Source organism: Pseudomonas sp. AP42 (assembly GCF_001728935.1).
In the GTDB taxonomy this organism is placed as follows: Bacteria; Pseudomonadota; Gammaproteobacteria; order Pseudomonadales; family Pseudomonadaceae; genus Aquipseudomonas; species Aquipseudomonas lactis.
Genome location: NZ_LYSO01000050.1, coordinates 1 through 42,327, shown reverse-complemented (window position 1 = coordinate 42,327; position 42,327 = coordinate 1). Strand labels below are relative to the sequence as shown.

Here is a 42,327-nt window from a genome sequence, read left to right as displayed (position 1 = left end):
AGTTAGTGTCGGCTGATACAAACTTGCGAAGTTGTTTAGAGACCTAAGGCTATCGCAGGCAAGCCAGCTCCCACACTTGATCTATTTTGTTAGATGTATCTTATAACTGACTGAATTTTAAGCATAAAAAACGGCGCTCACGGGGCGCCGTTTTTTATGTTCGCAGTGAACACCTTACTCAGTAGTAGGCGTTTTCTTTCTGCGTGTGGTCGGTCACGTCACGTACGCCCTTGAGCTCAGGAATGCGCTCGAGCAGTGTGCGTTCGATACCTTCCTTCAACGTAACGTCCGCCTGGCCACAGCCCTGGCAACCGCCGCCGAACTTCAGTACGGCGATACCGTCCTCCACCACGTCGATCAGGCTCACCTGGCCGCCGTGGCTGGCCAGCCCAGGGTTGATCTCGGTTTGCAGGTAGTAGTTGATGCGCTCATTGACCGGGCTGTCGGCATTGACGTTCGGCACCTTGGCGTTGGGCGCCTTGATGGTCAACTGGCCGCCCATACGGTCGGTGGCGTAGTCGACCACGGCGTCGTCAAGGAAGGCTTCGCTGAACGCGTCAATGTAGGCGGTGAAGCTCTTGAGCCCCAGGGCGGTGTCTTCAGGCTTCTCTTCGCCGGGCTTGCAGTAGGCAATGCAGGTCTCGGCGTACTGGGTGCCAGGCTGGGTGATAAAGACGCGGATGCCGATACCTGGGGTGTTCTGCTTGGACAGCAGGTCAGCCAGGTAATCGTGGGCGGCGTCGGTAATGGTTATGGCAGTCATGGAAACTCCTCACAGGCTTGCCCGCAGTTTACGCCAAATTATTACCCAGGTACAAAGTCCGAGTGTTTTTGTCGGAAAAGACCTGATCCTGCTGACCGAACCCGCTGACGCTCCTACCGGTTTCTGCGAAAACCTATGCCTACCTATGTAGGCCACCTGCAAAACCGCGCTGAATATAGTGAATCCTCTTCGACCAAGGATTGTGAGGATTGCATGAACAACGCGTTGCAGAGTTTCTATTTCAACGGCTTGCCTGAACAGCAAGCGCACCTGGACCATCTGATTGAGTTCGTGACGGCGCACATTTCACGTTCAGTAACCGCCGCCGAGGTGTACTACTACCCTCCCCCGCATTCCGAGCTGAATCGTGAGTGCAAGGAAGCGTTTCGGGTCCTGGCAAAACTGGAAGCTGATGACGACTTTCAGCAGTTCCTGCGGGACAAGCCTGAACCGGATAATTCTCTGCTAGGCCGGGACTTTCTTTACGATCTGCTCTCCACCCTACTCAGCAGCGCCCGCTCGCCGGTACCCAACCCTCCCGAAACGTTCAGCATCGCCGACCGTTCGGTGATTCTGCGCCATGTGCCCACCTATTGGTACATCGACGTCGATGTGTTGCTGGATATCAACCGGCGCGTGGGTAATGGCCTTAAAAGTGACGGTTCGGTACGGTTCGACCTGGCGCTCAAGTATTACGCCATCCTCCCGTCCCATCCAAAAACCGGCGAACAGTGGAAATCGGTTCTTTATGGCTTGCAGGAACACTGCGCCCTGAAAAAACTCGGCCACGAAGGCAACATCAGCGATCTGCAGCATTTACTGGATGCGCCTGCTGACAAAAAGATCAAGTCTGTTATCCAAGAGATCCAGACACACACCCGTAAATCACTGTTCCAATGCGTGCTGCCGCCGACCTTTTCCTCATCACAGCAGGCCATGCTCAGCACCACGCCGACAGTCTTGCTTGAGCAGATTCTCAATAGTCCGAGCAACCTGGCGCTGGCCGAGCGTATCGCCAAGGCGCTGGACTGGTACGGCAGCCAAAAGGCGCAAACCTGCCCACAACCGGTGCTGGTGAAGTTGCTGTGGCGCGCACTGTGGCTGACGATCATCCCCAACCCACACTCGACGTTGGATAACGAATTGAAGTTATTCATCACGACGGGGGCGTCTTACCAGTCGATCCGCCAAGACCTGATCAGCCAGTATCACCACACCTTGTCGATCAGCACTGACGCGGCGCAACTGGCCATGTGCGTGGTCAAGGCCAATGTCGCCAGCGAAGTATGGGTGGCCGATATTCCCGATGACCTGCCCTACGCCGCCACCAGTACCTGGGTCAACTTCAGAAGCGGTTTTCTGCTGGCCGAAACACTTGCGCCCGGCTCATCGCGCCACATGAGCTTCGAGCAACTGCTCAACCTGACGGCGGAGCATTTTCGTGCCAGTGGCGATGACGTCAAACAACAGGCTCTCGTCGCGGCGGCCAAGCTGGGCCCTACCGTGCAATGGGCGCAGGCCAACGGCCTGATTGCCAGCCGAAAGTCGGGCCACTCCCGCGAGGAACTCACTCAGGCCGTCACCGCGCTGGAACAGCATGAGTATGAGGTGTTCAACGCGGTCCAGAACCTTGCGCTCCATCTGCCCAGCCGTTGGCGCTCGGCGTCGGACGCGGAGTACGACAAAGCCTTCCGTGAAGCCCTTGAGCGCCCGAGAAACGCCTACAAGGTACTGATCCAGTCCCTGCTTGCCCATCTGGGCAGTTGGACCCTGGATGTGGACCGGGACGAAATCACGGTGTACTCATTGAGAGAGGCCCTGAACAAGGTGCCCATCGAATATGAAACCAAACGCAAGGCCGATGCCGTTCGCTACCGCACGGGTTTTATTCTGCGCATCGTCAAGGCTCGCGATCCTTTCAGCGCCCTCTACGTCGAGGTGTTCCCCCTCGCCGGCGTGATTCGTCGACGTGGCGACATCGATACCTTGCCGCTCAATGGCAAAGTGGTCGAACTGCGTGACGCCATGAGTTGGTGCAAATACAGATTGGCCACCGAAGTGCCCTTTGATCGCGAGGCCTACCGCGAGAACAAAGCGCCCAGGCGCGGCAAAAAGGCCGAGATGATCGTTGAACAGGTCGGCGAAACATTGCCTGGCATCGATTCGCACATATCGCGCCCCTCATCGTTCGCGCCCAACACGCTGTATGCGCCACGCAGTGAAGCGCTGGCGAGCATGATCGCCCGCGAGCTGTTTTTTTGCGACGAAGAAGCCCTGCTGGAAAAAACCCGCAAAGACACACGCGAAGTGGACATCGGCGCAGAGGTACTCGAAGATTTGGCGTTCTGGGGCAAGATATTTGTCCCGTTCTGGGCCGGTATCGAAGACATCGCCTCCGGCGATCCCCAGCGCATCAAATCCGGCGTCGCCAGCTTGTTCATCGACATCGTGGCTTTCGCATTGCCGGTGGGTCGGTATGTGGCCGGCTCTACCCGCCTGCTCATCCAGGCGGGCAAAACCGGGCTGCGCCTGGCGATGCCGAAACTGGCGAAACTGACGGGAAAACTGGTGATTGCCACCCTGCAGGAATTCAACCCACTGGCCGCCCTGCCCAGCCTGCTCAGGCTGGCGCGCATGGGCATGCTCAAGTTGGGTCACAAACTGATGCGCCAGACGAAACGGGGCATCGCCCAACTGCGCGATGGGACAATCGCCGCCAGGCACATGCGTTCGGTCGATCCTGACAGTTGGAAGCCGCTGCTGGCTGGCGATCGACTGTTTACTGTCGACGGTTTTGCCAATATCCCGATGCGTAACGTCGGCAGCCTCGACGCCCCCGATTATCGCCTGATCGACGCCGCCTCAAATACCGCCTTCGGGCCGCGTTATCGAGAGCCGATCACAGTCATCAGCAACAGCAGCCCGTTGATCCGTCGATACGCGGTCGACCCCGAGTTGATCAGGGGCCTGACGCCCGACGCTCGCGGCCTCTTCTCCCGAGCGGACTACAATCAAAAGTTCATCTGCAATATCGATGATAAGGGCAAGATCGCGGTGTACCAGGTACGCGACAATTCCTATGGGTTTATTCAGGAGACCGCCGCAGGCGCCGACAACAGCTTTTCGATCGTACTGGTCAATCCAAAGACCAACCGCGACTTATCGATCACGCTGTCCTCGGTCGAGCCCGGTCACTGGTACTCAAGCCAGATCAAATTGGCAGGCGGCGCGCCGGATGCACCCAACGTGGTAACGCCATCGATACTGCTGAAATGGACCGAGGCCAGCGAAGAGGCCCTGAAAAAAACCATGGACACCTTCGTCAGCACTTACAACCTGAACCCCACTGCATTTCGCCAGTTCGTCAACAGCCGCAACACCCTGGCGCGCAGAGGCCAACAGATGCTGGACCGTGTGGGAACCGCCCGTTCCAGCGTGACCTACGACCACCTGGAGCGCTGGAGCAAGGTATCCCAACGTGAGCGCAACAGCCTCACCCTTGAAGGCTTCGCCGCCGACCACAACCTTGACCCGGTGGACTTTGCCGAGCATGTAAACCTGGACGGCAGCTACCGGGCGGCAGGCAAGGTGCTGGCCAAGTATGCCAGCGGCGGCGACTTCGATGTGCTGACGCCCGAGCACTTGAAAGCCTGGAACACACACTACAACGCCGCCAATTCACGGGTCTCGATGCTCTCGTTTGTCGAAGCCAAAAACCTCAACCCGGTGATATGGCGCAGTTACGTCAATGACAATGGCAGCATGACCCGCGCCGGTCGGGAGATGTGGCTGTTCGGACAAAGAAGCCCGCTGGACCAGCCGGTCGCCAGGAAACGGCCTGCACCGCCCCCTACCGCAGGCAGTTCAAAACGCCCGCGCCTGGAAGACAACACCCCACCCACGCGGCGCCGATCAACCTCGATCACAGGCTCTTTTGATCATAAAATCAACAACAACGCGGCAATTTTGCAAGATCCGACCGACATCAGGCGCAGCTTGACCCTCGAGCTTGAAGGCCCGCTGCACACCATCGAGATTACCGACGCCAACCGTTTTTTTGACGAGTTCACTGGCCTGCAACACGTCGAAGTCAAAGAAGCTGCGACCAAAAGTATCCGAGAATGGATCTCCAAGGAGGGCAGCCATCATCGCCGCCTTGATCGGCTGTTGGAGGTCAAGAAACTGGCAAATGGCCCGGAGCGCGGCCTGTCGGTGGTGGCCAAGACCGATATAAAGCGTTTCGATGTCCTTGGGCCGTACACCGGCAAGCTGCATCGGGATCAAGCCTCGATCAATGCCGAGATTCTCGAAAAAGGCGAGGCGGCCGTCGGTACGTATTTATTCCAGACCAACACCCAAGGCGCGACCATCAGCGGCCACGGCAACAGCAGTACGCTGAGCCTGATCAATGCGGTCAAGGTGCCGAACCTGCCCGATGTTGGCATTGAAAATGTCGGCGCCCTGTATGTAGGCAAGTACATGGTGTTTTTAATCGCTTGGCGAGATATCCCTGCCGGGACCGAGTTGCTGATGGATTACGGGAAAGCCTACTGGAAATACATGAGGCCCTGAGGCCCCAGCCCTAATGAGCTTGCCGAGAGGGTATCGCGTCATCAATGCCAAACCAGCGTTTGAGCCTGCGGTGCGTGCCCCTCTCCAACACGTGGTAGCTGGCGAATGCGCCCAGCGCAATGATGACGATACATACAGGCACCATGGTGTAGGGGTCTACCCCACGGTGCTCGATGGCCCAGCGTCCAGCGCATAGAACCAGGACATGAAGCAGGTACACCGAGTAGGAACAATCCCCCAGCATTTTTATACAGCGCGAGCCGCGCAAATACGGCTCCAGCGCCACACAACTGATCACCAGCACAGCGCTGGGCAGGCCCCATTCCAACGCACGGGGGACATCCGCGCCGTGATAGATCGCCGCCAGTGCCGCCATGATCCCCAGCAACGCCAACCACGGCCTGGCCCGGCACAGGCCGCGGCGATACAGCATGCCGATCGCCACGCCCATGAGAAACTCCAGGACAATGTCATCATGGTAAAACCCATCAGCCAAATCGAAGGCGGGGCCGCTGAAGTACCACACCAGGTACAGCAACACCGCCACCACCCATAGCCGATAGGCTTCAGGCACTAGCAAGGCAACCGCAAACAGACAGTAGAACAGCATCTCGAAATTCAGCGTCCAGCCCACGTCCAGCAAGGGATAGACGCCATAGCCCGCGGGGTTTTGCGCCGGGATAAAGAACATTGAAAGGAGTATATGGCCGAGTTCGAGCTCAACGTCCGCAAACATCGAAGGCATGGCCGCCGCCAGCCCGGCCAACAGCACGGTATAGAACCAATAGGCCGGCGCAATCCTGGCTACGCGCATCAGCATGAAACGCCAAGGTGTCAGCGCTTTATCGGCAGTTGCGAGGAAAATCACCAAGCCGCTGATGACGAAGAACACATCCACGCCAGCGCCGCCCTTTTCGACTAACAGGTCCTCCAGCGCGTTGTGGGCCTCGAAGTTGAAAAACAGCTGCATGACGTGGTGCCCCACCACCAGCCATGCCGCCAACGCGCGTAGCAACTGCACTGAAATCAACATCGGCATCCCCTTTCCAGTCCGTAGGTAGATATCCGACTGCTTCAGCCCCCGCATGGAGAAATGACCGGATCAATAGCAGTAGTTATAGGTTCTCGTAGCGGTTCATGTCCAATACGCCCTCTTCCACCGGCGTGGTTTCGTGGATATATCGCGACAAGTCATGGAAGTACTGCCAGAACAGCGGGTGACTGCGACGCACACCCCAGCGGTCGACAATTTTCTCGAAGCTCTTGGCGTCCTTGGCTTGCTCCATTTGCGCGACAAACTCAGGCACTTGCCGGGCCGGGATATTGAACATGAAGTTCGGGTAGCTGCTGAGCACGCCTGGGTAGATCGTCACTGTGTCCAGGCCCGGCTGATAGCGATACGCCTCTCCCAGCAGGAACGCCACGTTACTGTGGGCACGGTTGCGCAGCAGGCTGTAGACCTCGCGCTTGCCGTTGGCGGTTTCGATGCGCAGCATGGTGGCTTCGGGCAATTGGTCGATCACCTTGAGCCCTGCCGCCGGCCGTGAGGTCAGGCGGCTCAGCGCTTGTTCGGCATCCTGCAAGGCCGGGTCGATGCCGTCGCGGGAGCAGAACGCACCGCTGCAGCGGTTGATCGGGTCGGGGCTGGCGTTCAAATGGCCGTAGCGGGTCAGCAACTGGTTGGCGAAGTCACGCTTGGGGTCCTTCTCGCTCAGGTGCAAACCACTGGCCTTGTCATCGTCAATCGCCTCGTAGTCCAGCCACAGCTTGAGCTTGCCGCTGTTCTGGTACCAGTCGTCCATGAAGTCTTCGCGGGTATCCGCTGGCATCAAGCGCAGGAAGTTCTGCTCGGCGCCGTTGCGGATCAGGTCGAAATACAGGCGGGTCTGGGCCTGGTGCGAGACGTTGCCGAACACATCGAAATTCACCGCCAACTGGTAATAGGTGCGCTCCAGCAGTGGGTAGTCGAACAACCACATCGTCTGCGGGACCTCGCCAATCAGGCCCTTGGTCACCGAGGCGCTGTCGAAATGGCGGAAAATGCTCAACAAGGCATTGTCATTGCCCGCCCACAATGTCGACCAGCTCGGCGCCGGCAGGTCTGCATAGTTGTCACGGCGCAGGGCTTCGTACTGGTTGCGCTTGTCGCGATAGGCCAGCCACAGGCTCAGCACACTGCCCACGTCGTCATTCTGCCCAGGCATGGCCAGCAACGGCGTGGCCTGGCCGCGATAACGCGCATCGGTGATGTACAGGTCGTGGTCGGGGTCCTGGAACAGCGTCCAGAAGTTATCGCGGATCACGTCCGTGGCGATCTGCCCACGGCACACCGGCCCGCGAATGAAGGTACGCACGAAGTACTCGGCGTTATCGAGCATGAATTGGTAACGCGCTTTGGCCGGTATGGCTTCGAATGTCGCGAACGGGTTGGCGCGGCTGCCGGGGCCGTAGCCTGGCAAGGCAGTGACCTGCCAGTCGCCGCCGTAGAACAGCGCCTTGATCCGCGCCATCTTCGCCGCGCTGAAGGGGTAAGTGATGTGGGTTTTATGCACGATCACACCCTGCACCGGCCACAGGCGGTAATACACTTGGGTGCCTGGGTCGTCGTTGGGGCGACGGGTGGCGATCAGGTCAATCGGCTGGCCACTGGGCGTGCGCGAACGCACCCACTGGAAGTAATGCCCCGGCTCGCCGTTCTCGAAGTAGATATGCGCCAGGAACAAATGCTCGAACAGCCAGCGCGCCACCAGGCTTTCCCGGGCGCCCGGCTGGTTGAACAGGTTTTCCCACTGTTGCACTTGCAACGCTTCCCTGGCGCTCGGCGCCAGGCCCTGCTCGTCAATCGGCGCGCCGGAGGCCAGCCAGCGTTGCAGGGTCTGGTATTGCTGGTCGGTCAGGCCGGTGACGGCCAGCGGCATGCCTTCCTGGGGATGAGCACCGGCATAGGCAGTGAACTCGCCGGGCGTTGCGCACATATTGTCGCGGTTGAGCCCCAGCACAATGTTCTCGGGCAGCTTGGCATTGGGCGCCAGCGGCGCGTTATGCCCCAGCTCCAGCATGCGCGCCATCAGCGCAGCCTGGCTGCCCTGGGCGTCCAGCACCGAATAGAAGCCCTTCTGCTGCCACGCCTGTTTGCCGAAGGCGTCATAAAACAAACGGGTGGTGGGCGTGGCCTGGCTGCGCTCACCGTCATACACCGGCATCTTGCTTGCGCCTCGCGCTGCGCCCTCGGCACTGCCCAGGTTGAGCTGGCAGGCGGAGTCATAGCAGGCGTGGCAGGCCACGCATTTTTCAGTAAAAATCGGTTGGATGTCGCGGGTGTAGGAAATCGCCGAAGCGGGACCTGCCGCCTGAGCGCTGCTGGCTATCAAGGCCAGGACGGCGCTGACGATTAAACGAAGTGACATGTATCCGGTCCCGATTCAAGGCGTGCGGTGTTTGAAGTGGCGTGATTCTACCGGGCCATGCACCTCAGCAACATGAGCGATATTCATGCAAAAGCTCTACATGCTCCAAAAGCCCGCAGGTTTGTTATGATTCACGCCCTCCGAAATGCCTGACCAGAGTAGTCCCATGTCCGACCGAAGCGTTCGTCTGCAAGCCCTTCACCACGCCCTCAAGGAACGTATCCTGATCCTGGACGGTGGCATGGGCACGATGATCCAGAGCTATAAGCTCGAGGAGCAGGACTACCGTGGCAAACGCTTCGCCGATTGGCCAAGCGACGTCAAGGGCAACAACGACCTGCTGGTGCTGACCCGTCCCGACGTGATTGGAGGGATCGAGAAGGCGTACCTGGACGCTGGCGCCGACATTCTGGAAACCAACACCTTCAACGCCACGCGCATCTCCATGGCCGACTACGGCATGGAAGAACTGGCCTATGAACTGAACGTGGAAGGCGCACGCCTGGCGCGCAAAGTCGCCGACGCCAAGACCCACGAAAACCCGGCCAAGCCGCGCTTCGTGGCCGGCGTACTGGGCCCGACCAGCCGCACCTGCTCGCTGTCGCCCGACGTGAACAACCCCGGCTACCGCAACGTGACCTTCGATGAACTGGTCGAAAACTACACCGAGGCCACCCAGGGCCTGATCGAAGGCGGCGCCGACCTGATCCTGATCGAAACCATCTTCGACACCCTCAACGCCAAGGCCGCGATCTTCGCCGTGCAAGGCGTGTTCGAAGCCCTGGGTATCGAACTGCCGATCATGATTTCCGGCACCATCACCGACGCCTCCGGCCGCACCCTGTCGGGCCAGACCACCGAAGCATTCTGGAACTCCGTGGCCCACGCCAAGCCGATCTCGGTGGGCTTGAACTGCGCCCTGGGCGCCAGCGAATTGCGCCCCTACCTGGAGGAGTTGTCGAACAAGGCCAACACCCATGTGTCGGCGCACCCCAACGCCGGCCTACCCAACGAGTTCGGCGAGTACGACGAACTGCCGGCGCAAACCGCCAAAGTCATTGAAGAGTTTGCTCAAAGCGGCTTCCTGAACATCGTCGGCGGTTGCTGCGGCACCACGCCAGGGCATATCGAAGCCATCGCCAAGGCCGTGGCCGGTTATGCACCGCGCCCGATCCCGGAGATTCCCAAAGCCTGCCGCCTGTCGGGCCTGGAGCCGTTCACCATCGACCGCAGTTCGTTGTTCGTCAACGTCGGCGAACGTACCAACATCACAGGCTCGGCCAAGTTCGCCCGCCTGATCCGTGAAGACAATTACACCGAAGCCCTCGAAGTCGCCCTGCAGCAGGTAGAAGCCGGCGCCCAGGTGATCGACATCAACATGGACGAAGGCATGTTGGATTCGAAGAAGGCCATGGTGACCTTCCTCAATCTGATCGCTGGTGAGCCGGACATCTCCCGCGTACCGATCATGATCGACTCCTCCAAGTGGGAAGTGATCGAAGCCGGCCTCAAGTGCATCCAGGGCAAGGGCATCGTCAACTCCATCAGCATGAAGGAAGGCGTGGAGCAGTTCATTCACCACGCCAAGCTGTGCAAGCGCTATGGCGCGGCGGTGGTGGTGATGGCCTTCGACGAAGCCGGCCAGGCCGACACCGAAGCGCGCAAGAAAGAAATCTGCAAACGCTCCTACGACATCCTGGTCAACGAAGTGGGCTTCCCACCGGAAGACATCATCTTCGACCCGAACATCTTCGCGGTCGCCACCGGTATCGAAGAGCACAACAACTACGCCGTCGACTTCATCAACGCCTGTGCCTATATCCGTGACGAGCTGCCGTATGCGCTGACCTCCGGTGGCGTGTCCAACGTGTCGTTCTCGTTCCGTGGCAACAACCCGGTGCGCGAAGCGATCCACTCGGTGTTCCTGCTGCATGCGATCCGCGCGGGCCTGACCATGGGCATCGTCAACGCCGGCCAGTTGGAGATCTACGACCAGATCCCGGCCGAGCTGCGTGACGCCGTGGAAGACGTGGTGCTCAACCGCACGCCGGACGGCACCGACGCCCTGCTGGCGATTGCCGACAAATACAAGGGCGACGGCAGCGTCAAGGAAGCCGAAACCGAGGAATGGCGTGGCTGGGAGGTCAACAAGCGCCTGGAACATGCGCTGGTCAAGGGCATCACCACGCACATTGTCGAAGACACCGAGGAATCGCGCCTGTCGTTTGTGCGCCCGATCGAAGTGATCGAAGGCCCGCTGATGTCGGGCATGAACATCGTCGGCGACCTGTTTGGCGCCGGTAAGATGTTCCTGCCCCAGGTGGTGAAATCCGCCCGCGTGATGAAGCAGGCGGTGGCGCACTTGATCCCGTTCATCGAGCTGGAAAAAGGCGACAAACCCGAAGCCAAGGGCAAGATCCTCATGGCCACGGTCAAGGGCGACGTGCATGACATCGGCAAGAACATTGTCGGCGTGGTGCTCGGTTGCAACGGCTATGACATCGTCGACCTGGGCGTGATGGTACCGGCGGAGAAGATCCTGCAGGTGGCCAAGGAACAGAAATGCGACATCATTGGCCTGTCCGGCCTGATCACGCCGTCCCTGGACGAAATGGTGCACGTGGCCCGCGAGATGCAGCGCCAGGATTTCCACCTGCCGCTGATGATCGGTGGCGCCACCACTTCCAAGGCGCACACGGCGGTGAAGATCGAGCCCAAATACAGCAATGACGCGGTGATCTACGTCACCGACGCCTCCCGCGCCGTGGGCGTGGCCACGCAGTTGCTGTCCAAGGAGCTGAAGGCCGGTTTCGTCGAGAAAACCCGCCTGGAATACATCGACGTGCGTGAGCGCACCTCCAACCGCAGCGCACGTACCGAGCGCTTGAGCTACGCCGCCGCCATCGCCAAGAAGCCGCAGTTTGACTGGAGCGACTACACGCCAGTGGTGCCGACCTTCACCGGCGCCAAGGTGCTGGACAATATCGACCTCAACGTGTTGGCCGAGTACATCGACTGGACACCGTTCTTTATCTCCTGGGACCTGGCCGGCAAATTCCCGCGCATCCTCACCGATGAAGTGGTGGGTGAAGCCGCCACCGCGCTGTACGAAGACGCCCGGGCCATGCTCAAGAAGCTGATCGACGAAAAACTCATCAGCGCCCGCGCCGTGTTTGGTTTCTGGCCGACCAACCAGGTGCAGGACGATGACCTGGAAGTCTACGGCGACGATGGCCAGCCGATTGCCCGGTTGCATCACCTGCGCCAACAGATCATCAAGACCGACGGCAAGCCGAACTTCTCCCTGGCTGACTTCGTCGCGCCTAAAGACAGCGGCGTGACCGACTACATCGGTGGTTTTATCACCACCGCCGGCATCGGCGCCGAAGAAGTCGCCAAGGCTTACCAGGACGCGGGCGACGACTACAACTCGATCATGGTCAAGGCCCTCGCTGACCGCCTGGCCGAAGCCTGCGCCGAATGGCTGCACCAGCAGGTGCGTAAAGAGCATTGGGGTTACGCCAAAGATGAGCAACTGGACAACGAAGCGCTGATCAAGGAGCAATACAGCGGCATCCGCCCTGCCCCCGGCTACCCGGCGTGCCCGGACCACACCGAGAAGGCCCAGTTGTTCCAGTTGCTCGACCCCGAGGCCCGCGAAATGCAGGCCGGGCGCAGCGGAGTGTTCCTTACCGAGCACTACGCGATGTTCCCGGCGGCGGCGGTCAGTGGCTGGTACTTCGCCCACCCGCAGGCGCAATACTTCGCCGTGGGCAAGGTCGACAAGGACCAGGTCACCAGCTACACCGCACGCAAAGGCCAGGACCTGGCCGTGACCGAGCGCTGGCTGGCGCCGAACCTGGGTTACGACAACTGACAGAGCGAGGCCGAACTCGGTCAAAATGTGGGAGCGGGCTTGCTCGCGAAAGCAGAGTGTCAGTCACTGATAAGTTGACTGAAGCACCGCATTCGCGAGCAAGCCCGCTCCCACATTAGTTCTCAGCGGATGCTGGCCAGGCGTTGTATCTCCATGCGCGACAACTGCATCAATTTCAGGTTACGCGCGGTCGCCCGCTCCACCTCGAGCCGATTCAGCGCTTCTTCGTAGCGGCGCAGGCTCTGGGCATCGGCACGCTCGGCGTGCTCGTCCTCCAACGCTTCGTACTTCTGCGCAAGCTCCTTGTTTAGCGCATCGAACTGTTCGGGGTAGCGCTCTTGCAGGTACCGAGCCCAATGATCCTGAGCGACCAGGTACTCGATGAACTCATCGGAGCCTTCCTGGGCGAGGATGCTGGCTTGGATCTGCGCGCGCCGTGTGCCTTCGATCGGGCGACCATAGGCCATGTACTCCGGTTGCCCCGGCAGTTCCAAACCGTCGGGCCAGCCACGAGTCAAGCCGATGCGATACCTCAAGCGCTCTTCGGCCCGGTCCAGGCCTGTGGCCGACGCTTCGGCCAGTTGATCGACCCGGTCGAGCCGGAACAACTGCCGCGACAAATCCAGCAGCGCTCGCCCTCGAAGATCAGGCCTTTGCAGCGGGATGCCGTGCAGGGCTCGGTACTCGAAGACCCGCACCTCCATCTGACTGAAGGTGAGGATACGCCCGTCAATACAGGTGCCGTGTGTTTCAGCCTCGACGAACAACAGGCTGCGCAACTCGGCGTTTGTGGTGGCGGCCTCGATCACATCCCACACGCGCTGCGTCAGGCTGGCGCGGTTGAAGTTGAACTCCGAAGTCAGGCGCAGGCTCGATATCAACCAGAAAAACCGGTCATGGTCAGGGGCGTGCGCCAGCAGCTCCCACAGCGCCGTGCGCTGCGTTATCTGCCCAGGGTTGGAACCTTCCAGCCAGGGCTCCAGCGACGCGTTGGCCACCGTGCGCTGCAGCTCGGGCACCGCCTCCACGGGCTCGACGGCAGCGCCCAGATCGCCACCGGAATCGCCGTCCGAGTCATCGGAATCGGGGTCGGAACCGGAGTCCGAATCGCTGTCGGAACCGGCGTCGAAGCGTTGATGCCAGGCGTCAAGCTCTGCCCGGTTGAACCCCATCAACCGAGTGAGCTGGTGCGTATTGGCGTATTGGTACAGCGCCTCACGGGTATCAAGCGTCAAGGTGTGGTTACCCGACAAGTCAGTGCCTGCCACCAACGCATCATGGGCGCCACTGAGCAGGCCGGGCGGCAAGCTGGTTAGCACATTGCCGCTCAGGTCCAAGCGGGTCAGGTGCGGGGCGACCAACACCCCTTCAGGCCATGTCGACAGGCTGTTGTAGCTCAGGTCCAGCGTCTCAAGGCCACTGAACGCGCTGGCATCGAACGCCTCCAGGTCGTTGTGGCTCATGTCCAGCCAGCGCAAGCGCTCGGCGCCCGCCTGGGTGGGCAGAGCGGGTGCCTCTGTGAACAGGTTGGTGGCCAGTTCCAGCCGTTCAAGTTGCGTCATGCCTGCAACCGCATCAGGCAGTGCTGACAGTTGGTTACCGCTGAGTATCAGGCGGTTTGCCCGCGTGAAGGCGCCCAGAAATTCGTTACTGCCTTGGGCCGTCAGCCTGACGCCGGTTAAATCGAGCGTGCGGATATGGTCAAAGGCCAGGTTCAGCGCGGGCAGATCGCCGGTCCTCAGCGCCCTCAGGCTCAATGTGTCCCCCACCTCCCCGGTGCGTCCCGCCGTCACGCCTTGCTGCCAGGAAAAGCGGATAGACTCTGCCGCTCGCGTACGGGTGAACGCGACGGTGTCGCCATCGGCAATCCGTATTTCTCGACTGAATACCCAGCCATTCAAGGTTCGCGTGAGTGCCTCAAAGGTCCGCTGCCATTGACTGAGCAGCGTATCGAGTTGCGCGTCACTCATGCCGGCTTGGCGCAACTGCTCGATCCTTGCCGCTCCTTGCTCATCGTTCAACATGGCATTCACACGGCGCAAGCGCACGACGAAGCTGAGGGGGTACCCAGGGTCTTCAGGTAGCTCCCGCCAAGGCAATAAATACCGGGACAACGACGCAGCCGTCTCCTGGGGCGGAAATGGCCAGGGCTCTTGAGCCAGGGCAAAACGGCTCAATGCGCCTTCTGGCAGCCCCCTCTGCCGCTCGATGCGATTACGCGCCGCCGTCAATGCTGCCTCACCTTGCGTGCTCAGCGGGTTACCCGCCAGTTCAGTACGCAACAGCATATCCGCGTGGCTCAGGGCGCCTGGGGCCACACTCGTCAACGCGTTGTCACGTATGTCCAGGCAGGCTAACTGCGCAAGGTTTTCGGCACCGGTCGGCCATGCCTGCAACAACGTTTCGCGCAGATTCAAGGCGGTCAGTTTCGTCATCGCGCTGACATTCAAACGCCCCAGCCGGTTGTACTGCAGGTTCAACACCTGCAGATTCTTCATCCCATCAAATTGAGCCTGCACCGCTGGGGTCACCACGATATGGTTATCGGACAGGTTCAGGTGGGTCAGAGATGGCAGCACGTCGGTGGCGACAGGTACGTCGCTGAGGTGGCTGTAGCGCACTTCCAGTTGCTCTACCCCGCCAAACGCGTGAACAAAGCCTTTGAGCTGGTCGGCGGGCACATCCTCGAGCCAGCTCAGCTTGAGCGTTTTCACATGGGAAAACGTACCGGCTGGCAACACCGGCAACTCGTCAATTTTATCGCTGCTCAACTCGGCAGCGGTGGGCAGGTCAAAGGCTGGCAGTTCGAACACCGAACCGTCAAACGTATCGACCTGCCCGCTGAGCTCATCGTCGAGCTTGACCCCGTAGCGCTTACGCACAGCCCAGCTCCAGCTTTTCTCAAGCGCCGTCAGGATGCGCGCGTTATACCCCGCCTCCCAGTGCGCTACGCGAAACTTGTGCCTGATGCCCAGCAGCGTGGACGGCTGATAAAACTGTTTGAAGATACCCAGGTGTTCTTCGCGCAGCGCCTGGAGCGCATTCATGCGTGTTTGCGGGGTCTTCCAGGTGCTCATGAGCGCGTTGGCCACTCGCTCGGCAACCGTCTTTTCGCCCATCAGCAACGTCAGTTCTCCCTGGGCGAAACCTCTGACCATTTCATCCAGATTCACCAGGTGCGGACCCGCGGTGCCGGCGTAATTCTTGACGTGTTCGTAGGCCGGCTTGAATGCTTCATAGCTCAATTGCGACCAGTCCAGCGACAGCCCGCGCCACAGCCGCTCATACCCGGTGTAAAGGCTGTCCGGGAGTTTGAGGACTTTGGTTTGCGCCAGGTCCAGGCGCTCCAGCAGCGCCAGTTGCTGGACATAAGCCGGCCATTGCAACGTCACATTAGGCGCAACGACTTTCAACGTTTTGAGCTGGTTCAGCGGTGTTAGGTCCAGGCTGTCGAGGCGTGCGCTCTGATAGCCAAAGTAGCCGATCTCCAAGCGCTCAAGGCCGGTCAATGTTGCCAGCCTGGCGGGAAACTGCTCCGCCAGCTCCGACGCCCTGAAGGTCAGCTTCAAGTGCTTGAGGCCTTCCAGGCGCGCCAGCGAGAACGGCACGTTGGTCAACAACGGACGTGGCACGCGCTCAGCGCGCAAGCCTTGGGTGGCTTCGATGGACAGGCTTTCAAGCTTGGGAAAATAGCGCAGAAACTCGTCGATATTACCGTCATGCAAGGCGGCACCACTGACGTTCAACTCGCGCACATGGGAAAAATTCGCGGTCAGGGGCGGCAGCGGCGTATCCAGGTTCAGCGACAAGACCTCGGCACCGGTCACCTTGCCGGCCAGCACGGCCTGGCGCCAACTGCGCTTGAGGGCCTGGGCGGCCAACAGGTGGTAATGGCGCTCGGCGGGCGCTGCGCGACTGATCCAGTCATCCAGTGTTGCCTGCATCTGGCGGTTTTCTTCAAACAACGCCCTGAGTCGCTCCGCAATCGCCCGGACGTCGTTGCCCGCCTGCCGCAGCTCAAGGATAAAGTCATCGACTTGGGCGTCGGTCAAATCCGGGTAGATCTTGCGTACTTCGCGGATAACCGCTTGACGATGGTCCGGCACGCGCCCACTGGCGTAATAGCCCTTGAGTACGCCGTTGACGCGCACAGGGGGTTTGAACCAGCGGGTCTTGGGTTCCAGCCACTCTACGGCTTGCATGCGATAGGCATCGGCCTGTTCGATGATTTTTGCCTGCAGCGCAGCGTGCTGGCTCACCTGCGGCACGCCCAGACTCTGGCGTGCATCATCAGGCAAGGCATGCATCAGCGAGGCGAAAAAATTATCGCCATGGCTGGGCAGGCTATTGAGGGCTTCACCGCGCTCATCGAAGGCTTGGTAGGCTGGCCCCTGTTTGACCAGGTACTTTTTCTCACTCGCAGCCTCAGGCCCGATGCTGTCTAGCAACGCACCGTCGACACGGCCATCACGCACTTGCAGGCGTAGCGTCGACGGCCAGCCCGGCAATGTCTGCAGGGTATGCAGCGCCAGCCGGCGCGTGTCCGCCGTGGCAATGGCTTCGCGGCGCAAGCCGGCATAGGCGCGCACCAGGCGCCCTTGGCGGGCATACCAGCGTGCTTCCTCCAGCATGTTCAAGGGCACGCGCGTTGCGCTGTCGAACGCTGCCAGCTCGTCCGCCTGGGCGTGTTCGAGCACGGCGTGCGCCGCCGATTCACTGAGCCCGGGGCAATTACGCTGCAGCCGGCGCACACGCGGGTCCACCGCTTCGGTGCCGGTATAGATACTGTCAAAAATCGCCGGTTTGCGCTGGCGAGCATAGTCGGCCAGCTGCTTGCTGAATTCCAGCGTGCGCGCCTCGCTCACCCGCGCCGCCTCGGCGCCGAGCAGCTTCACGCGCTCGGACTCATCCAGGGCCTGCAGAATACGCTCGGGCAGTTCGCCGCCCAGGATATGCTCACGGCTGACCTTGATGGTCGCGCCAATGCGCGAACGCCCGGCGCCATATTTGACCGGTTTGGCCGTCAACGCCGGGCCGTCGATGACTTCCAGCGCCCGCCCCTGGGGCCACCTGGGCATTTCCACAATCAAGGGCAGTGCATACAGGTACAGCTCATCAATGGGTTTGCTGCCCTCCAGTTGCTCGATCACGTCAGCGGCGGCGGTGTCCGCCTTGAACAAGCGCATCGCTTCCAACAGCTCGGGCGGCGCGACCGTGCGCTCAACGTGCACCTTGCGCAGGGTGTTGTCGCTGACACCGCTGATATCCGCCAGCTTGAGCAATGCCTCGTCAGTGAAGCCTTCGGTGGCATGCCCGATACGCCGTAACAGCGTGAGGCGGTCCCATTCCAGCGGGCGCTCCAACGTGTGTTGCCAGGCCCCGTGGCCGTTATGTTCAAGGATTGGCTGGTAAGCCTGGGGATCGCTGGGGTGCTTGATCCGCCATTTGCGCAGCGACGTGTCGTACGTCTGCTCGTAAGCCTGGGCGCCGAGGCGGACATAGGTCTTGCCGTCTTTCACATATTGGCCCAAGGCATTGGGACTCAGCGTGTTCTCCAGCACCACCGGGCTGGCATAACGGTCCAGGCTGGCTCGCCACAGCCGGGTGCGACCATTGGGCAGCGTCACCTCGTTCAGCGTTTCAATCACAGGCTCCGCCTTGGCTGCCCGCCAACTGACCGCAGCGCCCACGCCGGCCATGATCGCGATCTGCGCGAGGTTTTCGGCGACGTCCACCAAGTGCGCCTTGGCCGCTTGCAAATCCCCTTCGCCCCACTCTACCGCGCCTTCGAGCGTCTCATAGAGCAACTGCCCAGCCATCACTCCCATCATCACCTCGCCGAGTACCGGCACGAACATCGAGGCGATGTTCAGCCCAAGCATGCCGATCTCCAGCAGGTGTGCGAGCTTGGCGTCACGCGCCTTGGCATCCACCTCAGCGGTGGGTACCGCGTGGGCGCGGGCGTCGGCGATCAACTGTTCGCGGTGTTGCTCGAAGAAATACTTCCAGGGGTCGATGTTCGCCGCCCAAATGCCCTTGCCGGCTCGGGTGCGTGTAGACGGCGCAAGATAGGGGGCGTTGTTGGGTTCCAGTTTGGCAGGCGCTTGGGGTGGCAACTCCTTGATGCCCGTGATGAACTGCGGCGTGGTGAAGTCCAGGAGTTTCTTCCATGGCGAACGCCAGATGTCCGTCGGGGAGTCGGCGGCCTTCTGGGTGAACTGGCTGAAGTAGTAAGCCCGCTTTGCATAGGGCACGAACCGACTGAAGAATGCCTGGTACGGCGTCGGCGCAGGGTCGGCGCGCTTGTCGGCATCGCGCTCGGTAAACAGGCGCTTGAACTCTTTTTCCATTTGCGCCCAGGTATAGCGCTTGAGCGGATGCACCGGATCCTGGGGGATGTAAATGATCAGCTCATCGGGGTAGGTGTATTTCTTGCAGATCAAGAACACCATGCAGCCGGTCATCCTGAGCTTCATCAGGCCCAGGGTCCTGAACCACACTTGCTTGTCGCCCATCCACGGGTGAATTTCGCCCTCGATCACCGAGAGGATCATGCGCTGGTCGGCAGGCTGGATGTCTCCAGTCAACACGGCCTGCTCGGCGGCGGCCTTCAATGCAGCCTTCTGGCTGGCAATGAAGTGCTCGCGCAGGGTGACGTGTGCAGCGCCCTCCTCAGGGTAAAAAAACGACTGCAGATACGCTTGGTATTTGGCGCCGATATCCAGGCTGCGGCACAGGCTGAGGAACTGGCTGACCTTGAGGTTGAGCGTCACCGAATGGTAAGTGCCGGGGGTGCTGGTCGCCTCCATGAACCCCGAGGTCTTGTGGTACGCCCCTTCCTTGCACTCATAAGCTTCGAAGTTATGCAGGGCCGCCTCCAGCATCGACAGCTTCAGGAACTGGAAGTCCGACACCTCGACTTCGAGAATTCCCACCGCCAGCGGCCGGCGCAGGCACAGCAAGGTTTTATCGACGTCCACCTCCACTTGGTATTGGTCTTTCAACGCCTTGAGCAACAAGGGCCTGGCGAAGGCGTCGATGTCCTGGAAGCTGGCCATGGTTTTGTCCAGCTGGGTCTGTGCGGTAAAGCTCGCCAGGAAGCTGGCCGCCAATGCCTTGCGTTGCTCGGGCGAGGCTTTTTCGAGCCAGGCAGGCTGCGGCGTGGCGGCGTCCTTGAGCGCTTGCTTGCGCGCAGGTGTGGCCTCGATCAGCCAGGAGGGGCTGGCGCGTTCGAGGAAGTCGCCGTGCAAGCTCTGCGTCGCGGCAGGCGAGGAAGGTTGGGTTACATCAGCCATCGGGTCACTCCTTTGATATGGAGTGCCAGAACACCATGCTGGGTGCCGCGCCAAGCGGTGCATATATGGCGCCCGGCGGCTCAAGCGCCGTCGGCGGTATCCCTATACCGTCGGTGCGGTGACGAAATTCGATTTGCTATGGCTGGCCCGCAGAACGGTGCCAACCACCCTCGAATTCAAACAGACAATGGATTTCGTCATGCCCAACCCCGCACCGCCCCCTCCAACTGTTTTTGAGCAACTGCCTGCCCAGGCGGTCCACGCCCGTTTCGCATCGCGTCCAGCCTTGTACTCGGTGGTATTCAACGCCCTGCGCAGGGGGATTGTGGAGCACTATCCAACGCTGCAACTGAACCTGCGCTCGGTCAAGCTCGCCACACCCCATGCCGAGGGGCACTACACCTACCCCTCGTTGATGGAGATTGCGATCGCGCATGTGCTGAAACCACAGTTGATGGACCTGCACCCGCAGCGCGAGCTGCCGTACTACCTGACCCAGCAGCCCCCCAGGATACTCAAGCCACAGGCGCCGGCCCTCATCGACATGCAGGTCATCGCGCGCCTCCTCGATGAGCTGCCCGAGTCGCTGTACCTGCACTGGCAGCACGACCTGGCGGGCTACTGGAGCAGCGTCGACAACCATGGCCGCAGTCGCTGGCAATGGCTGAGCGACTTTCTCCACGGTCAGATGACCGCCACCGCCGCACGCTCATCACATCTGGACGAAACCCAGCGCGACATGCTGGCGGTCGTCGCTGCCTGGCCGGTGTTGGCAGAGCGCCTGCCGCGCTCCACACCTGCCACCTATGTGTACTTCATCGAAAACACCTTCAACCGCGCCGGCCAGGAAGCGCTTCTGCTGACACCCGACCTGCTGTTGGTGCGCGATAAGCAGGTGCTGCTGTACAGCCTGGCCGGGCACATCGAGACCTTCGATTGCATCGATGCTTTCGGCCAATCCTGGGCGGCGCGGATGCAAGCGCGCTTTACGTTCGACAGCATGACCTGGCGACGCAACGAACCGAACGGCAATGTATTCGACCAACAAGCGGGCCTGATCCTCAACCAGCAGCTGCAAGACCTCGCAACGCTGACGTTCCAGGGGCAAGACGAAATAACCCTGGGCCGGCGCCTGGAAACCCTCACCGACCCGGCGATTTTCTTTACCCCCGTGCCCGTCCCCCCCGCTCCATTTCTTCACCAGCTGAGCGCCCAATTGCCGGGTTGGCTCAGCCAGGCCGACAACGCTGACCGTTTTGCCTACCATCGCCACCTGCAGGACATGGCACTGGTGCTGCAACAGAGCGAGGGGCAATCCTTCAACCAGGGCATCGAAGACTTGCACAGCTTCAGCCGCGCCGCCTTGCGCAAACAGATGCAAGCTGATCATGGCGACTACGACCCCGACGACGTGGTGCTGGACTTCACGATCGGTGCCGGCTACCCAGGCGGCGCCGGTATTGTCGAGCATGTGCGCCTGTCACTGACCGAGCTGGCGGTAAAGAACCTGGCCGGCAAGCCCAGCGGCACGCTGGAAATACTGGCCAAGGGCGCCCAGGCCTTGCCGTCCTGGCTGACAGAGGACTATGTGCTGGGGGCCTCGGGATTGATCCAGCGCGTGGATATCGGCACGGCCTATCCGCAGAACATCAAGGACACGCTGTTGTCCGACACCGCCGATGCGCGCCGGCGAGAAGCGCTGTTTACCCGCGCGCTGAAGGTCAGGTTGCCGATGCAGGCGCTCGAACTCAAGATCCGTCGACAGCATGGCGTCAGCATCGCGGGTTATCGCTACGTAAAGGCGTTGATGGGTGAAAGCCCGTTGGAGCGTTTCGTTGACGGCCAGGAGATCGTCCTGCGCCCTCTGGCTCTGTGCCGCAAGCCCGGGGCCTCACCCGATGAAGTCAGCAATGCGTTTATCATCGAACCACGCGATGCCAACATTGGCCCGCACCTGCTGTACCAACCGCTGTACGCCGATGCGCTGCATGAGTACCCGACCCGCCAGGCGCTGCTGGATGCCCTCGCCAGCCCCGGCGCCTTGCAAGACAGCGTATTGACCTGGCTGAGCGACAAGGCGCGTCCGATCTACGATCACGGCGGTATCCGCGAACCCCACCTGATTCGCTTCCTGCCTGGCGACGAGCTCAGCGTGCTTGAAAAACCCGAGCCCGCTACCCTGGCGGTCGATGAGGGCGCGGGTGAATGGCTGCAATCACAGGTCAACGGGCAACTGCTCAACCACCTGTTCGGCAGCACGGCGCGAGCGCTGGTGGACTTGGCGGACCGCGAGTCAGTGTCCAACAGTGAAAGCCGCTGGGCCCTTGTGATGGAAGGCGCCTGGTTGCTGTTCAATAGCCTGCTACTGCCGCTGGTGCGAGGACCGGCGATGCTGGCGGGTTGGTTGATGGTACTGGTCGGTAGCCTGGCGCAGGACCTGGCGGGCCTGGACAGCGATGACCCAACCACCCGTGAGGTGGCACTGATCGATCTACTGCTCAACACCGCGATGGTGCTGTTGCACGCTGCCTCGCCCTCGGCGCGGCCGTTGGCAGAACCTGGCGCACAAGACCACGCCCTGCATCTGCAAACCTGGCGCCGCCCGGTCGGCCTGCCACGCGTTCAGAGCACCGCAGTGGTGCGTCATGGCCCGGTCGCACTCCCCGGCGAGCCACCGGCCAGCGGCCATACAGCCCTGGACTTCAGTCGTTCGCTCGCCAGCCCCATGGCCAGCGCAACGTTACTCAAGGCGCTGGTCGAGGTGCATGTGCCCTGGCCCGCCATCTTACCCGCTGCGCAGCCAAGCGGTGCGTTGAAAGGGCTTTACCGCATCGACGGAGCCTGGCACGCCAGCGTCGGCGGGATGTTGTTTCAGGTGAGTGTGGTGCCGGGGTTTGGCGAGGTTTACCTGGTCCATCCGCAGCACCCACAGCGTCCGGGCTTCAGGTTGACCAGCGATGGCCAGGGGCATTGGCGGCTGGACCGACGAGCCAGGTTGAAGGGAGGGATGCCCAGAGAGAGTCTCAATAAGTGGCTGTCTGCACGTGAGCAACGAATACAGTCGTTAACGCAAGAATTCGCCGCGCTCCTCGTGGAAATGAACGCCTCAGTGACCGTTACCACCGGGTTTGAATCCGCCTTGAATACCGCCCGCGCCAATCTGGTCGACCAGGCAAAGCGCCTGAGGGATGACTGGCTACTGCTCGGCACCTCAACCGGCATCCCGCAACTGCACCTCAGGGTGACCCAACGGCATGCGGCCAGGCGCGTCAGTACGGCGCACGCCAGGGCCCAATGGGAAACGGCACTCGATAACTACCAGCAAAACGGCCGGGTATTGATCCCCTTGATGCAGCGAATCGAAGCCAAGGCCGATGAACTGATGCAAACCGATCGCACCAACCCCGCACACAAACCCGCACGAGATAAAGCCACAAGAATCATCTATAGCTACTGGAGTTCTGTCTTTGAATGCCTGGCGCAAAAAATGGCCGACACCCTGGCAAGCGACACCGGCGAAAACGCCAGCGAACTCGGTGAGCGCGCCAATCGTGAACGTGCTGAAAACATCACCCATGCCTACGACGAGTACATTGACACTAAAAAGCAGCAAGTAGCGGCGCTCAATCAAATGATTGAACCGGCTGAACACATCGAAACCCTTCTCAAGCAGGCTGATCCTGGGCAGCGCCGGCTGTTCCTGGAGCATAATCCTTCCGATCAACACATCTCTTCAGTGGCCATCAAGCAACATGTCATGCTGGTGTTCACCGATCTGGTGTTCAATCGCACCCATCGCCCTGTGAGGGTGATGGAGTTTCCTTTCATCCGTGTACTCACTGACGCCCAAATCGCCAGCCTCGTGCTTGCACATACCGAGATGCGCACTACCGCTGGCTATTCGACGGCGGAACAAATCGCTGTGCTCAAAGGCGTGCTAGAGCGCTATGAGCAGCTAGAGAACGCGGTCACCTCGTTGCACGACATGCGCTCCGGCTTTGTAAGGGAGGGTTACCGTGTTTCGTACCTGGCACATCTGAACGAGGCACGTTCGAGCCTGGAGGCGCAACTGGCAAACTTGATCCTGGCGCAAGAAAAGATTGCCCCGCAACCTGCGCTCGACAAAGCCAAACGCCAAAAAGCCGCAACCCGACGGGTTATCAAAACCGCAGACAAGAAAAGCCTGGTGGGTGACGTGCGTGCGCAACAGCCCGATGAACCGGGCAATTATGTCGATATCACGGACCCGCTCACCAACACAATCATTGCCTCTTACCACGAACATGCCAGCGAAGGCGTGTGGAAAATCGTCGAGCCCGCCAGCGTGCCGACTAAAACGCCCGCGCCTGTGGTTCGATCCTTGAAAAGAATTAGGGCGCACGCACAAGCCATCAAAGACGAGCGGCAAGGTATTGATGAACGTATTCGCTACCAGCAACGAAAACTGCGCGACCCTGAGCAGCGGGAGGTCGTGAACCCCTATGATTGGGACGTGATGCTGAGTCAGCATGCGGCAAAATTCAAAGCGCTTGCCGAGGAGCTCAAAAACGCGACTGACGAAAGCGCCATTGCCCTGCGTAAAAGTTACGATGACGAGGCAATAGCGGCCACTGAACAGGCTCGTCAACGCTGCGCAGAAGGCTACCTGTTACAGCGCCCCAAAGCCGCCAAAATCGACTATCTGTGGACCCACGGTTTTGTCGACATCAACCTGGTCAAAAAACGTGTGCCATTGAAGGCCGGTGACTACCTGACCGAATATGCCATACGTGACAAACGTAAAATCAAGGCCGGAATGAGGCAGGAAGACGCGGACCTGTGGTACGCGCATTTTCACTATTCCTCCGTGGAACAGCCCGTTTCAAAGCCTGATTTCGGGCACTTGAAGACCCCAGCGGAACGTCTATTCACGCGCAAGGAACTGATGGAGCAAGCCAGAGCCAATAACCGCTCTGTGATCAATCTGGAGAAAGCGTTGGTAGAGGCGCCGCTGGATCAGAAACTGTTCCTTGGCCTGGAAGTGTGAACGGTGCGAGGCACGTTCCGATAGGGTTGAACTATTCTCTGTAGGATGACCCGGCTCGCGAGGCAAGCATGGACGACCCAATCGACAATAAACCGCCGACCTTCTGGCAAATGCTGCACAGCGTCATGGCCGCAGCCTTTGGCGTGCAGAGCGGCAAGAACCGTGCGCGTGACTTCACCCACGGCAAGCCCAGCCACTTTGTGCTGCTGGGCATCCTGTTCACGGCGGTGTTTGCCTTGACCCTGTTTGGCATCGTCAAGCTGGTGCTGCACCTGGCCGGGGTTTAACGCAGCAACAGTTGCAGGCTGAACGGGTAACGGTAGGACGCAGGCTTGCCCACCGCTGATAATGCGCGGAAATTCACTGATGGCAGGGGGCCCGATAGCCGGCGTGCCTGGGCGGCGTCGATTAACTGAAACAACGCTTGCTGGCGGTTGCGACCGCCACGCGCGCCAATATCGACCCCCTTGGCCTCATCATGAATCAACACCATCGCCCAACCGCCCAGGGTGAAATGCCCCGCCACCAGGGTACTCAGGCGCCCATCAAGGCGTGCCGCGAGGATCTGCGGTGAGCTGTTGGCCGCACTGAACAACACGTCTTTGCCCGGTACGCGACCACTGTCTTGCAGGGCCTGCATGGCACCCAGCGCCATTTCATCATTGGCCGACCACACCAGTGCGGTTTGCGGGTAGCGCTTGAACAGCTGGCTGGCCTGCTCGAATGCGCGCTGGCGGCTCCACTCACCGTAGACCAACTGTCGCAGGCGCACTTCGGGGTGCTCGGCCAGGGCACGCTGCATGCCCTGCACGCGCAACTGTGCGACCGGCGTGGTCTTGGCGCCGGAAAACGCCAGCAGGTCAAGTGTGGTGCCCGCAGCGACCGGGCCGTGTTGGCGCAACAAGTCGGTGAGCATCAGGTAGCCCGCCTGCTCGTCGTCGGCAACCATCGTGCCGATCAAGCCGGTGTCGTTGTAGGCGTCCAATAGCTGCACCTGGTCGGGCGTCAGCGCGTTGCTGACGATCAGTAACTTCACCCCGCTGCCCTGGGCCATGCGCATGATCTGCGGGGCGACGTACTGTTCATTGACCAGCACCAGGTAATCGGGCCGTTCAGTGCCCAGCAGTGCCTCCCGCGCATGGGCCAGGGTGACCTGGTTGTCACGCTCGGAATAGCGCACACGCAAATCCAGGCCGAGGTCCTTGGCGCCGGCCTGCATGAATTGCGCATAACTGACCCAGAAGGTTTCCGAAGACAAGCCAGGGTTGAGAAACACCACCGACGCAGCCTGGGCGATTGCCCCGTACGCCGACCCCAGCAACCACACACACGCCATCAGAACCTTCAACATGGTTGCCTGAACCTTGAACATAGATCGCCATGATAGTGGCAATTAGATATTCAATCGAGGCTCAATCCACGTGCTGCTTTTACTGGTGGCTGACCCAGAACACCGCGGTTCCAACCACCAGGATAATCAGGAACAAGATTGCCCAGGCGTCCACGGTACTGTCGGGTTTGCGGGCTTTGGTGGAATTACTCATCGCATCGCCTCTTGTCGGTTTTATAGGTGACTGCACTCAGACTCGATCACAGTAAAGACCACACTTGTCCCTATGACAAATGTGGGTATGACGATAACGGTTCTCATTAGTCAGTTTGGTTATTTACATATACCCAAACATCACTTTTGCGCATATACGCAAACTGTTATCGTGCGCCGGCTCCGTTGGGAGTGCGCGGCCGTGCGCGCAGATTTGCCGAGAACAGGACCTATATGTACGTATACGACGAATACGATCAGCGCATCATCGAGGACCGCGTCAAGCAGTTCCGTGATCAGACCCGACGCTACTTAGCAGGTGAACTGAGCGAAGAAGAGTTCCGCCCTCTGCGCCTGCAAAATGGCCTTTATGTGCAGCGCTTTGCGCCGATGCTGCGGGTGGCCGTGCCCTATGGCCAACTGACGTCGCGCCAGACGCGCATGATGGCCAAGATTGCCCGCGACTTCGACAAAGGCTATGCCCACATCAGCACCCGCCAGAACGTGCAGTTCAACTGGCCGGCCCTGGAAGATGTGCCGGATATCCTGGCTGAACTGGCCACTGTGCAGATGCACGCCATTCAGACCAGCGGTAACTGCCTGCGCAACGTGACCACCGACCAATTTGCCGGCGTCGCCGCCGATGAGCTGATCGACCCACGGCCATGGTGCGAGATCGTGCGCCAGTGGACCACCTTCCACCCTGAATTCGCCTACCTGCCGCGCAAGTTCAAGATCGCCATCAATGGCTCGACCTCGGACCGTGCGGCCATCGAAGTGCACGACATCGGCCTGGAGCCGGTGTACAACGCCGCCGGTGAGCTGGGCTTTCGCGTATTGGTCGGCGGTGGCCTGGGCCGTACCCCGGTGGTCGGCGCGTTCATCAACGAGTTCCTGCCGTGGCAGGACCTGTTGAGCTACCTCGACGCCATCCTGCGGGTCTACAACCGTTACGGCCGTCGCGACAACAAGTACAAGGCCCGGATCAAGATCCTGGTCAAGGCGCTGACCCCTGAGGTGTTTGCCCAGAAGGTCGATGCCGAAATGGAACACCTGCGCGGCGGCCAGACCACCCTGACCGAAGCCGAAGTACACCGCGTCGCCAAGCATTTCGTCGACCCTGAGTACAAGGCCCTGAGCAATCAGGACGCCGAGCTGGCCGCACTCGACCAGCAACACCCAGGCTTCGCCCGCTGGCGCACCCGCAACACCCTGGCGCACAAGAAGCCGGGCTATGTGGCAGTGACCCTGTCGCTCAAGCCCACCGGCGTAGCGCCAGGCGACATCACCGACAAGCAGCTGGACGCGGTCGCCGACCTGGCCGAGCGCTACAGCTTCGGCCAACTGCGCACCTCCCACGAGCAGAACATCATCCTCGCGGACGTTGAGCAGAGCCAACTGTTCACCCTGTGGGGCGAGCTGCGCGAAGGCGGGTTTGCCACGCCGAACATCGGCCTTTTGACCGACATCATCTGCTGCCCGGGCGGCGATTTCTGCTCCCTGGCCAACGCCAAGTCAATCCCGATTGCCGAGTCGATCCAGCGCCGTTTCGACGACCTGGACTACCTGTTCGACATCGGCGAGCTGGACCTGAACATCTCCGGATGCATGAACGCCTGTGGTCACCACCACGTCGGCCACATCGGCATCCTGGGCGTGGACAAAAAAGGCGAAGAATTCTACCAAGTGTCCCTGGGTGGCAGCGCCAGCCGCGATGCGAGCCTGGGCAAGATCCTCGGCCCATCCTTCGCCCAGGAAGCCATGCCGGAGGTGATCGGCAAGCTGATCGACGTATACATCGAACAGCGTACCGAAGATGAGCGTTTCATCGACACCTACCAGCGCATCGGCATCGACCTGTTCAAGGAGCGCGTCTATGCAGCGAATCATTAAGAACAACGCAGTCGTCGACGAAACCTGGCACTTGCTGCCCAAGGACGCGAGCTTCGACGGCATTTCCAACTGCGACGACCTGATCGTGCCGCTGGCCCTGTGGCGCGAGCACGGCCACGCCCTCAAGGCCCGCGACGGCGGTTTGGGTGTGTGGCTGGACGCCGATGAAGAAGCCGAAGAAATCGGCGATGACGTGCAGCACTTCCAAGTCATCGCCCTGAACTTTCCGGCCTTCACCGACGGGCGCAACTACTCCAACGCCCGCCTGCTGCGTGACCGTTATGGTTACAAGGGTGAGCTGCGTGCCATTGGCGATGTGCTGCGTGACCAACTGTTCTACCTGCGCCGTTGCGGGTTCGATGCCTTCGCCTTGCGCGCAGACAAAGACCCGTACGAAGCGCTGGAAAGTCTCAAGGATTTCTCGGTGACCTATCAAGCGGCCACCGATGAACCCCTGCCACTGTTCCGCCGCCGCTGACACCCTGTAGGAGCGAGCTTGCTCGCGAAAAACCTGAACGATAACGCTGACATCCTGAATGAACGCGTTGTCCTCGCGTTCTTCGCGAGCAAGAACTAGGCGTCCCCCTCGCTCCTACAGTTCCATCGCCCGTCAATCCTTCGTGATCGACTCCCGCTTGACATTAAAGTTAACTTTAAGCTTAGCCTGAGGCCTCCCCTGCTCAGGAGTTAACCCATGTCACCGTTCGAACCGCTGCAACTGCCTAACGGCCAAGTCATCGCCAACCGCATCGCCAAGGCCGCGATGGAAGAGAACATGGCGGACTTGCACCAGGCACCGTCCCAAGCATTGAAGCAGCTGTACAAGACCTGGGCCGACGGCGAGCCCGGCCTGCTGCTCACCGGTAACGTGATGATCGACCGCCGCGCCATGACCGGCCCTGGTGGTGTCGCGCTGGAAAACGAGCAACACCTGGCCAGTTTTCGTGAATGGGCCGACGTAGCCCGCGCCAAGGGTGTGCACTTCTGGGTACAGCTCAGCCATCCGGGCCGCCAGACCATGGCCAACCTAGGTCAACAAGCGTTGGCACCCTCGGCTATCGCGCTGGATGTGGGCAGTTTTTCCAAGATGTTCGCCACACCCAAGGCCATGACCGAAGACGACATCCAGGACGTCATCAAGCGCTTCGCCACCAGCGCCCGCCTGGCCGAGCAAGCCGGGTTCACCGGGGTGCAGATCCACGGCGCCCATGGCTATTTGTTGAGCCAGTTCCTCTCACCCTTGAGCAACCATCGCACCGACCGTTGGGGCGGCTCCTTGGAAAACCGTGCCCGCCTGCTGCTGGAGGTCATCCGTGCCGTACGGGCCAGCGTCAGCCCTTCATTTTGTGTGTCGGTAAAGCTCAACTCGGCAGACTTTCAGCGTGGCGGCTTCGATGAAACCGATGCGCGCGCGGTGGTGGAGATGCTCAATACACTGCCGATTGATTTGCTTGAATTGTCCGGCGGCAGCTATGAAGCGCCGGCCATGCAAGGCGAAGCCCGGGACGGGCGCACCCTGTCCCGTGAAGCGTACTTTCTGGATTTCGCCAGGGAAATGGCAACTGTCGCCAACATGCCGCTGATGGTGACCGGGGGTATTCGCCGTTTACCGGTGGTCCAGCAGGTACTGGACAGCGGCATCGCCATGGCCGGCATCGCCACCGCCCTGACCCTGGAGCCGCAGTTGCTCAAGCAGTGGCGTGAAGGTCGCGACCTCAACCCACAACTGCGGCCCATGGAATGGAAGCGCAAACCCCTGGCCGCCCTCGCCACCCTCGCCGTGGTACGCGACCAGATGCGCCGCCTGAGCCGCGGCCGCCTGCCCAACCCCAACGTGGCGCCCTGGCTGGCACTGGTGTGTGACCAGTGGTTTATCGCGCGGCGTACGCGGCAGTATCGCGCGAGCATGACGCAATCTTCACATTAAAGGCGGAGCATTCGCCGTGATTGAACTGTCCCCTACTGATCAGCAGTTTTTCAACCTCACTGACGATTGGAGTTCCTCATGGCGAAAATCAACTTGGCGCAGCAGTTGGCGACCACCCTGGAACAGGCAGGCATCAAGCGTATCTGGGGGCTGACCGGCGACAGCCTCAATGGCCTGACCGACGCCTTGCGCAGCATGGACAGCATCGAGTGGATGCATGTGCGCCACGAAGAGGTTGCCGCCTTCGCTGCCGGTGCCGAAGCGGCGGCCACTGGCGAATTGACGGTGTGCGCTGGCAGTTGCGGGCCGGGTAACCTGCATTTGATCAATGGGTTGTTCGACTGCCATCGCAACCATGTGCCGGTGCTGGCGATTGCCGCGCAAATTCCGTCCTCGGAGGTTGGCCTGAATTACTTTCAGGAAACCCATCCCCAGGAACTGTTCAAGGAGTGCAGCCACTTTATCGAACTGGTGAGCAACCCCGAGCAGATGCCTCAGGTGCTGCACCGTGCCATGCGTTCGGCGATCCTCAACCGAGGCGTGGCGGTGGTGGTGATACCAGGGGATGTGTCGCTGTTGGAAGTGGAAGATAAGCTCAAACCGTGGCCAGCCTTGCACGCACCGCGCACCGTGCCGGTTGAGCAGGACTTGCAGCGCCTCACCGACATGCTCCAGAACAGCGAGAAAGTTACCCTGCTGTGTGGCAGCGGCTGTGCCGGTGCCCACGATCAGGTAGTGGCGCTGGCCGACGCCCTCGGCGCGCCGGTGGTGCATGCACTGCGGGGCAAGGAGCATGTGGAGTGGGATAACCCGTTCGACGTCGGCATGACCGGCCTGATCGGTTTCAGCTCCGGTTACCACGCCATGCTCGATTGCGACACCTTGATCATGCTCGGCACTGACTTCCCCTATCGCCAGTTCTACCCCACCGACGCCAAGATCATCCAGGTGGACCGCAACCCGCAAGCCCTGGGGCGCCGTGCGACCTTGGACCTGGGCATCGCCGCCGACGTCAGTGAAACCATCGCCGCGCTGCTGCCACGCTTGACCCGCAAGACCGATCGCAGCTTCCTCGAAACCTCCCTGAAGCACTACGAAAAAGCCCGCCAAGGCCTGGATGACCTGGCGCAACCGTCCAAGGCTGGTAGGCCGATCCATCCCCAGTATGTGGCGCGCTTGCTCAGCGAGCTGGCCGATGATGATGCGATCTTCACCGCCGATGTCGGTTCACCCACCGTGTGGGCGGCGCGTTATCTGAAGATGAACGGCAAGCGCCGGCTGATCGGCTCGTTCAACCATGGCTCGATGGCCAACGCCATGCCTCAGGCTATCGGTGCGCAGGCGGCATTCCCTGGGCGGCAGGTGATCTCTATGTCTGGGGACGGTGGTTTCACTATGTTGATGGGGGATTTCATTTCCCTGGCGCAGCTGCAATTGCCGGTCAAACTGGTGGTGTTCAACAATTCGTCCCTGGGCTTTGTTGCCATGGAGATGAAGGCGGCGGGTTACCTGGACACTGGCACCGAGCTGAAAAATCCGGACTTCGCGGCCATGTCCAATGCCATGGGGATCTTGGGCATTCGGGTGGAGCAATCCGAAGACCTGGAGCCGGCCCTGCGCCGTGCGCTGGCCCATGATGGACCGGTGTTGGTGGATGTGGTGACCGCCACTCAGGAACTGGTGATGCCGCCGAGCATCAAGCTGGAACAGGCCAAGGGGTTCAGCCTGTATATGCTCAAGGCGGTGATGAGCGGGCGTGGGGATGAGGTCATAGAGCTGGCGCGGACCAACTGGCTGCGATAACCCCTACTGTAGGAGCGAGCTTGCTCGCGAAGATCGTAACGACAACGCTGGCATCCTGAATGAACGCGTTGTCCTCAAGTTTTTCGCGAGCAAGCTCGCTCCTACAGCTGCCGGGCTAATTTCAGCCCTTCTGTTTTTCTACCCACTTGCCATAGGCATCGATGAACGCCTGCAGGAACGGCTTGGTTTTGTCCGACACCTTCCCCGCTTCATCGAACACACTGCCTGCCCCGCCCAGGTAGGCTTCCGGCTGCTGCATGCACCACACATCCAGGAACACCAGGGACTGGCGCAGGTGGTGGTTGGCGCCAAAGCCGCCGATGGCACCCGGCGAGACACTGATGATCGCCCCGGGCTTGCCACTCCAGGCGCTTTGCCCGTATGGGCGCGAGCCCACGTCGATGGCATTTTTTAACGCTGCCGGCACAGAGCGGTTGTATTCGGGGGTGACGAACAGCACCGCGTCGGATGAACTCACTTGTTTGCGGAAAGTGCTGTAGGCTGCTGGCGGTGTTGCACCGTCGATGTCCTCGTTGTAGAGCGGCAAGTCGCCGATTTCAACCATGTTCAACTTGAGATTGGCAGGGGCCAGTTCGGCCAGGGCCAGCGCGACCTTGCGGTTGATCGACTCTTTTCTCAAGCTGCCCACCAGGACGGCAATCGTGTAGACCTTGCTCATTGAGGTTTCCCGACTTCTGAATAAAGGAGCTTGTAGTTATAGAGGCTTCGCGGCGCGTTCACCAGAGGGTTATGCGGATTCCCTCGACGTTTTCCTTGCAAGCGCTTGCGTAGGAAGCGTCTGAAAATATCAGCGAATAGTATTTTTTTCTTATAGGTAAACTACCCCGCTCCCTGACGGTCTACAGAACCGCAAATCGAGTGTTTATCTCCAGAGGTTCTAAACAGATGGCTGCAGTACTTGTTGGACAGTTTCATGCCAGAGACGCGGAAGGCCGCGTGTATTCGGTGCATGAGTTCCAGGAATCCAACCCGGCGCAAGGCGACCTGGCGGGATCGACGCCCACCGTGACCTACAAGCTGGCCATTGGCGACCGTGTAGAAAAGCTGGAAGGTGATGAATTCAAACTGATCCAGTCGGGCACCATTCTCGTGCGCGAGTCCGAAACCACCCTGGCATCGTAAACGCTTGCCTTGTTCACCTGCTCAGTCCTGGCGACTGGGCTGGGAACGCTCATGGGCGGCGGATCTGCGTTACCTCTATGCCCTGCTCGTCTTGCTTGAGCGTCACCAGCAACTGGCCGCGCTCCCCTTGCACCGTATACATCGAGCGCTTGTAACCCGGCGCGTTGTATGCGGGGTAAGCCTCAACCTCCCTGACCAGGGTAATCCCCACTACTGCGCCCACCTGCTCGTCCACCTGTTGCTGGGTGCGGATAAAGGCTTCCAGTGCGAGGCTGTCCTGGGTCGGTTCATCCTGATAATTGAAGAAGTAAGCCGCCAGGCCTCCCACGGTCACCAGGACCAGGAGTTGCTTGGCCGTTACCCCGAAGAACGTCGAGGGCAGAGGCATATGAGACCAGACCTGTTTTTTATTTTAAGTACCGGCAAACCGGCAGGGGTCGTTGCTGATCAGACTCGTCATTCTAGTGGGGTCGTGGCTGAACGCCATAGCCTGGGACGACCCCGGCAGTCTTTTTTACGCACGAAGGCCTGCGCCATTGAATCCCCTGCGCACTGCACATAGACTCCGGCCATGCGTTTACGTCATATCGAAGTGATTCAGGCCATCTTGCAAACCGGCCACCTCGGCACCGCCGCCGAGTGGTTGCAACTCTCCGTGGGCGAAGTAGACGCCACCCTCAAGGACGCTGAGCAGCAACTGGGCTTCATGCTGTTCGCCAGCGTGCGCGGGCGCTTGCAAGCCACCCGGGAAACCTTGGAGTTGCAGGCGCAAATTACTGCTCTGTACGAAGCCCTGGAGCCGCTGCAACGCCTTGCCAGCCGTTTGAAACACCACCACGCGCCGCCCTTGCGCGCCCTCTGCACGCCGCCGCTGGCCAACCAACTGTTGCCCCAGAGCATTGCCGCGCTGCGTCGACGCTTCCAGGACATGCCGTGCAACCTGTCGAGCCAAACCACTGGCGAGATCATCAACAGCCTGCTGTTGCATGAAGCCGATGTGGGCCTGAGCCTGCATGACCCTGAGCATCCACAGATCCAAAGCACGGTGCTGGCCCAAGGCAAATTACAGTTGCTGGCCCCCCATGGCTGGCTCAAGCCCAAGCAAAAATACATTGCGCTGCAGGACCTAGCCGGCCAGTCGCTGATCGGCCTGGAAGGCCATGACCCGCTCAGCCGCTTGCTGGATGCCAAGCTGCAAGCCCTGCGACCACTGCCCGTGGTGCAGACGCGGGTGCAAACCTACCCGATGATGCGCGGCCTGGTGGAAGCCGGAGAAGGCTTGGCGATTGTCGACCCGTTCACCGCCTTCGGTGCGCAGGAGTCCGGGCTGGATACCTGCCCGTTATCACCGCCCATTCCGGTCAGCCTATACGCACTGACGTTGAAGAATGCCGCGTCCACACCCGCGCTGAATGCGCTGCTGGAAATCGTCGCGCAAAAAGCCCAGCCCCTGCTCGCGGGCTCGCCGGCACTGTAACGGGCTCCGCGCCCTTCCCTTCCCTTCCTGGTACCGACACACGGCCTTAAAGAAACGACAGGAACCCCATCCTGTGCGCAAGGCACTCATCCAGCGCAAAGCTCAGGCTTTCTACCGGATGAACAGCGCAACCAAGGATTGATACCCATGCTCCCACTACCCAATGCACTGGCGCACTTGCCGCTGCTGCACCCTGCTGCCCTGACTCAAGCACCGCCCCTGCAGCCTGCGCCCACGACGCAGTCCTTGCCGGTGGAGGGCTCCACCAACGATGTGGCCCCTGACGAGCTCGACAACCCGGCAGCCCTTAAACAAGCCTTCAGTGAGCGCTGTAACTGGCAGCTACTGGCAGACAACCTGGGTGAACTCCTCAAGGAACTCAACGACGCCTTCCCCGGCGAGGTGTCGGACCGCCAACGAGGCGCGCTCGAAGCCCGGCTCGCCACGCATCTGGCAACCTCCACGCTACCGATGTGCGAGGGCTCACGGTACTCGCGGCAACACAACCTGGCGCCCAACAGCCGGGTCAAGCTAGGTACATTCCTCAGCGGCAGCGGCGTGCCCGCACCCAAGACCCTTGAGGCGTTGCTGGCGCTTTATCAAGTGGCGACCAAGCAGGTGCAGACGTTTCCCCTGGGCAATTACGGTGGCGCCTTGTCGTGGCCGATCCCGCTGTCGGCGCAGGACCGACAAGCCCTCATTGACCTGTTGAACACACCAGACCCCGCGTTGCCAGAACTGCCATTGACCGACAAACAGGGGGTACTGGGCTACCTGTGCTCTGTCACTCACCTGTCGAGCAACGATTTCAAATTCCCGGCCAGCGCCATGGAAATGCTGCTGGGATCGGCCAAGGCGCAAGCACTGGGCCAGTTCCTTCAAGCGCGACTAGGCGGCATCGCAACCAACACCAGCGTCAATGACTACTTGCTGGCAGCCATTGCACTGGGGCTGGACCCGCAAGCCCTGGGAACACCGGCCCGCAACAGCGTGAGTGGCTTTGATCTCGGCCAACGGGCGCTATGGAACCAGCCGCCCAGCGTGGCGATCGACGGCTTGAGCCGCCATCTGGTCAAGGAAGGTCGAGCGTCCAAGGCATCGGCCGACCTGGCAGCGCGCCTGTTGCTGGCACGTAGCGCACCGCAGTATCTGGTCAAGGACATACCGCCCAACGTGACCTACGCCAGCGTGCCCTGGACTCAATTGGAGATCGCCGTGGCCAAGCTGGAGGTCGAATCGCCGGGACGTGCGTTCACCATGACCTACAGCGAGGTACTGGCAGCCGCCGAGACCACCGATGTCGGCGCAGCGCTGACGCAGACGATCCATCGCGAAGCCTTGCACAACTGGGGAATCGTCAACGGTTACTTGAAAGCGGACACCTCCCCCAGCGATACGCAGATGCGCGCCACGCAAACCGCCTTCAGCAATCAGCAACAATCGTTGCAGGCCACCGCCCAGGCACTGGCAACCCCCATTCCGATGCGTGAGGAGATGGGCATGCAATTGCTGCGGGAAAAATTTCCCGATGTGCCGGACGACGTCTTCAGGGCAAAGCACCTGACCAAGGCCCGACTGGTTCCAGGACGGCCAGGACGCTTCCCCGGTACCCACTCGATGCTGGATGTGGTCATGCAGGGGGCCAAGGTCGACAACAGTGACAGCGAGCATTGGGTCACCCAGGACAAGCGCATCCCCATCATGGCGTTCTGCGCGCTTTCCGATAGCGGCGTACTGTCGGTCGCAGACGCCTTTGACCAGCGCTACAAACCTGCAATGGAGGCACTGGAAAAAGGTCATGCGGGAATGACTCAGCACCTGATATCGACGTTACCACCGCAAGATCGGGAAAATTTCGAATATGGCCAGCTCGAATTTTTTCATACCAACGACTACTTCATAGAAGCCGATTTTTCGAGCAAAACCCTGATCAAGAAAGGCCATACGCTGGATGTGAAAATCACCCGCAACGGGCAGGTCAATATTTATCGGATCGACACCCGCGCCGGGAACATTACAAAACACAATTACCTCGCGCATATTTATTCGCCGCCCTATTCCCGGCTCGATATGCGCGACGCAAACACCTTGCACAGGACCGTGCGCTTCAACCCGTTCGCAGACGAGCACGCCCAACGGTCCAAGGAAACGCCGGCACGCGTTGAAACACCGCAGGTGTTCGACTCCGAGCGCACCCGTTACATCGCCAAAGTGCTCACCCAACGTCTGGACCTGCACGGCGATGACCTGCTCCAGCACGCCCGCGGAAGCACTTCATACGATAGAACCAGCGCCGCCAACCAGGCCATCGGCGAGTTTTTTCTCAACATGATTCCTTTCAGGTCGGCGATTGTTAATTTCATGCAGGGCAATATCGGCGACGGCTTGATGGACCTCGGCCTCGATGTGATCGGCCTGGTGACACTGGGCGCCGGCAAAGCCGCCCAGGCTGGCAAAGTGCTGAGCAAGGGCGTGTTTGGGGTCAAAGGCGTCGCCAGAACTGCACGGTTCGTCGGCACCGTCGCGCTCGAGGCGCTTAACCCATTGGGCGGCGCAGGCGATTTGCTCAAGGGTATCAGCCGCTGGGCCTGGTCCAAGGGCGCGAAAGCCTTCAATACGCTCAGGGGCGCCACCGGCAGCTACGACATGCTCAAAGCCGCCAGTACCCAGCATGGCCTGGTTTGCACAGGTACCGCCAGGATTGCCGGGCATGACCTTGAAATGGGGGCGGTGTTCCAAGGTGGCAACTGGCACGCCTTTGATGCAGCGAAGGGCTTGCCCTATGGGCCGCCACTCCAGCATTTCCAACCCTCGGTGGTGGCTGCCAACGGCGAGCTCAAGGTGCTCAATATACCGTCGCTGCAGGGTTACGAGGCCACGGTCTCTGCGGACCTGCTGCAGGTCAAAGGCTTGCAGGGCAACGTCTACGTGGGCCCGCACAATAAAGAATATGTGAAGGTTGACGGCACGCTGTATGAGTCCAACCTGAAAGAGGGCCAGCGCTTTATAAGGCATCCGTCTGGAACCGGCGTCGACCTTCCAATCAAGGATGTGGGCGTTGCAGGTTGGGAACCGATTTCACGCGGTCACCGTTTGCCCGGAGGCGCCCCCACTACAACCCATTGGCGATTAGCCGACGACACGTTCGTCGTCCCCCTTGATGATGTAAAGATAACGCGTACGGGGGCTTCCCCCTACGCCGTCCACTACAAAGGCCGCGATCATACGGTGACGTTTGATACGCAGGTCGGTGCATGGAAAAGCGAGACGTCGAATACTCACGCTCCCGGCAGCCAAGCGAACCCAGGCGCCTTGTATTTTTGGCGGGCCGGCAAGGGGAAATGGAGGCTGGGTAGTGTCGATGAGTTCAATCACGCCAAAAAAATCAAAACCCACAAACATATCTTTGTTAACGCGCCGTCTATTTCTCTGACGGTCCCCCATAACGCCAAGCCAATTCCCAAAGAGATTCACTACTTCTGGGCCGGCGGCCATATGAATCCTCACTTGCAGGACAACATAAGGATCAATGCGGTCAGCGCACCTGGCTATAAATCTATCGTTCATGTTGATGCGAACGACCAGAGGACGTTTGTCAAACTCAAAAATCAACTGGAGGCCAACAAGTCAGGCATTGAGGTCAGAAACCTTCATAAAGACGACGTTTTCCAACAGTTAAAGTCATCCGACATGTATGCCTATTTCCGCCAAGGCCAGGGAACCAACCTTGCTGCAGCCTCGGATGTGGCGCGCTATCCGATCATGAAGAAATACGGCGGCATTTACCTTGACACTGACGACAGCATTGTCACCACCGTCAAAGACACCGAATTGCGCGCGGCGCCCAACGACATTCTGTTAAACAGCCCCGTCGCCATTGAATTCACTGACTACAAAAATTTCTACAACACCAGCAACTTCGCCACCCAACCTGACAACCCTGTTATCGACACCATTATCAGTGAGATGCGCACCCGCTTCGCTAATAACAAAGACTACTTCACCGCACACCGCCCCACCGTTCAACAAGGCGAGGCACCCAATGCTGAGTTCTACCAGTACGAGCGTAAAATTTTTGAGACGGTTGGCCCCGATATGTTTAACGACATACTCAAGGCGCGCAGGCCTGACATGTATGACCTTGGTTTTGATAGATTAAAAGAAGTCACACTGGTTGATAATAAACCCGTGCGCAACGGGCCGGCTATCAACATAGAAGCGGTCATACACGAGCAGTATAAAGCGCAAGGCATCGTCCCACCGAGCGATACGCGAGACAAAATGAACGCGGTAAAAACCCATTACTTTCCGTTCGCCTTGGATTTTAAAATCAAAACCGGCAACGAACACTCTTGGATGTACACCTGAGCATTGAGGTAGCGGGACGGGCCGGCATAAATGCCGCCTGGTCCCCGCCAGGGTCAACATCGTCAGCCGTTCATACCGCTTCGCGCTCCGATTTGAACAACCGATACCAGAAAATCGCGACCTCGCGGGTGTGCGGGTCGATCCCGCGATAACGCAACTGATCGATACCGCCCATCACATAGCCACAGCGCTCATACAGGCGACAGGCGCCGAGGTTGTTGTTCTGGGTCTCGAGCATCATGCCCGACAGGTTTTTCTTGCGGGCCCAGAATTGCGCCACGTCCAGCAGTGACTTGGCCACGCCATGTCGGCGCGCCGGCAACGCCACGGCCAACTCGTCAACGTGGGCAAAGCCGTTCCAGTTGGTGCTGACCACGATATGCCCTACGGCACAGTCATCCAGGTACGCCATGAAGATCGAGCTGTCGGCAGCGTCACGGAAACTGGCGAACTCCTCTGGGTCGATGCCATAGCACTTGCGGTACGGCAGCACGCGGTCCACTGGCCATTGGTCAACGCGCTGGCCGATTTGCGGCACCCCATAGGCACTGACTTCAAAGCTGAAATCATTGCCCCACACATAGGCGTCAAAACCTTCGTCGGCGACTCGCACACTGAGTCCTGGATACTTCGGGTTCATTACAGCTTGCATAACCTTCCTTAACCCTTGATGCAGTCGACGGTATAACGACGGCCACTGCCGTCATCTTCGTGTTGCAGCCCATGCACATCCGCGACAAAACCGGGGAAACTGCTATCGAACGTGCGGGCAAATGCCAGGTAATCGATGATCGAGCGCGTTGACTCGGTGAAGCGTTCGCCAGGCATGATCAGTGGAATGCCCGGCGGGTAAGGCACCAGCATCACGGCGGCGATGCGTCCTGCCAAGGCATCGATAGAGACCGCCTCCACTTCGCCCCTGACCAGCTGGTCGTAGGCGTCGGCAGGCTTCATCGCGATTTGCGGCAATACCGTATACATACGCTTGAGGTGCCTGGCCGTGGCATTGCTACGGTAACAGCTGTGCAACTGGTCGCAAAGGTCGCGCAGCCCCAGGCCTTGATAACGCGCCGGGCCCTGGGCATACACCGACGGCAAGCAACTGGCCAGGCTGACATTGGCATCGTAGCTACGCTTGAACTCCAGCAGCTCGGTGAGCAAGGTGCTCCATTTGCCTTTGGTAATGCCCATGGAAAACAGCACGAGGAACGAATACAGCCCAGTCTTCTCCACCACCAGCCCGCGCTCCCACAGGAACTTGCTGACCACTGCGGCGGGAATCCCGCACTCGCTCAAGGCTCCGCCGGCGTTGAGGCCAGGCATCACCAGCGTGACTTTGATCGGGTCCAGCAGCACGTAGTCTTCGACCACGTCGCCAAAGCCATGCCATTCATCCCCGGGGTGCAACAGCCAATCCGCCGTGGCGACCCGGTCGATGCCTGCGACCGAGGGTGGTTGCCAGATGGAAAACCACCAGTCCTCGGCCGCGATATGTTGGCGCAAGTTAGCCAGGGCGCGACGGAAACTTAAGGCCTCGTCGAACATTTCCTGGAGCAGCGAGCGCCCGGCCGGGCCCTCCATCATCGCCGAGGCCACATCCAGCGACGCGATGATGCTGTATTGCGGCGAGGTGGAGATATGCATCATGAAGGCTTCATTGAAGCGGTCACGGTCCAGTTGCCGTGCGCCACCGTCCTGCACGTGGATCATCGACGCCTGGCTGAAGGCGGCCAGCAATTTATGCGTACTGTGGGTGGTGAACACCAAGGGGCTGTCCGGCGTGCGCGAGGTGCCCATGCCATAGCGCCCGGCGAAGAACTCGTGAAAGGCGGCGTAGGCGTACCAGGCCTCATCGAAGTGCAGCACCTCGACACTGCTGCCCAACTGCTGCTTGATCAGTTCGGCGTTGTAGCACAGGCCGTCGTAGGTGGAGTTGGTCACCACCGCCAATTTCACTTTCGGTGGTCGCCCACGGGTCAAGGGGCTGGCGTCGATCTTGGCGCGGATCGACTCAGGGCTGAATTCGCTCAGGGGGATCGGGCCGATGATCCCCAGCTCGTTGCGCTCCGGGCACAGGTAGAGAGGGATCGCGCCGGTCATGATGATCGAATGCAGCACCGACTTGTGGCAATTGCGGTCCACCAGCACCAGGTCATCGCGCCCCACCATGGAATGCCAGACGATCTTGTTGGCGGTGGACGTGCCGTTGATCACGAAGAACGTATGGTCGGCGCCGAAGTTACGCGCAGCGCGAGCCTCGGCTTCGGCCAAAGGCCCGGTGTGATCGAGCAGCGAGCCCAGTTCGGGCACCGATACCGACAAGTCCGAGCGCAGGGTGTTCTCCCCAAAGAACTGATGAAACGCCTGCCCCACCGGGCTTTTTCGATAGGCCACGCCACCGCCATGGCCGGGGGTGTGCCAGGAATAATTAGAGTCGGCGGTGTGTTGCACCAAAGCCTTGAAGAACGGCGGTAACAGGCCATCCAGGTAAGTGCGTGCGGCGCGGGCGACTTGGCGCGCCAGAAACGGCACGGTGTCTTCGAACAGATAAAGGATGCCGCGCAGTTGGTTGAGCTCGCTCATGGCATCGGCAGGGGCGTTTTCCAGGGTGACTTGCTCGCCCAGCGCAAAGATCGGCAGGTTGGGTGCGCGCAGCCGCGCCAGGCGAATCAGCTCTACCATGTTTTGCAACAGATGGGTGTTTTCCCCGGCGCCTTCGGCGGCGATCAACATGCACGCCAGACCGTGATGGGTCGCGGCCACCAGCCGCCCCTCGGCGTAGTCCACCGCAGAAAAAATACTGAAGCCCTCCTGTTCCAACTCCCTGGCGATGCCTCGAACCCGGTCACCGGCAACGGTGTCGGCCTTGATGTCACGGTGCACGATCAGAACGGGGAACTTCAGGTCTTTGTACATGAGCACTCTTACTCCGGAGGCTTTGCACAAGGGTAGAAGCTGGAAGCAAAAGTGGCGAATGAAGATTTCACAGGCGGTCGAGAGGTATCTACATAACTTCGGTACGGGGCTGCGATCAAACTGTGGCTTGCCTGCGATGACGGCCTGCCAGCCGACGCCTATCTGCCTGACACCCCACAATCCAAATGTGGGAGCTGGCTTGCCTGCGATGACGGCCTCCCAGCCGACACCTATCTACCTGATACCCCACAATCCAAATGTGGGAGCGGGCTTGCTCGCGAAAGCGGCCTGGCAGTCAACACAGTTGAACCGGGTAC

21 protein-coding genes are annotated in these 42,327 nt (G+C 60.2%); 12 read left to right on the top strand and 9 right to left on the bottom strand.

The window, feature by feature from the left end; all coding sequences use genetic code 11:
• Positions 1–178: 178 nt before the first annotated feature.
• Positions 179–763 carry a Fe-S biogenesis protein NfuA gene (nfuA, locus tag A7K61_RS17965; protein ID WP_032892187.1) on the bottom strand — a complete coding sequence of 195 codons (585 nt, stop codon included), beginning with the start codon at positions 761–763 and terminating at the stop codon, positions 179–181.
• A gap of 213 nt (positions 764–976) precedes the next feature.
• Here nfuA and A7K61_RS17960 point away from each other — a divergent pair, with 213 nt between their 5' ends.
• Positions 977–5,335 (top strand): SET domain-containing protein-lysine N-methyltransferase, encoded by a 4,359-nt coding sequence (locus A7K61_RS17960; RefSeq protein ID WP_069558068.1) that lies wholly within the window; start codon positions 977–979, stop codon positions 5,333–5,335.
• 10 nt (positions 5,336–5,345) lie between these two features.
• Here A7K61_RS17960 and A7K61_RS17955 read toward each other — a convergent pair whose 3' ends face one another.
• A complete protein-coding gene (locus tag A7K61_RS17955) occupies positions 5,346–6,368 on the bottom strand; it encodes an acyltransferase (RefSeq protein WP_069558069.1) in 1,023 nt (340 codons plus the stop codon).
• Between the two features lie 82 nt (positions 6,369–6,450).
• Positions 6,451–8,742, bottom strand: coding sequence for a fatty acid cis/trans isomerase (locus A7K61_RS17950; protein ID WP_069558067.1), 2,292 nt, complete (start codon positions 8,740–8,742; stop codon positions 6,451–6,453).
• Positions 8,743–8,908: 166 nt separating this feature from the next.
• Here A7K61_RS17950 and metH point away from each other — a divergent pair, with 166 nt between their 5' ends.
• A complete protein-coding gene (gene metH, locus A7K61_RS17945; RefSeq protein WP_069558066.1) occupies positions 8,909–12,619 on the top strand; it encodes a methionine synthase in 3,711 nt (1,236 codons plus the stop codon).
• Between the two features lie 122 nt (positions 12,620–12,741).
• Here the strand turns inward: metH and A7K61_RS17940 are convergent, their stop codons facing one another.
• Entirely contained in the window at positions 12,742–19,914 is a 7,173-nt protein-coding gene (locus tag A7K61_RS17940) for an NEL-type E3 ubiquitin ligase domain-containing protein (RefSeq protein WP_069558065.1), read from the bottom strand.
• A 199-nt stretch (positions 19,915–20,113) separates the two neighbouring features.
• Between A7K61_RS17940 and A7K61_RS17935 the strand changes: the two genes are divergently transcribed.
• Together A7K61_RS17935 and A7K61_RS17930 are read left to right on the top strand one after the other, a co-directional pair.
• Positions 20,114–24,940 carry a dermonecrotic toxin domain-containing protein gene (locus A7K61_RS17935; protein ID WP_069558064.1) on the top strand — a complete coding sequence of 1,609 codons (4,827 nt, stop codon included), beginning with the start codon at positions 20,114–20,116 and terminating at the stop codon, positions 24,938–24,940.
• A 68-nt stretch (positions 24,941–25,008) separates the two neighbouring features.
• Positions 25,009–25,227 (top strand): DUF2970 domain-containing protein, encoded by a 219-nt coding sequence (locus tag A7K61_RS17930; protein ID WP_032892193.1) that lies wholly within the window; start codon positions 25,009–25,011, stop codon positions 25,225–25,227.
• Here A7K61_RS17930 and A7K61_RS17925 read toward each other — a convergent pair.
• Complete coding sequence (locus tag A7K61_RS17925; protein ID WP_047712144.1) at positions 25,224–26,291, bottom strand: ABC transporter substrate-binding protein; 1,068 nt, start codon at positions 26,289–26,291, stop codon at positions 25,224–25,226. The two genes, A7K61_RS17930 and A7K61_RS17925, sit on opposite strands and share 4 nt — an antisense overlap.
• Before the next feature lie 426 nt (positions 26,292–26,717).
• On the opposite strand from A7K61_RS17925, the gene A7K61_RS17920 reads away from it, so the two are divergent.
• The 4 genes from A7K61_RS17920 (at position 26,718) to poxB (ending at position 32,106) form a co-directional block, all read left to right on the top strand.
• Positions 26,718–28,376 carry a nitrite/sulfite reductase gene (locus A7K61_RS17920; protein WP_003190712.1) on the top strand — a complete coding sequence of 553 codons (1,659 nt, stop codon included), beginning with the start codon at positions 26,718–26,720 and terminating at the stop codon, positions 28,374–28,376.
• On the top strand, positions 28,360–28,854 hold the full coding sequence (locus A7K61_RS17915) for a DUF934 domain-containing protein (protein WP_044273390.1): 495 nt from the start codon (positions 28,360–28,362) through the stop codon (positions 28,852–28,854). The genes A7K61_RS17920 and A7K61_RS17915 overlap by 17 nt, the downstream gene beginning before the upstream one ends.
• Positions 28,855–29,070: 216 nt before the next feature.
• The gene (locus A7K61_RS17910) at positions 29,071–30,303 is read left to right on the top strand and encodes an NADH:flavin oxidoreductase/NADH oxidase family protein (RefSeq protein ID WP_069558063.1); all 1,233 of its coding nucleotides are present in this window, start codon (positions 29,071–29,073) and stop codon (positions 30,301–30,303) included.
• A gap of 78 nt (positions 30,304–30,381) precedes the next feature.
• Positions 30,382–32,106, top strand: a complete 1,725-nt coding sequence (gene poxB, locus A7K61_RS17905) for a ubiquinone-dependent pyruvate dehydrogenase (protein ID WP_069558062.1) — start codon at positions 30,382–30,384, stop codon at positions 32,104–32,106.
• A gap of 121 nt (positions 32,107–32,227) precedes the next feature.
• On the opposite strand, the gene A7K61_RS17900 is transcribed toward poxB, so the two are convergent.
• Positions 32,228–32,785, bottom strand: coding sequence for an NADPH-dependent FMN reductase (locus A7K61_RS17900; protein WP_069558061.1), 558 nt, complete (start codon positions 32,783–32,785; stop codon positions 32,228–32,230).
• A gap of 227 nt (positions 32,786–33,012) precedes the next feature.
• Here A7K61_RS17900 and A7K61_RS17895 point away from each other — a divergent pair, with 227 nt between their 5' ends.
• Entirely contained in the window at positions 33,013–33,249 is a 237-nt protein-coding gene (locus tag A7K61_RS17895; protein WP_032892208.1) for a hypothetical protein, read from the top strand.
• A 49-nt stretch (positions 33,250–33,298) separates the two neighbouring features.
• On the opposite strand, the gene A7K61_RS17890 is transcribed toward A7K61_RS17895, so the two are convergent.
• Positions 33,299–33,637: a hypothetical protein gene (locus A7K61_RS17890; RefSeq protein WP_047710658.1), complete on the bottom strand. Its 339-nt coding sequence runs from the start codon at positions 33,635–33,637 to the stop codon at positions 33,299–33,301.
• Positions 33,638–33,820: 183 nt separating this feature from the next.
• Between A7K61_RS17890 and A7K61_RS17885 the strand changes: the two genes are divergently transcribed.
• Complete coding sequence (locus A7K61_RS17885) at positions 33,821–34,726, top strand: LysR substrate-binding domain-containing protein (RefSeq protein ID WP_069558060.1); 906 nt, start codon at positions 33,821–33,823, stop codon at positions 34,724–34,726.
• Positions 34,727–34,978: 252 nt separating this feature from the next.
• Positions 34,979–39,094, top strand: coding sequence for a TcdA/TcdB catalytic glycosyltransferase domain-containing protein (locus tag A7K61_RS17880; RefSeq protein ID WP_256557915.1), 4,116 nt, complete (start codon positions 34,979–34,981; stop codon positions 39,092–39,094).
• A 70-nt stretch (positions 39,095–39,164) separates the two neighbouring features.
• Here the strand turns inward: A7K61_RS17880 and A7K61_RS17875 are convergent, their stop codons facing one another.
• The gene (locus tag A7K61_RS17875; RefSeq protein ID WP_083263109.1) at positions 39,165–39,746 is read right to left on the bottom strand and encodes a GNAT family N-acetyltransferase; all 582 of its coding nucleotides are present in this window, start codon (positions 39,744–39,746) and stop codon (positions 39,165–39,167) included.
• A gap of 8 nt (positions 39,747–39,754) precedes the next feature.
• Positions 39,755–42,010: an Orn/Lys/Arg decarboxylase N-terminal domain-containing protein gene (locus A7K61_RS17870; RefSeq protein WP_047710655.1), complete on the bottom strand. Its 2,256-nt coding sequence runs from the start codon at positions 42,008–42,010 to the stop codon at positions 39,755–39,757.
• Here A7K61_RS17870 and A7K61_RS33335 point away from each other — a divergent pair.
• Positions 42,009–42,327 (top strand): hypothetical protein (locus A7K61_RS33335; protein WP_218188551.1); only part of this gene is annotated, 319 nt, incomplete at its 3' end. The two genes, A7K61_RS17870 and A7K61_RS33335, sit on opposite strands and share 2 nt — an antisense overlap.

What these genes read in the sequence shown, in the direction of transcription:
- A7K61_RS17870 (WP_047710655.1), bottom strand. Translation starts at nt 42,010, where the DNA reads ATGTACAAAGACCTGAAGTTCCCCGTTCTGATCGTGCACCGTGACATC.
- A7K61_RS17950 (WP_069558067.1), bottom strand. Translation starts at nt 8,742, where the DNA reads ATGTCACTTCGTTTAATCGTCAGCGCCGTCCTGGCCTTGATAGCCAGC.
- A7K61_RS17920 (WP_003190712.1), top strand. Translation starts at nt 26,718, where the DNA reads ATGTACGTATACGACGAATACGATCAGCGCATCATCGAGGACCGCGTC.
- A7K61_RS17885 (WP_069558060.1), top strand. Translation starts at nt 33,821, where the DNA reads ATGCGTTTACGTCATATCGAAGTGATTCAGGCCATCTTGCAAACCGGC.
- A7K61_RS17955 (WP_069558069.1), bottom strand. Translation starts at nt 6,368, where the DNA reads ATGTTGATTTCAGTGCAGTTGCTACGCGCGTTGGCGGCATGGCTGGTG.
- A7K61_RS17925 (WP_047712144.1), bottom strand. Translation starts at nt 26,291, where the DNA reads ATGTTGAAGGTTCTGATGGCGTGTGTGTGGTTGCTGGGGTCGGCGTAC.
- A7K61_RS17890 (WP_047710658.1), bottom strand. Translation starts at nt 33,637, where the DNA reads ATGCCTCTGCCCTCGACGTTCTTCGGGGTAACGGCCAAGCAACTCCTG.
- A7K61_RS17935 (WP_069558064.1), top strand. Translation starts at nt 20,114, where the DNA reads ATGCCCAACCCCGCACCGCCCCCTCCAACTGTTTTTGAGCAACTGCCT.
- nfuA (WP_032892187.1), bottom strand. Translation starts at nt 763, where the DNA reads ATGACTGCCATAACCATTACCGACGCCGCCCACGATTACCTGGCTGAC.
- A7K61_RS17960 (WP_069558068.1), top strand. Translation starts at nt 977, where the DNA reads ATGAACAACGCGTTGCAGAGTTTCTATTTCAACGGCTTGCCTGAACAG.
- A7K61_RS17895 (WP_032892208.1), top strand. Translation starts at nt 33,013, where the DNA reads ATGGCTGCAGTACTTGTTGGACAGTTTCATGCCAGAGACGCGGAAGGC.
- A7K61_RS17930 (WP_032892193.1), top strand. Translation starts at nt 25,009, where the DNA reads ATGGACGACCCAATCGACAATAAACCGCCGACCTTCTGGCAAATGCTG.
- A7K61_RS17915 (WP_044273390.1), top strand. Translation starts at nt 28,360, where the DNA reads ATGCAGCGAATCATTAAGAACAACGCAGTCGTCGACGAAACCTGGCAC.
- A7K61_RS17940 (WP_069558065.1), bottom strand. Translation starts at nt 19,914, where the DNA reads ATGGCTGATGTAACCCAACCTTCCTCGCCTGCCGCGACGCAGAGCTTG.
- metH (WP_069558066.1), top strand. Translation starts at nt 8,909, where the DNA reads ATGTCCGACCGAAGCGTTCGTCTGCAAGCCCTTCACCACGCCCTCAAG.
- A7K61_RS17910 (WP_069558063.1), top strand. Translation starts at nt 29,071, where the DNA reads ATGTCACCGTTCGAACCGCTGCAACTGCCTAACGGCCAAGTCATCGCC.
- poxB (WP_069558062.1), top strand. Translation starts at nt 30,382, where the DNA reads ATGGCGAAAATCAACTTGGCGCAGCAGTTGGCGACCACCCTGGAACAG.
- A7K61_RS17900 (WP_069558061.1), bottom strand. Translation starts at nt 32,785, where the DNA reads ATGAGCAAGGTCTACACGATTGCCGTCCTGGTGGGCAGCTTGAGAAAA.
- A7K61_RS17875 (WP_083263109.1), bottom strand. Translation starts at nt 39,746, where the DNA reads ATGCAAGCTGTAATGAACCCGAAGTATCCAGGACTCAGTGTGCGAGTC.